A 57,671-nucleotide genomic window follows, 5' to 3' on the forward strand; every position below is an offset into this window, starting at 1 on the left:
TACCGACACGTCGATGTCATCATGAACTGACTTGATTGTAAAAGGTAATCAGGTTGCCGTTCCTTTGGAACGGCTATGGATGAGCATAGACAATGAGAACGAAGAAGTGAATTAAGGGCATTTGGTGGATGCCTTGGCATGCACAGGCGAAGAAGGACGTGATACGCTGCGAAAAGCCGTGGGGAGCTGCGAATAAGCTTTGATCCATGGATCTCCGAATGGGGCAACCCACCTTAAATGCTTGGAAAATCCAAACCGTCTTCGACGGCTTGGGTTTCCAAGCATTGTGATAAGGTATCTTACTTTCGAATACATAGGGGTAAGAAGCGAACGCAGGGAACTGAAACATCTAAGTACCTGCAGGAAAGGACATCAACCGAGACTCCGCAAGTAGTGGCGAGCGAACGCGGACCAGGCCAGTGGCAATGATGAATAAAGCGGAACGATTTGGAAAAGTCGGCCATAGAGGGTGATAGCCCCTTACGCGTAGAACAGTCATTGTCCTTGAGTAGGGCGGGACACGTGAAATCCTGTCTGAACATGGGGAGACCACTCTCCAAGCCTAAGTACTCGTGCATGACCGATAGCGAACAAGTACCGTGAGGGAAAGGTGAAAAGCACCCCGACGAGGGGAGTGAAATAGAACCTGAAACCGGATGCCTACAAACAGTCGGAGCCCGCAAGGGTGACGGCGTACCTTTTGTATAATGGGTCAACGACTTAGTGTAACTAGCAAGCTTAAGCCGGTAGGTGTAGGCGCAGCGAAAGCGAGTCTGAATAGGGCGATTGAGTTAGTTGCATTAGACCCGAAACCGAGTGATCTAGCCATGAGCAGGCTGAAGGTTGGGTAACACCAACTGGAGGGCCGAACCCATAACTGTTGCAATAGTTCGGGATGACTTGTGGCTAGGGGTGAAAGGCCAATCAAACTCGGAAATAGCTGGTTCTCCGCGAAATCTATTTAGGTAGAGCGTCGACCGAATACCCTCGGGGGTAGAGCACTGGATGGGCTATGGGGACTCACCGTCTTACTGATCCTAACCAAACTCCGAATACCGAGGAGTACTAGTCGGCAGACACACGGCGGGTGCTAACGTCCGTCGTGAAAAGGGCAACAACCCTGACCTCCAGCTAAGGTCCCCAAGTCATGGCTAAGTGGGAAAGGATGTGAGGATCCCAAAACAACCAGGATGTTGGCTTAGAAGCAGCCATCATTTAAAGAAAGCGTAACAGCTCACTGGTCTAAATAAGGGTCTTTGCGCCGAAAATGTAACGGGGCTAAAGCCATGCACCGAAGCTGAGGATTTGCACTTTGTGCAAGTGGTAGCGGAGCGTTCCGTAAGTCTGTGAAGGCGGACCCGTGAGGGCTGCTGGAGATATCGGAAGTGCGAATGTTGACATGAGTAACGATAAAGGGAGTGAGAGACTCCCTCGCCGAAAGACCAAGGGTTCCTGCTTAAAGTTAATCTGAGCAGGGTTAGCCGGCCCCTAAGACGAGGCGGACACGCGTAGTCGATGGGAACCACGTTAATATTCGTGGGCCTGGTGGTAGTGACGGATCTCGTGTGTTGTTCAACCTTATTGGATTGGTTGGGCGGCGAAGAGGTTCCAGGAAATAGCTCCACCGTATAGACCGTACCCGAAACCGACACAGGTGGTCAGGTAGAGTATACCAAGGCGCTTGAGAGAACTATGTTGAAGGAACTCGGCAAATTGCACGCGTAACTTCGGAAGAAGCGTGACCCTTTTGTACGCAAGTATGATGGGGTGGCACAGACCAGGGGGTAGCGACTGTTTATCAAAAACACAGGGCTCTGCGAAGTAGCAATACGACGTATAGGGTCTGACGCCTGCCCGGTGCTGGAAGGTTAAAGGGAGGGGTGCAAGCTCTGAACTGAAGCCCCAGTAAACGGCGGCCGTAACTATAACGGTCCTAAGGTAGCGAAATTCCTTGTCGGGTAAGTTCCGACCTGCACGAATGGCGTAACGACTTCCCCGCTGTCTCCAACATAGACTCAGTGAAATTGAATTCCCCGTGAAGATGCGGGGTTCCTGCGGTCAGACGGAAAGACCCCGTGCACCTTTACTATAGCTTTACACTGGCATTCGCCAAGGCATGTGTAGGATAGGTGGTAGGCTTTGAAGCAGGGACGCCAGTTTCTGTGGAGCCATCCTTGAAATACCACCCTTATCTTCGTGGATGTCTAACCGCGGTCCGTTATCCGGATCCGGGACAGTGTATGGTGGGTAGTTTGACTGGGGCGGTCGCCTCCGAAAGAGTAACGGAGGCGCGCGATGGTTAGCTCAGACCGGTCGGAAATCGGTCGTCGAGTGCAATGGCATAAGCTAGCCTGACTGCGAGACTGACAAGTCGAGCAGAGACGAAAGTCGGTCATAGTGATCCGGTGGTCCCGTGTGGAAGGGCCATCGCTCAACGGATAAAAGGTACGCCGGGGATAACAGGCTGATGACCCCCAAGAGTCCATATCGACGGGGTTGTTTGGCACCTCGATGTCGACTCATCGCATCCTGGGGCTGGAGCAGGTCCCAAGGGTATGGCTGTTCGCCATTTAAAGCGGTACGTGAGTTGGGTTCAGAACGTCGTGAGACAGTTCGGTCCCTATCTGCCGTGGGTGTAGGAATATTGACAGGATCTGTCCCTAGTACGAGAGGACCGGGATGGACGTATCTCTGGTGGATCTGTTGTCCTGCCAAGGGCATAGCAGAGTAGCTATATACGGAATGGATAACCGCTGAAGGCATCTAAGCGGGAAACCAACCTGAAAACGAGTGTTCCCTATCAGAGCCGTGGAAGACGACCACGTTGATAGGACGGGTGTGGAAGCACAGCAATGTGTGAAGCTTACCGTTACTAATAGCTCGATCGACTTCTTCGTTCCCATTGAATATGTTCATCAAGCCAAGCTTGATGATCTGTTCTGTCCTGACGCCCGAAGGGCTCCGGACGGGCCGCGCCACAGGGCGCGACGACCTCTGGTCTGTATGGCTGCCATGCTCATTGTTGAGCAAAGGTGGAATACCGACAGGTCACAGAAAGACGTGTAAATTAAATAGAGCGTTCAGCTCTCCAGCTTCTCGAAACAACAGTTTCCATGTGAAAACATGGTCTGTGATCGCTTGGATCAGACGTTGCCTCATATGCGAGGTGACCGTATGGCCAATTGGTGTCCCCTGTGAGCGTCAAGCGAACAGGATAAGGTACACCAATAAACAAGCAATCATATGATCCATGCGAAACGCATGGATCATATGTTGCGTTTTGCCGACCTGGTGGTTATCGCGGGGCGGCTGCACCCGTTCCCATTCCGAACACGGCCGTGAAACGCCCCAGCGCCAATGGTACTTCGTCTCAAGACGCGGGAGAGTAGGTCGCTGCCAGGTCTGCAAAACGCAACACAAAATCTTCTCAATCACAAAAGGGGCACAAAGCCCAAATCAAAAGGCCGCAACAGCGGCCTTTATGCTATAATAAAACCATCAACGCGGGGTGGAGCAGCCCGGTAGCTCGTCAGGCTCATAACCTGAAGGCCGCAGGTTCAAATCCTGCCCCCGCAACCACTGAAACTTGAATATTTTGCCATTCAAGTCGCTTAACAGAAAGCTCCTCCGCGTAAGCGTCGAGGAGCTTTTTGCGTTTCTGCTCTGTGTCGAGTTCACCGGCGCGAAGCTTCTCCAGATAGTCGTGCTGCTTCAGTGCCTCGAACTGCTTCTCGAGAATCGTTGCTGCCTCCATCGCCGCGAGGATGCTGGCAATCCGGCCATGGACTTCGAGGGATGCCGGCTGGTGGCCAGGGGTCTTGCCGATCACCACCTTCTGAATGAACTGGCGCACGAGGTTGATGAAGGGCTGCTTCGTCTCGGTATCGGCGTGCTCGCGCAGGTAATAGAAGGCCGAATTGATGACCAGCTCGACAGCTTCAGGACTGACCTCCGCCTTCAGCTTCCTGAGCTTCTCCCCGAAATCTTCCTTCGCCGGCGTTTGCTTCAGGCGCGCTTCAAGGCCGGCCCGACGCTCCTCGAGTGTGTCGAGCATGTCATCAAGGGTGGCAAGACGCGGGCGGCCCTCGGCGGCACGATCGCTGATCTGCTGAATGATCTGGCGCTGTTCCTGTTCGGCAGCCTTCAATTCCCCGGAAATGCGCTGGCGCTCGTCGGGTTCATTCTTGACGGACGCTGTGATGTTGCGGCGAGCCTGTCCGGCGACATCGTCGAATACGCCCATGCCGAAGAAGGCGGCGGGGAGGCAGGACAGAACCCGATCCTCGAGGTTCTTGCGGAGAATGGTCTTCTGGTTGGAGCAGCAGGCACCATCGAGTGCTTCGATTGGCAGCTTGTTCTTGTGGTTGGAGCAGCCGTAGCGTTCCTTGGCCATGATGGCGTAGGAACCACCGCATTCGGCGCACTCCAGCATTCCGCTCAGCAGGTAGCTCGGCCGGTGTGTCCTGTTCAGCGGATTGGTGGTCGTCCGGGAAAAGTTCTCGAGTGTCGTCAGTTGCCTTTCTTTTACACGCGCCCAGAGTTCGTCGCTGATAATGCGCATGGACGGCACTTCCGTCACGACCCATTCGCTTTTGTCGTTGAGGCGGGCGGTGCGCCGTTCGGTCTCGGGGTTCTTGCGGTAATTCTGCTTGTTCCAGACGATGCGGCCGACATAGAGTTCGTTGTGGAGGATGCCGGCCTGCCGCTTGCCGTCACCACGGATCGTGTCGTCGCGCCAGTACTTGTGCTGCGGTGCAGGGATATGGCGCGCATTGAGGCTCGCGGCGATCGCCGCGGGACTGACGCCATTTGCATATTGCTCGAAGATCCAGCGCACGATCTCTGCCTGGGCAGGGTCGATCTCTCGCAGGCCCCTGATACGGTCGCCGTTGGCGTCGCGCTGCTGGCCGAGGCGGTAGCCGTAGGAGAGGCGGGTCGTTGCAGTGCCCTTGCGCGCCGCTGTCTTCATGCCTTCTCGTGTGCGGAAGCGACCTTGCTCGACCAGTTCGTGACTGAGCGTGGAGCGCATATGCAGTTCGATATGACTGATCTCCTGCCCGGCCTGGACGGTCCAGATCGCCGTGTCGTGGTAGCTGAGTTCCTTGAGGATTTTTGAGCTATGCTCGACATCGCGGGAGAGGCGATCGACGGTGACACAGAGCACGACATCGATCCGCTCGCGCTTTACATGCGCCAGTAGTTGCTGGATGCCGGGACGCGATGTGAAGGAGGTTCCGCTGATTGCGGAGTCGGCATAGGTCTCGACCAGCTTCCAGCCCCTGTCGGCGACAAACGTCTTGCCGAGTTCGATCTGCGTTTCGATCGACACTTCGTTCTGGCGGTCGGTGGAGTAGCGGGCATAAAACAGGACAGTCTTGGTCATCGTGGTCTCTTATATCGAGATGAAATTAGGGACATGGTAACCGGCGGCGGGGGACTTGAGAGCCCCGTCGCGATGCCGGGTCATCATGGCCCGGCAGGCGTGGGGGTGCCGGCGGCAATAATTGCCGCCGATGAAGTGCTGCTCCTGAGCGCTGGTCAGTAACCCATCGTGGCGCGGTAGGCCGCGGCCGCATCGGTGTTGCCGCCAATCCAGCCATGCTCCTGAAGCTTGAGAAGGCTGTCCACGACGCCATCGCGCGCGCCGCACCAGGTCCAGCCGGTGTCGGCGGGGCGAATGATGAAGACTTCGGTGGAGGTCACCTTGATCCGCGTCGCGCCCGTCTCCGCCTTGACGGCTTCGCGAAACAGTCGATCCAGTTCCTTGATCCGGCGTTTATGTTCGGCCGTCAGGTGCGCCGGCTGGACGCGGGACGGGGTCTTCGACGGGATGGGCGTCGCGGGGATACGGTGGGTGAGGACGAACACACGATGCACCTGCTTGCGACGCCAGGGTGCCCGGTCGATATCGACCATAAGGCCGTTATTGGTCACATCGCAAAAAAGCTCGCCACTGATCGCGACGCGGTGGTTGTTCATAAACACGACGCAAGGGTGGCTTTGCTGGATGCCCGTGCGGGCTTTGAGGTATGCCGCAAGGGTCGGACGACCTTTGATGTCGTGCCATTCGCCTGCATAGCCCAGCAATCGCAGGGTGCTCTCGATCTCGTCGTCGTGCGTCTTCGTGATCGCGGGAGCGCGACGACGGTCTACCCAGCCAGCGCCATGACGGTTGAGGCGCACGGCATCCCGGACGCGGGACATCGGCTCACCCGTGATGGAGGCCATAGCTACTGTGCCGGAATGCAGCCGGCATTTGGTGTCGTTATCGACGTCGTGGAGGTGGTGGGTCTTGGTCGCACCGAGTGCGGACGGGAGGTCGATGATGTTGGGCACGTTCGGATCCTTCGTATCCAGGGTGGAGTTGAAGGAATGCGCTCACCACTCTGGATCCTTCAGGCGTCCGTTCGCCCTCGATCCCATCTCTTTGTGCCTGAAAGCCACCACACGGATAAGGTGACCCAGGCTGGGCAATGCTCTGCAGGACGGTCCGCACCGGCCAGAGCCTCTGTAAAAATCGGTACGTCACTCGATCATCGGTGTCACGAGCGCGCCAGGAGTCCTCCCTTGCAAGATTGTCCCGGTTAGCAAAAAGCCAATCAGAAAACCAGTTTCCGCCATGCAAGGGCTTCCGCTGGTGCGCATTCCGGCCGAGGCGTTTACCTCAGCCGTCGGCGACATTATCCATACCCCTTGTGAAATCAATGCAGTGACCTTGCAGGCTTCAGGAATATTTGAAAACCTGGCTGACCAGGGCTTAATCAAATCGATAGCATTTTAGCGAATTGGATGGATGCTGATGAGTCGATCTTGGATGATCGGCCCCCCAGCACTCTGGAAATCCGATTCAGGATAAACGGCGTTTAACCGAGTAATGGGGGGAGGTGTCGTAGAGATTGCAAACGCCGTTAGGTGTTCCAGTGGCAGCGCAAGGTGAGCAGGACGGGGATCGTAGGCAGGTGGACGAAACCGCTCAGGCGCCCTCGTCGGCACCGTCAGGATAAAGCAGATGGGGCTTGCGGCGGAAGGGCCAGTCGCCATCCCGGTACTTCTCAACAAGCCCATCGAAGACGGTGAGGGATTCATGCTCGTCGAAGCCCTGCTTGACCAGCATCCTGACCACCCGTTTTTTAAACTTTCCCAGCGTTTCCGTTGCTCCCTCGGCAGCCATGGCGGAGATCGCCATGAACAGCGCCGTTCGGGCCACATCGTCGCGTCCGGGGCGCTTGGCCTTTTTGTCGGCATCACGCAGCTTCTGCTGTCGCTCGCGCTGTTTACTGTTGCGGATCTCCTCGGACTTCGCTGGCATGCACTCTTCCCCGTCAGGTCTCTGGCTACCGATGCCAGACCGTTGTCACTACTGCAACGCCGTTTGCATGGAATCGGAAATCCCGGTTTATGAATCGTTTTTTTTGGGTTCTGAATCAAATGAGCGCAATTTGAGATCAATTGCGGGCACGTTGAGACAGGTCGAGATAAGCTGGCGAGGGACAAACGGCGGACGTGAATCAAATGACCAGCGTTTGGAATCAAAAATATCGGACCTTGAATCAAATGATCGCAATTTGTCTCGACGTGCGGACACTTTGAAATGACCTGTGGGCAAGCTGAGGGAAGTCACAAGCGGCTTCCTGTCGCGCTTGCGCCTGCAGGACCATCTCCACTCCGGAATATGAGGCGGCGAACCGAAACCTTCCCGGTCGGTTCATCCGCGAGGCCGCATGTCATATGTCCCAGCCGTTCGCGCGGAATGTGCCATCTTCGGATGGAAATCGAGCGTCGCTCTTAGACGGCGAGACGCTGGCTTCGTGTTTACTTCGTCGCGTGTTTCCGTGACGGCCAAACTACTTCGTGAAGGCCTTAAATGTGCGAGGTCGCCTATCCGGCTTGGGTTTTGGATTTTGCCGTGAAATAATACCAATCGATCATGAAGTGAAAAAATTTTATAATTATCATATATCTCGATGTTTATTGATTAATATGTCGTATATCGTTGAATATGTCTGCTAAAAACCGCGGATAAATAAAGATTATAATCAACTATATACTTTAAATATGTTTTACTTGAATTTGCATTACGTCCGTATTGGCGCAATCATATAGTCATCCGATGCGTTGTTCGTCGGATACATTGTTAACGCGTCACACGGAGACTTCCATGCGCACCAGAAATACCAAGACCACTGCGACCGCCGCCTTCTCCTATAACTATGAAGAAGAGGGGATCGGGCACACGACGCGCGATCTGCTCGAAAGCAGCGCGGCTCATATCTTCGACCTCGGGCGCCGCACCACCGAGCAGACTTTCGAACTCGGCGATCATCTGGCGAAAGCCGCGGACCTGCTGGCTGATGGCCGATTCGACAAATGGGTAAAGATGCGCTGCGGCCTCTCCGCGCGCAGCGGTCGCAATTATATGGCGGTGTTCCGCAACCTCGGCCATGTTCGCGACGAACTGGTCGATCTCTCGGTCGGGGCAACAGCGCTGTTCCATCTGAGTTCGGCAACGACCGACCAGATCACGGCGGCCATTGCCTTTGCCGAGGAGAACGGGCGCCTTCAGGTTGCCGACGTGAAGGCCATTCTTGCCGGTGGCGAGGAGAGTGGCGACAAGGCCGAGAAGGACGATCAGTTCTCGACCGGCGGTGTTGGCGGACTGAAAGTATTGATTGCGGCCAAGATCCGCGATGGATTGAAGGCGTTCATTGAGCACGTTGTCACGATCTGCAAGGCGGTCGAGGCCGCGCTCAGCAGAAGCCGCGTGATCAAGGAGGCGCTGGCGAAGGAAATCCAGGACATCGCCCGCGTCGCGCGTCAGGAACTCGAAAGCCTGGCGCTGTTCATCGAGCCGGAGCTCGATTATGGCCGCAACACTCGGCCGACCAAGTTCCCGAAGAAGACCGGCTGGGCCGAGGTCAACGATACGCTCTATACATTGGATGGTGTTGATGGCTGGCCGAAGTCGAAAGACATGCGTGACTGGCTTGCGCTGCATGTCCTTCCGGTGCTCGGTTGGGCGGTGTCAAAGGAGCGGAAGCCGGAATGGCCGCTTGCGGCGCCAACTGCTCCGGCTTCCGAACCGGCGGTTCCGGCAGAAGCGGACAGCGTCGGCGATCATCACGATGCCGAGCCGGTAATGTCGGACGAGGTCTCTGATGATGCCGATGTCCCGGATGAGGTGATCGATCGGTTCGGCGCGGCGCTGGAGGAGGCGACCGGCGGCTTCATGACGGTCAGCCGTGAGGCGCCGCGAAACCGCAAGCAGTTTGCCAAGGTGCCGGCGCTTGCCGATGACAGCGTTGTCGAGGCTGAACTCGCGCCAGCCGTCACGCCTTAAGATGCAAGTTGCACGAGGGCCGGGCGACCGGCCTTCCCGCCAAACTCGGAAGGGCCGCATGTCGGCCCTTTTCCTTTTGCCTGATGATGGCGAGTGAAACGCTGAGGCCGACCGTTGCGATCACCGGAAGCGTTGATCGGCCTGGACGTTGTGAGCCCGGCGTTAACTATGTACCGGCTTTGTTCCTTTTTGCTCTCCCGGGTCCTTGAGCCCGGCTCCCGGTCCTGCCAGGTTGGGGGCGTTCGGAAGACCGGACACAAAACGGCCCAAGCCGATGCTACCAACATCGACAAGGGCCTGACCCTCAGCCTTCGCGAAAAGGAATCGGGCTATGACCACGTTTACCTCTATGACCCCCACAGGGGAAGTTCTCCGTTCGTCCGCCGCAATGGCATCGATGTTCTCCCACCGCTCATTCGGTGCTGGTGCCCGGACCGGCCTTGGCGAGCCGCCCGCGTTGCGCCGCCATCCGCATATCGTTCGCTTCGCCGAAGTGGAAGCTGATCTCGATCTGCTGATCGATCGCGCCATTGCCGCCATCGCCGACGGCGAACCCGTCGAGGACGAAATCCTCGGCCACTACGTTCACATCGCCTCGCTCGTGCGCGCCGTCTCGTTCCGTGAAGGCAAGCTGCTTGAGCAGGCGGTCGAGCGACTGGCGAAGGCCAATCCCAACATTGTTGTCTTGACGCAGTCGCTCAAGCTTCCGCTGGTCAAGGCGGCGCTCGAAGCCGTCTCCGGCAACGACTGGTCGAGCCTCGATGGGATCAAGCTTGACTGCGAGGCGCCGGCCAAAGGCAGCTATACGCCCGACCTGATCGTGGTGAACCGGACAAAGCACCTGGCCTACATTCTCGACGTCAAGCGTTCGCTCGCCTCTTACGGCGACACCAGCCGTCTCGAAGAGCTGAAGATGAAGATGATGGCCTCGGCAATGGTGTTGCCGGACTGGCTCTACAAGAACCACAAGCGGCTCATGATCGACACGGTCGAGGTTGCCATCGTCGATGGCGCCAGCCGCCCGAGCGATCATGCCACCGGCATCTGGGCTCTGTCGGAGATCGACGACCTGCTCGAGATCGACGGAGTTGCGGCCTGCATGGCAGAACTGCGTCTGCGCTTCGGCCGCCGCGTGCAGCAGCTTCTTGAGGCGGAAGCCCGTAAGGCACTGGGTGTGGTGGCAATGGCCAAACCGGATACGGCGCCCGCCGCTGCCATTATCGCAAACCGGCTGATCGCTCTGAACGGTCCGGCCCGCACTTTCGAGGAAGAGCAGGCGATGGGCGCGCCGGACGAGGATGATGGCCATTACGATCTCGGCTGCTTCGACGACGAACCGGAGCCCGCCCGCATCCGGGTCGGCTTCGCCCGCCGTCCGCGTCGGCACTGACGAGCCGCTAGCCCAACGGCTCAGCCGCGGCCGCGCCTGAAGCGCGTGGCCGGCTTCCCTCATCCTCCATTCCACGAACGCCGGATGCGATGCGCTCCGGCGAGGAGACAGTCATGTCCATCGATACCCATAGCCCGACTGTGACCGGCTTCCTCTGCGAAGCGGTCACGACCGATACCATCGCGTCGCCCTGCCTTCGCAGCAAGTCTGCGAATCTCCCTCATATTCAATCCGCCGACCTTAGCCACGGTTCGACCAACCGCGACGATCCCGCCGTTCTGATCGGGTTAGCGCTTGCCTGCGTCCGGCAAGGTCCTTTGCTGGATGGCCTTGTTCCTGAGCCTCTGATGCAGCGGTTGCGCGCTACTGCCGACAGCGGCAATGCCGCATGCCGCCTGATGCTCGACTGGCTGCGAAGCCGCAACCGGGATCTCGATCGGTCCCGGAGCGAACACCTGAGCCTGTCTGGCTCGACCGGTTCGTCGGCTGACGCGCATCCGCCACGTCGTTCGCCGCGCGACCGTGTGTTGGCGCGGATCCCGAATCCCGGTGGCATTGACGGGCGGCGGCGTGGTCGGCCGCGTCGGCGCGATCCGGTGCAGAACGCCCAAACGGCAATTATTGCCGCGGAGACGGGAGGCCGGACTGATGGATAAGCTCGCCCGACTGCTTGTTCGCCGCCTTCGTCATCTTGCCCGCCGCGAGGCGCGCCGGATCGCTCTGCGCAACGGCCTGCTGGAAAGCAAGATCGTCGATGTCGATGGTCATCTCACCTGCCGCTACAGTCCAGCCTTTGACACGACACGACTGACCGGCGATCCGATCCGTGACGATACTTGGTTCCGGCGGAATTTTGGTGATTGGCTTATCCCATCGAAAGAGACCGGCAATCCGGGGCCGGGTTCCGGTGGCGATGGTGTCGTGACCGCCGGGACCGTTCATCCGCCGTTCGCCTCGCAACTCGTGAACATCCCTCGGGTGCGTCATGGCGCAAACGGAGAGGACGCGTTGCTGAGCAACGGTATCGATCGGCGGGCCTATGCTGTCGGCCTGGTGGATCGGGCAGCCGCTCAGCCACTGGTCAGTCACATCGTGTCCGCCCTGGTTCTGGCGCGAGCGGTGCAAAGGAGCGGACGATCGCTTCGGGAGATCGTCTATACGCTGACCCGTGTGACACCGGTCGTCACCCTCCATGCGCCACTTGCAGGCTTCGAGGGGCAAGTGCTGCGGCTCCTTGAAAAATCCCGGCTGGTGCCCGGCGGCCCGTTCGCAGTCATCGAGTCGGATCACATGTTCAATGACGATCACTTCGATGTCCTCGAAGCTGAGACACGCAGGCGCCTGATGACCTTCTCGGGCGCGGGCGTGCATCGTGTCACGGGCAATGCCCTGCGCCGGCGGATGCTCAGCGCGCTGTCCCGCGACCTGTCCGTCCTCGCCATCGCGGAAAAACGGTCGGACATTCCCTCGTTGCTGCAGATCGCCGCCGACCTGTCACTGGAAACGGGAAAGCTCGACCGCAGGTTTGTTGCCGATCTGGTCGAGGTGCTTTATCCGGACACGGCAATCGAGACGCTCGGTCTGCCGTCGGATTCCGATGCGCGCTGGCTGTCGCTCGAGGATCTGGTTCTTGCCTTCCGTCCAGGGCGGCATGTTCACGACGTGCTGCATGTCCTTGCAGTGCTCATTGAGCGCAATCGCAGTGACTTTGAGGAAGAGGAGGGCGGTGGTGGCGACAAGACATCCGCATCGGCATCGTCCAGCACATCCACCGAGAAACCCCAAGGCTCGCACGAAAAGCCGAAATCGTCCGACACCGAAAACAACGGTCGCTGGAAGAAGGACAAGCCGTCGGGCTCCGAAGTGATCCAGCCGGAGGCTTTGCCGACAGCAGGTGAGATCGGCCACAAGCCGCCAATGACCGTCGAAACGCTATCCGGATATGGCAAGGCGAAGGACTGGGCGCTCGATCTCAAGGCAGACCTTGACGATTATCGGGCGAGCATCCTCTCCTGGTCGGAGATGAGCACCAAGCTTTTGCTGTCCGGTCCGCCCGGGACCGGCAAGACGACCTTTGCCCGTGCGCTCTGCAACAGCCTGCAAATCCCGTTGATCGTCACATCCGTCTCGACCTGGCTGCAGGGCGGACATCTGAACGACGTGATCGACAGGATGAGCAAGACCTTTGTCGAGGCGCGGGCCATGGCGCCGGCGATCCTGTTCATCGACGAGATCGACGGTATCGGCAAAAGGCAGCCGGCCGAGTGGGAATATGCCGACTATTGGAATACCATCGTCAACAAGGCGCTGGAACTGCTCGATGGCGCGATCAAAAACGAAGGGCTGATCATCGTCGGCGCCACCAACCGCCCTGACCATATCGACGAGGCCATCAAACGATCAGGACGATTGGAAACCCATATCGAAATCCTCAAGCCCGATGTGCCGACGCTGGCGGAAATCCTTGCCCATCATCTCGGTGACGATGTGACGTCGCTGATCCGGGAGCCAGTACAGGAAACTCGCTTGGAAGCCGATGATGGATTCTCGCTGAAGAGGATCGTTGCCGATCATCTGAAGGAAGAAGAAGACCAATGGAAAGGAGCCAGCCGATGACCGAGCAGCAGAACACCAACGCGTCGGAATTGTCGGCAGCCGCCCAACACGGTAATTCCGCCGATGCGATCCTCAGGCGTCTCGCCACGCGGGCGATGGGGCTGACAGGTGCGGATATCGAGCGCATCGTCCGGGAAGCGCGGCTAAAAGCCCGCCGCGGCAAGCGAGCGATGCGCTATGAGGATATCGAAGACGGCATCCGCGGTCATCGCCCGCCCGTGCCGCACAATCTGCGCTGGCGCTACGCCTTCCACGAGGCCGGGCATGCCGTCGTGCATCATGCGCTTGATCTCGGACCCGTTCGCGGCCTCAATATCGATACCGGCGAGGGCGGCTACAATCTCGTCGGCTTCCACGTCTGGGCCACCGACACTCTTGGTTGGTACGAAAACATGCTGACCATGCTGATGGCCGGAAGGGCTGCCGAGCAACTGGTGCTAAAACGCGTCTCCAGCGGGTCCGGTGGTACCGACGACAGCGATCTGGCGCGCGCCACCCGGCTGGCCTTCGACATGGAGCGCACCCTTGGATTCGGAACCGAACATCCGCTGCTCTATCGGCCCCATCGCGATCCGGGCGCCGTACTCGACCGTGATACCGAGTTGGCGGCTCGTGTCCATGCCAGGCTGGAAGCGGCGCTCGATCGTGCCGCGGCGATCCTCAGGAGGCGCAGGCCGACCTTCCATGCCCTCGCCAAGGCGTTGTTCGAGGCCCAGGCGATGGATGAAGAGGCGGTGCTGCAAATCCTGACAGACGGTGATCTGATGTGCTGACCTTTCCATGGCTTTAAGGATGACCTGGGGCGTTGAGTGAACCCCTCGGGCTGGACCACGGACACGGAAAAACTGATACACTCTATGGGCCTCAATTGGAGACGGCTCATGAAGCCCCGAGGTCCATATCGACGGCAATCGACGCAGTTCAGGTTGCAGCTTTACCATTATATCCGAAACGGCGTCATTGGACGACGCGACGCAGAGCGCACATAAGGCGTTTCGGCCAAGCTCATCCGGTTATGACTGACGCAGTTCGACCGTGGCGAGCTGAACGATGAGGCCATTGTTAATCTTTGGCTTAGAAGGCGGGCACTCACGTTCTAAGCGTCTCGCGTGCTCAACATTAGTTTACAAGCATTTTCATAGTTGAAACCAGCTTAGGTCAGATTCTTGAGCTGCGGCAGCGCCTCGAAGAGGTCTGCGACGAGACCGTAATCCGCCACCTGGAAGATCGGCGCTTCTTCATCCTTGTTGATGGCGACGATGACCTTCGAGTCCTTCATGCCGGCCAGATGCTGGATGGCGCCCGAGATGCCCGCCGCGATGTAAAGCTGCGGCGCCACCACCTTGCCGGTCTGGCCCACCTGCCAGTCGTTCGGCGCATAACCGGCATCGACGGCGGCGCGGCTTGCACCGACGGCTGCACCCAGCTTGTCGGCGACGGGAAGGATGACTTGCCTGAATTTCTCCGACGAACCGAGCGCACGGCCACCCGAGATGATGATCTTGGCCGATGTCAGTTCCGGACGGTCGGACGACGCCAGCGCATCGGAAACGAAGCTGGAAAGGCTTGGATCGGCCGCCACTGAGACGCTGATAACAGTGGCGACCGATCCCGCTTCGCCTGCTGCGGCAAAGGCGGTCGGACGCACGGTGATGACCTTCTTCGCATCGCTCGCCTGCACCGTCTGGATGGCGTTGCCGGCATAGATCGGCCGCTTGAAGGTGTCAGGGCTGACGACCTCGATGATTTCCGAGACCTGCGCCACATCGAGAAGGGCCGCAACGCGCGGCGTCACGTTCTTGGCCGATGCCGTCGCCGGCGCAATGATGACATCATAGGAGGGGCTAAGCGAAACGATCAGCGCCGCCAGCGGTTCTGCCAGCGCATTGGCATAGGAGGCGTCGTCGGCAAGCAGCACCTTGGAGACGCCGGAGAGTTTCGCGGCTGCGTCAGCAGCGCCCTTTGCGCCGGAGCCGGCGACCAGCACGTGCACGTCGCTTCCCGTCCCCTTGGCAATCTGGGTTGCCGCCGTCAGCGTCTTTGCCGTCAGGTCGGAAAGGGTTGCGTTGTCGTGTTCTGCCAGAAGAAGAATGGTCATGAGAATATCTCCCTTTTCCGAAACTCGGAGCATTTCCAGTAAAACTGCGCAGCGGTTTTACGTCCGGAAAATGCGTAAAAACAAAGATGCAGAGTGCGTCCGGGCGGACGCGCTCTAAAGGACGCCGTCGGCCTTGAGCTTTTCGACCAGTTCGGCCACCGAGCCGACCTTGATGCCGGCCTTGCGGCCTGCCGGCTCCTCGGTCTTCAGCACCTTCAGGCGCGGCGACACGTCGACGCCGAAATCGGCCGGCGACTTCTTGTCGAGCGGCTTCTTCTTGGCCTTCATGATGTTCGGCAGCGAGGCATAACGCGGCTCATTGAGACGAAGATCGGTGGTGACGACGGCGGGAAGCTTCAGCTCCACCGTCTGCAGGCCGCCATCGACCTCGCGCGTCACTGCGACCTTGCCGTCGGAAGGCTCGACCTTGGAGGCAAAGGTGCCCTGGCCCCAGCCGAGCAAGGCGGCCAGCATCTGGCCGGTCTGGTTCGAATCGTCATCGATCGCCTGTTTGCCGACGATGACGAGGCCGGGCTGTTCGGCTTCCGCTACACCCTTCAAGAGCTTGGCGACGGCGAGAGGCTCGACCGTCTCGTCGGTCTCGATCAGGATGGCGCGGTCCGCACCCATGGCAAGCGCCGTGCGCAGCGTTTCTTCCGCCTTGGCCGGGCCGATCGACACGACCACCACCTCGTCGGCCTTGCCCGCTTCCTTCAGGCGCAGCGCCTCTTCCACCGAGATTTCGTCAAACGGGTTCATCGACATCTTCACATTCGCAAGCTCGACACCCGAACCATCCGATTTTACGCGGATCTTCACATTGTAATCGACAACGCGCTTGACGGGGACAAGGATCTTCATGACTTTGTTCTCTCTATCTGACCCGGCCTGCGATCGGAGATCGAGATGGGTGTCGACTGAAATAGCGTCGCAATACGCCAGCGCTCGCAATTTCTTTTATGGAATTACAGGCAGCGCAAGATATGCGGGCCATTGCCCTCCCGAATGCAATGTCACCTTGCCTCTAAAGGTTGAGGGCGGACGATCATTCGGGTCGTCATGAACCATGCGAACCGTCGCGGCCTGTTTTCCGGTTTGCGGCGGCCAGACAAAGTCAGCGCCACCGATGACGAGAGCGATGCGATAACCTGCGGGAATCTGTAAGCTCGTTGGCCAGATCGAAACCTCAACCTCATAAATCTCACCCGGCACGAGTGGTCGGCGTTCATCATGTGAATGGAGGGGCTGGCACTCGGATGATCTTTGCCAGTCGAGCTTTCGTTGCGACGCGCGCAGCCATCCCTGTGTCGGGGCTGCGCAGGGATCGGTCGCTGCGAAAAAGCTGACATCCTGGCCATCCGGCGCGATAACACGGAAAGTTATGAATAGATCGGTATCTTCGGTCTCGCATGAAAGCCAGAGCTTCGCCGAGAGGGGGCCTGCCAAGATCATGTCTTCAGCAAATGTTTCCGTAGCGAGGACAATCTCAGCTTCGCCGGGAACGTACTCCGCAGTCGTTACGGCGTCGCGTGTGTGAGCAACTAAAGTTCGCGCGCCGAGGTCAAAGTAACGACGTTCCCAGCGGATATGAGGCAGCGGCCAGTCCGTGCCCTTTATTACCTCGGAAACTTTGTCGTCGACGGAACGAATTGCGACTTCAACCCTCGGTTCATCGGACCAATCGTTCTCGATGTCCTTCAGGTGAAAATCGAAGAACTTCGCCAGATAAGCGACGCGTTCAGGCGTGAAGAAGGTGAAAAAATAGGACCCGCTCTCCACTTTGAGCCATTTCTGCTCCGAAGCCAGCCCGGTCCACCCGGTGATCGTTCCGCGCAACTGCAGTCCCAGGCCACCCCAGTTGGCAATGACAAGGGATGGGATTTCAATCTGGGAAAGGTCTGCTATCCGCTCTCTGAACCAGTCGTCGAGGAGTGGATGGGCAAGCAGATCCTGCAAATAATCAACACGATTTGCCTTCAGTTCTTCAGGGGAAAGGGCTATCGCACCGTTGGCCACCGTGCCGGTATACATGTCGGTGAACGGCGTGCCGTGATTTCCGTTCTGATTGGGAAGTCCATGGCGATCCCACCAAAGCGTATTGAAGCCGTTTGAGTAGACACCGTCGTTACGGACACGATCCCGGTAAAAATCGTGAGTGCCCTGGCAGAATACAGCCGCCTTCAATCCTTTGGGTCTTTTCGCAGCGATACGCCAGTTGGTGCAGGTAATATAACCCAGCCCGAGCACACCTGCCGATCCGTTACACCAGTCCTGTGCTACGGCCCACTCAATCGCGTCGAAACCGTCTTCGGCCTCTTGCGGAGAGTTCGGCTGCATATAGCCCGCCGATTTTCCGTATCCCCGTGCGTCTATCTGGAGCATCGCATAACCCCGGGCGACCCACGCTTCAGGATCCGGGCATTCCCAGATCATATGTGCTCCCGACGATGCTTCGAGGATTTCAGGATAGCGCTGTTCGACCGTTCCCCAAACTGCAGGAAACGCTTCGCGCACATGCACGTCCTTGCCGTAAGGCGTGCATGTTACGATTACCGGGTGCCGGCCATCGCTAGTCGGTCGGAAGAGGTTTGCAATCAGAACCGTCCCGTCCCGCATCGGCACGGCGATATCACGGTCAATCTCTATGGAGGGCTTTTTTTCAGAAGGCATCATCTGTGATCCTCATCAGAGTCGAGGCGCCTGCCCGAATCTTCGCTTCCAGCGAGAGCATTTCTGGCAATACGCGCGCGAAGTAGAATTCCGCGGTCGCAAGTTTGTTTTCGTAAAACTGCCGGCTCTTGCCAGAGCCCAATTCACGCTCCGCTGCGGCTGCTGCTTGAGCCCACATGAACGCCAATGAAAGATGGCCAAGCATATTCAGGTAGTCGAAGGAGGCTGCTCCCAGTGCCTCGCCGTCTGCCCGCAAAGCGTGTGAAAGCTCTCGCGTGAGATTCTCCAGGCGGGCAAGTTCGTGCATTAATGTTTGCGACAGCGCGTTAAGCCGATTTGTTTCAGACATCTGCGCTGCGAAGTCGCGGATCAGTGCAAAATAACGATCGAGCGTCTTCGAATCGTCGAGAAGTACCTTGCGGTGCAAAAGGTCCATCGCCTGGATTCCGGAAGTGCCTTCTCCCAGGCGCAACATGCGCTCATCGCGAAGATATTGCTCTATGCCGTTGTCCTGTATGTAGCCATGCCCGCCGTAGCATTGTAACGCCATGTCGATGCTTTCGAACGACTTATCCGAAAGAAAAGCTTTCACGACAGGCGTGAGCAGAGATACCAGTTCATCGCATTCCTGCCGCGTTTTCGGATCGTCGTGTAGGGCTGCCCGCTCCAGGGTAAGTCCGATCCACAGGCAGAACTGGCGTGCGCCTTCTGTGAAAGCGCGCATTGTCATCAGCATACGCCGCACATCAGGATGTACGATAATCGGATCGCCGGCGAGGTCTGGATATTTTGCACCTGAGGCGGCTCGGCCGGCTATACGTTCTTTCGTGTAGGAAAGAGCGTGACGATAGGCGGTGTCGGCGATACCGGTCGCCATCGCGCCCGTTGCTAATCGCATTGTGTTCATCAAGACGAACATGTTCGGCAAACCCTGATTGGGCTTGCCGACAAGATATCCCGTCGCGCCGTCGAAATTGGTCACACATGTGGCGCTGGCATGAATGCCCATTTTACGTTCCAACGACCCGCAGGAAAAGTTGTTGCGGGCGCCCGCCTCGCCGGAGCCGTCGGGAAGGAACTTGGGAACGAGAAAAAGACTGATCCCGCGTGTGCCCTCGGGTGCGCCTGGGAGCTTTGCCAGAACGAGATGGACGATATTCCCGGCCATGTCGTGATCGCCCCAGCTATTGAACATCTTGGTGCCTGTGATCTTGTATGTACCGTCTTCCTGGGGCTCCGCCCGAGACCGGATGAGTCCGAGAGCCGATCCGCATTGCGGTTCGGTGAGAGACATGGCGGTGGCCCATTCGCCCGAGACGATGCGGGGGACGTAAACATCCCGCATCTCGTCCGTGCCATGATGAAGCAATATCTGATAAACACCGGGGGAGGTGGCTGGGCACATGGCAAAGGCAAGGTTTGCCGCCCCCAGCATTTCATCCATTATGTTCTTGAAAATATGGGGTAAACCCTGCCCACCGTGTTCGGGTCTCGCAATGAGCGAAGCCCAACCGCCGTCGATGAATCGCCGATAAGCTTCGACAAACCCGCGCGGTGTAGTCACGCCCTGCTGTGTCAGTTGCGCTCCTTCACGGTCGCCGCTCTCGTTGAGCGGTGCCAGAACTTCGGATGTAAACTCTCCTGCCGCCTCGATGATGGCGTTGACGGTATCCTCGTCCAGCTCTTCGAAACTCTTCAGGTCAGTGATTTCGCCTATTCGCAGGACGTCGTGCAAAAGGAATTTGAAATCTTCAATCGGGGGCGTGTAGATCGGCATCGTGAGTTCCTGGAAATGAGGCGTCAGGAATGAACTGCGAGGGCACTCGGTATGCCGGCGTCGCGCAGTGCTTTCCGATTGATTTTGTTGCTGTTGGTGTATGGGAGTGAAGCAACGAAGTGGTAGGCGCGCGGTCTTTGATAGTCGGAAAGCGCCGATTTTCGGATGAACTCGTCCAGTGTTTTTTCATCGAGCGAAGAATCGGTGCTGACCACAAACGCGTGCGGTTGTTCGCCCCATTCGGGATGCTTGAAGCCAACGACTGCTGCTTCCCGAACCAGTGGGTGTTGAAGAAGAGCTTCCTCGACTGCCGCGGGCATGATGTTGATACCGCCAGAAATGATCATATCGTCATGACGGCCCTCGAGAAAAAGGAAACCTCGTTCATCGAAACGTCCCAGGTCGCCAGATCGCCACCAGCGTCTTTCGCCGTCAAAGTGAAACAGTTTGGCTTCCAGCTCCGGCTGCTGCCATACCCCGGCCGCGACAAGGGGAGAATTCACCCATATCTCGCCGACCTCACCTTGTGGCACCGGGTCTCCCTCGATTGCGCCTGGTGTCATCAACCTGATTTCCGTGCTCGGGAAGGGACGTCCGACGCTGAGAAGCCGATCGCCCACCATATCCTTTGCGGAGATCACCGTCGCCAGACCAAGCGTTTCCGTGGAGCCATAAGCCTGAACAACATTCGGAGTGACAATCTGACGGATTCGATCAAGCGTGGTGCTGTCCATCGGCTCGGCCGCGAAGACGGCGACCTCCATGGAAGCATAGGTCGTCGGATCGGGATTGAGCGCGAGAAGCTTTCGCCACATTGTCGGAGTGAGCGCCATATGCGTGATTTTCTCATGCATGACCGTGTCGACGCACTTCTCCAAATCGAACTTCTCGACGAAAACGCTGCAACCGCCGGAATGCAGCATTGGCAGCCAGGTAACGTAACAACCGGTAAAGGCTGTGCTCAACGGCAAGATGGCGCGCGCACCCGGTCCCGTATGTCCATACATGGCGACGGCCGAACGGGCTGCCTCAACGAGATTACGATGCGTGTGGACGATCCCCTTTGGAACCGACGTGGTGCCCGATGAAAGGATGATGACCGCAGGGTCGTCTTCGTGTGGAACAGGCAGATCGCCTGCGGGAGGAAAGGCATCTGGATTGGCGTCTGTCACGGCATCGAGACTGGAAGGCTCGACCGGTTCGGCCGCCGAGTGTATCCGCAATCTTGCGAGGCGCCGGCTCATTTGTCGGGCAATCGAGGCCCCTTTGAGTTCAAGGGAGGCATCGTGGATGAGTATATCGATATCAAACTTGCTGCACACGGCTGCAAGCCCCGCATCCGATTCTCGTGTATGAAGGGCAATAGGCAAGGCACCGATACGCACAAGAGCAAGCCACGTCACGACGTGAATTGCGGACGGGATCGTCAGCAGCGCCACCGGCGTACCCGGGCCGATGCCCTCAATGCGCAATTGCGTGACGAAACGGCGCACCGTCTCGTCCAACTCACGATAGGTAAGTCGAGTTGCACTATCAACGACAGCCTCGGCATCGGGATAGCATCGCACGACGCGATCCAAGGTCGCGGTTATGGTTAAAGGGCAGGCGCCACTAAATGGCGCCATCAAGCGCCGTCCCTCCGCCTCGATGTTGCGACTGAGCTTTTCCATGATCTCTGCACTCCTCAAATGCAATGGCTTGGCTACTCCCCCCCAGCCATTCAAGCTTCTCCCTGAAGCCGATTAATGTAATTATAAAATATCAGTAAGTTTGGCAAGCGAATTTCGCTGAACAAAAGGGAATTGAGATGTTTTCGTTCCTTCGTCAAAGGAGGCAGTGCAAGGCGTTCGGCGAGATTGTGCTGACTATTCAAAATGAATGACGCCAAAATTCCCGCGGTGAGGATGCATTTTGTCAGCGTCGCAGCGATTTTTCCTTCCCTGTCCACGCAGTGGAGACGTAGGGCGTGCAACATTTGAACGCAAGGCCAGAGTGATATAGCGCTTGACAATAAGCTTACTAAATATAAGGATTTATGTTCGGTATGCGTACCCGAAACACGCACTGTCCGTCAGGACTGGTTCAATTATACGACCTATGACAAAGAGGAGGGCCTGATGGCCGAGTCCATCGTACGTAAGGAAATCCGTGGCAAGATTGCCGTGGTCACCTTGAATAGACCGGAAAAGCGCAATGCATTTTCGGAGAAATTATTTATTGAGTTGAAGGATGCATTCAGTTCGTTCCCCGACGCGGTTCGGGCTGTGGTGCTCGCGGGGGAGGGAAAACATTTTTGTGCCGGGCTTGATCTAGCGGAGCATCGGCATTCCAAGCCTTTCGAGAGCTCGCTCTATTCCCGATGGAGCCATGAGATCGTCAATTCGATCCGATATTGCGGACGCCCCGTGATAAGCGCTCTGCACGGCGCGGTGCTGGGCGGCGGCTTTGAGATGATTTCGGCGACGCAGATTCGTGTGGCTGATACGACGACCTTCTATCAGTTGCCTGAGGGGCGCCGGGGGATATTCGTCGGCGGGGGCGGAACCGTATTCATCTCGCGGATAATCGGGCCGGATCGCATGACTGAAATGATGCTTACTGGACGCAAGCTCGATGCGGAGGAAGGGTACCGGCTTGGTCTCTCACATTATCTGGTGCCTGAGGGGCAGGTTATGGACAAAGCTCTGGAACTGGCCGAACATGTCAGCGGAAATGCCGTTATTTCGACGTATCTGATCATCAACGCCATACCCCACATCAGCCAGATGCCTCCCGAGGCCGGCCTGTTCACCGAAAGCATAGCGCAGGCGCTTTCGTTGACGAGCCCTGACGCAATCGCAGGAATGGAAGCTTTTCTAAAAAGGAAGCAGGATTTTGACTTCAACAAGGGTGTTGGAGAGGGAGAAAAGACGTCGGCCAAATCAACTGTCGCGCTCTGATCTCTGGATCGGATTTGTCCGGCGGCTTCCGTCTGTTCGCAAGCCAGGTATTATATAATTTGGCTTGCGTTCCCGCTTGTTGAACGTAGTCTGCCGATCAAAATCAGAGGTTCAGTTTGACACAGCAGTTTGAAATTGGCTCGACGCAACCGCAGCAGAATGAGCAAAGTCTTGATCTCTCGAAGATCGAAAACACGTTGGGTTTTTTGATCCGCACCCTCCAGCAGAGAAGCTTCAAGGCATTTCACGCCGAATTTGGAGGAATTGGTCTTACCCCGGCGCGGCATGCTATCCTGACGATGATTGGCAGCAATCCCGGCGTCAAACAGGTGCAACTCGCCAGCGTTCTCGGCTTGCACGAGCCAAATATGGCTTTGCTTGTAAAGGAATGTGAGAAGGGCGCGCTTGTCCATAGAAGCCGAAGCAAAAAAGACGGTCGAGCCATCAGCCTGACCTTGACGGACAAAGGCAAAGCGTTCCTAGCCGAAATCGAAAAAAGATCGGCGGTGGTTGATAGGCAAACTGTCCAGTTGCTTACGGATATAGAGACGACACTGTTGACGCAATTGCTGATCAAGGCTGTCGGGCCATTCTCGAGAAATGATGAAGCGGTGGAGCAGGGCGATCTGTAAGGATTTGTGGGACAAGGTTCCTCTGAGGAGAGAGCTGAAAAGCTTCCGAAACCCATACGGTCGCCCCTTCGATACGCTTGCTGAATGCCTGATCGGTTCCTGTCCGCTGTTTGCCGGGGGAGGAAGGCAATTAAGGGTTGTATCTCCATTTTTGCCGGCCCTATACGGCCTTGGTAGCCCTTCAAGATTCCCCGGCGCTCTCGCCTCTCTGTGCGACCTCACTTGCTATAAGTGAGGTTGTACGTTTTGCCGAACCCGGCTAGGTGGTCCGACGAATATTACGAGACGAGCCTCAGTGATCCGCGGCTCGGGAACTCCAACGTGAATTGCGCGGTCGTCTCGTTTATCTGCTGGATTTGGGTGTCTATTGCGCTCATCGCCGCAGCTGTCTCTTCGACCATTGCTGCGTTTTGTTGCGTACCCCTGTCTATGCTCGCGATTGATTCTTTTATCTGATGGATCGCGATCGCCTGTTCTCGCGCAGAAATGACCATGGCGTCGACGGTTTGACGGACGTCACGCACAGCATCCATTATGCTCTGAAGTTCGGAGCCAGTTTGCTCAACCAGGCTAACACCGGTTTTGACTTCGCTGCCCGAAGTCTGAATGAGCAACCTTATCTCCTTAGCGGCCGCTGCCGATCGTTGGGCAAGCTCGCGAACTTCCTGGGCAACAACGGCAAATCCTTTACCAGCATCGCCAGCGCGAGCCGCCTCGACGCCGGCGTTCAGTGCAAGCAAGTTAGTCTGGAACGCGATCTCGTCAATTACCGACGTTATCGAGTTGATCTCGCTGGAGGATTTCTCAATTTTCCTAATAGCGTCGATCGCCTGGTTCACGATCCTACCGGATTCTGCGGAATTTCTGTGTGCCACCGCGACCAATTCGCCGGCGTGTTCAGCACGGGTCGTCGCCCCTTCCACAGCTGCCGCTATCTCCTCAACGGCTGCTGCCGTCTCCTCGACCGAAGCCGCTTGGCGCTCCGTTCTCCGGGCGAGGTCTTCTGTCGCAGCACTGATTTCGCCGCTGGCGAGAAGGAGGTGCTGGACGTTGCCCTGGAGCTGAACAATCACCGCGGAAAGTTGATCGACGGCTGCATTAAAATCGGTCCGAAGCCCGTTGTACTCGGTGGGAAACTCCTCTTCTATCCGGTACTGAAGCTTGGCGTTCGCAAGATTTTTGAGTGCCGCAGCCATTTGTGACACAACAAATGCTTGCTCGCCTGCTCTTGCCGTATCTCGCGCTCTCGCGGCTGCCTCAGCATCTCTGGCCGAGACAAGGGCCTGAATATCTTGCCAAAACGCAACGGTGACGTTTCTCCCCTGGATGCACGTTGGCAGCACCGTGACGATCACGGGCAGCAACACATCATCGCTTCTGATAATGGACCACTCAAATCGAGCGTATCCTTGAGAAGCGATCATTGCGTTCAATTCCCCGACCGCGTGGTCCGATCGCCTTCCATCAGGCTGCACCTCTGGTGAAAATTGTTCCGGTTGCAGTCCCAGAAGCTGCTCTCGGCTCAATAGCAGCATCTTTTCCATGGCTCTATTGCAGTCGATAATCTTGCTGTTCTCCAATACAAAATATGCATCAGGAGAGTTCAGGAAAATAAAATGACTGACGGCATCACGAAAAGTAGTCTTTTCCTTCGAGTGAAAGAACATTCCGGCTCTCCAGTTAGGGAAGTATCGATCCGATCGTTCTCGGCAGAGGACTTCCAGTTTGCTCGGGGAGATCAACCCCATCATGGCAGCAACACGAACAGTGAAACAAAGAAGTGATCCGACCCGGACAATGCCGGGAAGCAGATGGCGTTACTCATCCACGAGCGCGGTCCTGAACTGCACAGCCGGATCAGCCTCTGCATTTCATTGTTGGCCAGTCGCAGCAGGCCCCACCTGGAGATTGACAGGTGCGGATGTTCGGGCAACCCACAGCAAACCCAAAGCCAGGATCGACAATGCGGGATAAATAGTCAGCCCAAGAGCATAGGATCCGGTGCGGTCGAAAATAGTCGCAAGAATCATCGGGCTGAGGATCGTGCCGATCTGCAGCACGCCGTACAGGGTGCCATAGATCTGCGAATAGGCGATCTTTCCAAATCGGCGCGCGACGACAAAAGGCATCATATCGAGTTCTGCGCCCTGGGCTGCGCCTAACAAAATGGCAGCAGCAATGATGAGCGATGGATCACCTTGCAAGAGCAGCAGGCAGCCGATTGCCTGACCAATAAAAAACACAAGCCCGACGATCCTGACAGGAAAACGGTCGAGCAGAGGACCGGTTATGAGGCGCGCCGCCAAGGAAGCCATTCCTGCCGCTGCAAGTGCAGATGCAGCCTGCGTCGAAGAGCCGCCGCGGTCGGTCACGAGTGCTGCGAGATGGAAATTGATCCCGATTGCTACCAGGAAGATGAGGCTGAAGCTGATCGCGAGCATCCAGAAATCCGGTGTGCTCAGCGCCTGCTTGAACGGCACATCCGGGGAAGCTGTATCCGGTCCCGCGATGCGTTCTTCCTGTGTGGGCAAAGGCCCCTTATTTTGACGAATGAAGAGGAGGAAATTGATCAATGCTGCGGCAAACGCGATCGCTCCCACCAGAACAAAGGTGTTTCTCCAGCCGCCAGACTGCAGACTCGCATTGATGATGTATGGAAACAGCGCTGTACCTACGCCGATCCCCGACGATGCTATCGCAAGAGATAGACCCAGATTTTTGTCGAACCAGCGAGGCAGAAGCCCCTGGTATGAAGGGTATGTTGCGAAGCTTCCCGTGATCGCCACGACACAGGCAAGCGCCACGAAAACCGAATAAGAATTCACCAGCGAAAACAAGGCATACGAGGCGCAAAGCAATGTGAATCCGATAAGGATGATCCGCGGCGGCCCAAATCGATCGACAAGATATCCGGCAATCGACAGGCCGAATATACTGGCAAAACCCGCAATGGAAAAAACGGCAGCAAATTCGGTTCGAGACCAGCCGAATTCCTCGGTCATGGGTCTAAGGTAAAGCCCCAATGACTGAAAAAAAATGGGACCTAGTGAGACTGCCATTCCGATAAAGCAGCCGAGCAGTACGCTCCAACGTTGCATGGTTTCCTCCCCTGCATGAAACAAAGTGCCGCCTTGGTCTGAAAGCCGATCGCGTGCACCCCATCTATATACAGATCGATAATATTTGTTGCAATATAAAATGATCGATCATATTGTGATGAATGTCATAGTCATCGATCATAGTGAGAACATGGATTTAGGGATTAAAAACAAATTTGCGATTGTGACGGGTTCGACCTCGGGTCTCGGTCTAGCGTGCGCTCAAATGCTTGCTGCGGAGGGAGCCGACGTTCTCATCTGCGGTCGTGACGATACGCGACTCCGGGCGGCCCTGCAGACATTTGGCGACGCTTCAGTGCGAGGCGCTGTCGCCGACGTCACGACAGAAGAAGGGCGCCGATCCTTGATCGAGCTATGTCCTCGGCCGGACATTCTGGTGAACAATCTCTCCGGTCCGCCACCGCGTCGATTCTTCGAGACAACCGGCGATGATTGGAGCAGGGTTCTGGCTTCCAGTATGATGGCGCCGTTGGAGATGGTGAGAGCCGTCGTTCCCGGCATGCGCCAGCGCAAATTTGGAAGGGTGGTAAACATCACATCGGCAATGGTGGCTGCGCCGCGCCCTCACCATGTCTTGTCGACCAGCGCGCGAACAGCCTTGACCGCAGCGCTCAAGGCGCTCTCTTTCGAGGTCGCGCCCGATAATGTGACCATCAATAATCTGTTGCCCGAGCGTATCGATACCCCTCGTCAGCACGAAATGGCTTGTGCCGCTATGCAGCGCGATGGACTGACCTATGAGCAGGCACGCGCCGCCCAGGTGGAAAGCATTGCAGTGAAACGACTCGGTCGTCCGGAAGAATTTGCTGCCGCATGTGCTTTCCTGTGTAGCGAATATGCCGGTTACATCTCGGGTCAGAATCTCAAGCTCGATGGAGGGTCGTCCCCAAGCTTGTTTTAGGTGTTTCCGTGCCCCGGCTTTTCGGGCCGTATAGCCAGAACTACTCGACGTGACCGTGGGAGCGGTGCGCCGAGCGATTTGATGAAGCTCTGAGGAGGAGAGTATAGTGACGAAAATCAATGTTGCGCGATTGGTAAAGCCCGGTCAACCGCTGGAATGCGGAACTGCGGATATGCCAGCGCCTGGTCCGAAGGACGTAAGAGTACGCGTGGCCGCCTGCGGACTGGTCCCCAACACCTATAATATAGTGAATGGCCGGACCCCGTTCATATTGCAGGATTTGCCCGCTGTATTCGGACTCGACGTCTCTGGTACAATCGATGCCGTGGGCGAGAACGTTTTGCATCTGAAAGTCGGAGACCGGGTTTATGTCGATCCCTTTCTGACATGCGAGACATGCCATCACTGCCGCCGCGGCAGACGAGATCTTTGTGCCTACCATTGCCTGCGCGGCTATTGTGCATGGTCACCTGAAGCGGTGCCGCTGCTTAACAGCTATCCGCTCGGGGGCATGTCGGAATACATCTTGTCACCGCATAACAAAGTGGCCCTTTTGCCGGATTCGATCGATTTTCTAACCGCCGCGCGGTTCGGTTACATCGGTACTACTTTTGGTGCCCTCGCCAAGGGTGGGTTCGGGCCGGGACAAACCTTGCTGATCAACGGCATTACGGGAACGCTCGGCGTCGCGGCTGTGGCGATTGCCTTGGGGATGGGGGCTTCCAGGATTCTGGGAACCGGCCGGAACAGGGAGCTTTTGGCGAAAGTTCGCCAAATGGCGCCGGAGCGTGTGGATGTGAAGTCCGCTGAGGATGGCGATGTCGTCTCCTGGGTACAATCTCAGACCGCCGGATATGGCGTGGACGTTCTTTATGACTGCCTGGGCGTGGGCGGAGACACGGAAAGCACCAATAAACTCATCACTGCCGTGAAGGATGGGGGCAAAGCTGTTCTTGTTGCCGGTGGCGCGGTGGGGGATGTGGGACGTCCCTATTTTGAGCATCTGATGCACGATGTTCAGATCATGGGATCGCAATGGTTCACCGATATCGATCTGGAGCGGATGATTGCCATGATAGCAAGTGGGGCCATCGACATGTCCTATCTCAATCATCGCCAGTTTTCGCTCTCAGAAGTGAACGATGCGATTAATTTCATCGGCAACCGCCCCGGGGGGTTCACCAACGTTGTGGTCATCCCTGGACAATTCGGCCAGCTGGCGTCGCTCTGACGAAATTGTGAGGTAGTCATGTCAATCAGAAGAGTTGTAACCGGACACGAAAACGGTCGATCGGTTATCGTCAGCGACGGTTCAGCGCCCACGGAACATCGATACAGCCACATTCCGGGAATGACGACGTCCATTCTCTGGGCTCACGACCTGAACGGTTCGGCAGAGCGAATTGAAGGGGCGCCGCTTGGTACAACCGCGATCCCTTATCCAGGGCAGGCCCGTTTTCTGGTCGTCGAGTTTCCACCTGATCCCGGCGTTTCGGACACCGGAATCACCGAGCCCCATTTTGATCCGGCATTGGCAGCGCAGGAACTCGCGACACATTCTCCAAGGTTTATCGAATTCTTCGAGGCCGACAGCCCTGGCATGCATAAAACACCTACGGTCGATTTCGGTGTCGTGCTGGAAGGGGAAATATGGCTGGAACTCGATGATGGGCAGCAAACTCTTTTTAGAGCGGGAGATGTCGTCGTCCAGCAGCGAACGCGCCACGCGTGGCGCAACAGGAGTTCGTCAGGGGCAAGGATGGCTTTTGCCATGCTTGGCGTTGGCGAGAACGCATAGTTCATAACGTCCGGGTTCGGCGCCGTTCGTCTGTCTTGTTCGTCAGGCATTCGGAGCCGGCCCGGTTTGGGGAAGTGGAATGTCTCTGATGATTATCATGGAACTGGCGTTTGTTGTTGTCTCGGCCAATGTTCCATCGCAAACCGGGGAGCGGAGCCGATGACAATTTCACCGTGCTCGCGACCTAAGGCCCAACTCCACACGTTCGACCGTTCTAAGGTAATGCGCGATCAGCAGTCGAACAGCAAGATCGGCATCGCGGTTGACGGTGGCCTCCATGATTGCTCTGTGCTCCTCCGTGACGTCAGGGCGGGGTGCAGAGACATGGCGCCCCACATGACGGTAGCGTTCCAGCTCATCAAACAATTGATCGCAATACTGAAGCAGGCGGGCCGAACTGCATGCGGACAAAAGCTCGTGGTGGAAGGCCTTGTGAAAACCCGTCCATTCGTCCGCGCCGGGTGCGAAGAGATCATCATCCGGCCGCTTTGTCTTCAGCAAGCGATGGCCGGCAACAACGATACGCTCCTCCCACGTCGCGTCTCCGTTCTCGATGGACTGTCGGAGAGCGATTTCATTCAGTTGCGCGCGCGCCTTGTGAAGATCCCAAAGCTCTTCGATGCTGATCGGGATGACTGCAAAGCCTCGATGGTCGCTCTGGGTGACAAGGCCCTCCGTAGAGAGGCGACTCAGCGCTTCACGAATCGGCGCCATTCCGACATCGAATCGGGCCGCCAATTGACGGATGTTAAGCTTGGAGTCCGCAGGTATTTCTCCGGCAATAATCTCCTTTCGAAGGGTGTCGTGAATACTGCTGGCCAAAGTTCGTTTGGTTACGGACACGGCTCGGTCATCCATGGCAAATTTCTCCAAATGATTGCAGCAGATCGATCATACATCGCATTTGATCGATCATTCAACAAGGGAATCCACGTTTGATCAGATTTGAGCGTTCTGCGAAAAATTATCGAACATCATGCGATGGGAGGAAAAGACCATGAGACTGCCGGATCCGGTTTTTTATCCGCCCTTTCTCATCACCCGCGCAAGTCATGTTCGTCTGACTGTAGGGGACATAGCGCGGTCCCGCGATTTTTACTGTGGTGTTCTGGGACTGATTGTATCCGATGAGACGCCGGAGGCCTGTTATCTCCGCGCCGCGGAGGAGGCGTGCCACCATTCGCTCGTTCTTGAAAAATGCCAGGAGGGCCGCGTACCCGAATGCACTGCAATCGGCATGCGGGTTTTGACTGAACAGGAACTCGACAAATCCCACGAATGGCTGCTTGCAAGGAAGTTGTCCGTGGAATGGGTCGAATTGCCGTTCCAGGGCCGAACTCTTCGCACGCGTGATATTGTCGGTGTCCCTGTCGAATTCTGTGCGACCATGGATGTGGTCGAACGTCGTTTCGGTGATCGACGCGCGCCGGCAACCTATGCGAAGCGGCTGGACCACTATCAACTGTTTTCTCCCGACAATGTCGCCCAGACGGAATTCTACACGGAACTCGGCTTCCGGATTTCCGATGCGATGGTGGCCGGAACGGACCTCGAGGGCACGTTCCTCTGGCGCAAGGGCAACACCCACGATTTGGTATTGTTTACCGGAACGGGGCCGCGCTTGCATCATTTCGCGTATGTGGTGTCGGAGCCCGCTCAGGTCCTTCGTGCCTGCGACATGGCCGGAGAGCTCGGTTACGGCCGTACAACGGAACGGGGGCCGGGCCGGCATCCGCTTGATGGGGCCTTGTATATCTATTTTCGTGACCCGGATGGGCATCGCGTCGAACTTTTCGACGGGCATTATCAGACGATCGATGCCGAGCTTGAGCCGAATGTGGTCCAGGTCAAGGACGGCGCTCAACCTTGGGGCCTGCCGGGGCAAGCGAGCTGGTTTCATGAGGCGACACCTTTTGCGGGCGCCCGGCAAACCGAACCCAAGATCAAGCGAACCGCCCCGACACTTGAAGCCTATCTGGAGCGCCAAGCGGCCGAAAAGGGAAAAGCATGAGCCTGCCGATACCACTCGATAAATGCAGCAAGATTTTCATGTTGCACATGAATTTCAAAAGCCGTGCTCGGGAGCATGGTGATTGGCCAGCCCATCCGATTTATTATCTCAAGCCACCGTCAACGCTGACATCAGGCGGTGTGCCGATTGTCATGCCTCCCGGTGTAACCACGATGCTCGGCGAAGCGGAGATCGCCGTCGTCATTGGCCGCGAAGCGCGGAACGTTTCGGAGGCCGAGGCCCTGAAATACGTGTCGCATTTCGCCGCTTCCAACGATGTCACGGTATTCGACTATGGTTGGTCAGATGCGCCGTCCCTGACGCGCTCCAAGGGGTTCGACAGCTTCACGCCGATGGGTGAGCTATTGCCGGCCGAGTCAGTTGATCCTGAAGATCTGCTGTTGCGCCTCTGGGTAAATGGCGAGCTGCGGCAGGAAGCCCACAGCTCCGATATGATTTTTCCGTTCGCACGCCTCGTCGCCGAACTCAGTGCCATCATGACCCTCAATCCGGGCGACGTGATCCTTACGGGTACACCAGCGGGAGCGCCGCTCCTGGCGGTGGGCGACGATGTCGTGGTGGAGCTCGCCGGTACTTCGCGAACGACGAATACAGTCGTTGCAGATCGGCGCAGCCAATCGGCTCTCCTTCCATCGCCGCGGGTTACGCCGCGGGGCCGGGCAGTCTCGATCGGTGCTGCGTGTCACCGTCTCAGCAAAGCGACAGCCGGCCAGCTTGCCCGGTTCGTTGCAGCGGGTATCGAAACCGTGCGTCAGAAAGCTGCGTCGATGGATGTCGCCGTTTGCCCGATTGAACTGACAGCCAGCAACCAAACCTTCGTTGGCCACGCTTTCACCTTGCGCCAGGTTCCTGCTCGGAACGCGGATAGCGCGACCTGGCCGCATGCAGCAAAAGCAGCGTTTGAAACACTGCGAGCCGTGGGGAATGGGGAAGTTATTGTCGTGGAAGGGCAGTTTTCGGAACAGCATCAAGCCGTGTTGATCGAACGTCTCACTGAAAAATCGGCAGCGGCAGTCGTTTCCGAAGCCGCGCCTTCCTCTCACTCCCGCTTTCTTCCCGTCGCAATCAACACGCCGGTGGTTATCAACGGTGTCACGGTCATGCCCGGTGACATCTTGATGTCCGTGAACGGCCGGTCGCTGCTTATTCCAGGCGAAGCCGTCGATCGTCTTCTTGAGGTGATCCCATGAACGAAACGAACTTCGATGTCATTATCATCGGCTACGGTCCGGTAGGTGCAACGCTTGCCAATCTTCTGGGGCAGGCAGGCCATAAGGTTGCGATTGCAGACCTGTTTTCGGATGTCTTCGAGTTGCCGCGCGCGGTCAATATCGACCAGGAGGTCCTGCGGTGCTGGCAGCGGATCGGACTGGCCTCGGATGTCGCGGAAGGGTGCGAACCCCATCCGGGAACCGATTTCCTTGGAATGGACGGCAACCTGATCAAGTATCTCTATTCCGCTCCTCCGCCCTATCCTCTCGGATGGCCAGCAAATCTCATGTTCGTTCAGCCGGAGGCGGAGCGTGTGCTGCGGCGTGGCGTTCGCCGGTTCCCTAACGTCACCGAGTATTTTTCGCATGAAGCGACATCCGTTTTCCAGGACGCCGAAGGAGTCACAGTGACGCTGAACTCTTCCGGTGCCAACAAAACGATTCGCGGGCGTTGGCTGGTCGCATGTGATGGCGCGAACAGTCCCGTACGTAATTGGCTGGGAATTGGTCAGGAAGATCTCGGCTTTTCCGAATGGTGGATGGTTGTGGATGCCTGGATCAAGGGAGAGACGCCGCTACCTGCGCGTACGACCCAATATTGCAGGCCGGATGCGCCGGGGGCCTATGTGATCTGCTCAGGCAAGCTGCGCCGCTGGGAGATGAAGATTCCACCTGGCGAAAACCCCGAAATCTATCGGGATTCCAATAAAATCAAGCAGCACATGACATCCTTTGTCGATCCGGAAGCACTTGAGTTCTGGCGAACTGCAATTTACCACTTTCACGCGCGGGTCACCGACCGGTGGCGGGACGGTCGGATATTCCTGGCAGGTGATGCAGCCCATCAGATGCCACCGTTTCTCGGGCAGGGATTGTGCTCTGGTGTCCGCGACGTTGCCAACCTCTGGTGGAAGCTCGACCGTGTCATCCGTGGACATTCGGCTCCTACACTGCTGGATACCTATGAGCCAGAGCGAAAGCCGCATATCCGTATTCTGACCGAAATCACCAAATCACTCGGCGAAATCGTCGGTGAGACAGATGTCGAAAAGGCGAAAATTCGAGACCGGAAACTGCGTGAGGAAATGGAAAGCGGCCGTATGGAGACAGTCCGGCAGAACCTCATCCCACCGCTGAAGGCCGGTTTTCTGGATCAGCAGGACCAGTCCGGTCTGGCCGGTTCGCTGGCTGTCCAACCGCTTCTGGATAATGGCGTGCAGGCTGTTCTCGCCGATGATCTAGGAGGGAATGGCATCGTCGTTCTGACCACGGCAGGTGTGCAGCCGGATATCGATGATCTTCTGGACAGAATAGGGGGGAAGGTTCTGCGGATCGGCCCCGGCCTGCTGGAGGATGTCGAGGACACTTTTACGAAATTTGCCGAACGTTACGGCATCCAGACCCTTATTGTCAGGCCGGATGGCTACATTTGGGGTGCGCAACGCGACGCAGCGGAGTTGAGGATGGCCGTCGGAAGGCTCTTTGAATCGCTACAAGTCAAGGAGATGACATCGTGAGTTTCATTTTCACTCCCCCCGCGACACCTTCTGTCGCTATTGAGGGCAACGGCGTACGTTTTCCGGTTCGTCGCATTTTCTGCGTTGGGCGGAATTATGCCGATCATGCGAGGGAGATGGGCAAAGACCCGGACCGGGAACCCCCATTTTTCTTTACCAAACCAGCCGATGCCGTGTGCGACAGTGGATCGCGCATACCCTATCCGCCGCTCACATCAAACCTTCATCATGAGGTTGAATTGGTCGTCGCGATCGGAAGCGAGGCGCGCAACATTCCCGTCGAAGAGGCGCTGTCGTGCATCTGGGGATATGGCGTCGGTATAGATCTTACCAGGCGCGATCTTCAGTTGCAGGCACGTGATTTAGGGCGCCCCTGGGACTGGGGCAAGGCTTTCGACATGTCCGCTCCCTGTGGACCGCTGCGAAAAGCGGATTTCGGGTATCTGCAAAGCGCGCAGATACGTCTGGAGGTCAACGGATCGACACGTCAGGAAGCGAGCTTGAACGAACTGATCTGGTCGGTGCCGGAAATCGTTTCGTTGTGCAGCGCGTCAGTCGTTCTGCAACCTGGAGACCTGATTTTCACCGGGACGCCTGCAGGCGTCTCGGCCATAACAAAAGGAGACCGACTTGTGGGTTCAATTGACGGCCTGCCAGACGTGACCATTGACATAGCGTGATATCGAAAGCGGTCTTGAGCTCTACTGAAAGGCAACCATAAGCCGGAGCGTAAGCACCCAATTCGGGATGATCTTGTCCAGCGGCTGTTGGACACATTCAGCAATCGAAGAGCAACAGAGCGGCAGTGCCATCATTGCCGTTCGTGGGGAACTATTGCCTAAAAAAGTGTGTGGAGGACACAATGCATCGCTTCAAAAAAGTCGCCTTGATAGCAACCGGGCTGATCCTGCAATACCCGTTGATAGCACAGGCAACCGAAAACGGATTTTTAGCCTACCCGCTGGGTGTCGACACGATCGTCAACGGTATTGTTCCGGCGCCAGGTCAAACCTGGATACAGAGCTACAGTACATTTTATTCAGCAAACAGCTTCAAGGACAGCAACGGGAATGACCTCATCCCCGGCTTCGATGCCAATGTTGGGGTCAATACGACCCGCCTGTTCCATACATGGGATTTGCAACTCGATCAGTTCACGGTCAGTTCGGCTCTTGTTCTTCCGGTTATCGGCACGGACATCGATACTGCGTTCAGCGACGGCGACAATTTCGCGCTCGGTGACGTGACGATCACTCCGATCTTCCTCGGATGGTCCAATAGCCAGAAAAATTTCTTTGCCAACGCCGCAATCGATTTTTTCGTGCCAACCAAAAGCGAAGTGTCGAACGATGTATTCAGTATCGCTCCCCACGTCAGCATGACATTTTTCCCGACCTCTAAACTCGAGTTCTCGACAACCATTGGAACTGAGTTTCATTTCCGAAATCAGGACACGGACTACAAATCAGGCTCGGTGTTTTTTGCAGATTGGGCCGTTAATTACCGCGCCTTCGAGGCGCTGCCCCAACTCGCTATAGGCCTCCAGGGCTATGTTGCAAAGCAATTCACCGACGACAGGATTGGTGGCGCGACGGTCGGTGACGGTTTCCATCAACAGGTTGCCGCGATCGGCCCGCAGATCGTGTATTCTGTCGGGAATAAAGGTGGCGGGTTCGCTCTCAAGTGGCAGCATGAATTCGCCGCAGAGAACAGGCCCGAGGGCAACAAGTTCTGGTTTCAGTTTCAGATACCGATCGGCAATTGACAACCTCAACCTGATGCATAGTCGTTTTGCATAAGACAGTTTTCCCTTTGGACGGAAGCGCCGGCACGACATGGTGCCGGCCCGAGGGCACTCGATGTGTTTCCCAGTGTGCGTCCATTTTCGTGACCATGAGGCGCTGAATCCATAGGTCGCGGTTAGGCTCCTTCACCTGGAGTATCATTACAAACCGTCAGTAAAATTAGCTTTGATATCACTCCCACTGTTTGAGCCGCAGGATGCCTTTTCCTTTAAATTTTTTGTGCTTCGCCAAAATCATAGGTCGATCAAAAAAACTTCTTCCATTAATGATCGATCATAAGTATACTAATAATCAGATGCCGATAAAAAATTCCTCAGTTACACAGGGGAATTGCCAGAAATAGCCCTGCCGGAAGGGAAATCGGGCTGTCGGCAGCCATGCGAGGCTGTTTTGGTAGAAACGAAAGATTGAATTTAGCATCAAAATATGCTGATGTTTTGTAAGTAATGTAGGAGGAGTGAAATGAACACAAACTTTATCGATAGCAGCGGCGACCAGGCGGCGCTTCGAACCGAGCTCGTCGCAAGGGCGGCAAAGATTGTGCCGCTTTTACGGTCTAACGGACCGAAGGCCGACGCAGATCGCAGGCTTCCGGAGGAAAGTGTATCCGCGCTGGAGGGTGCGGGGCTATTCCGTATTTGCTCGCCGCAGCGGTTTGGTGGTTATGAAGGTGATATCCGAACCTATATGGATGCGATTGCCGAAGTCGGCCGCGGCTGCGGTTCTGCTGCCTGGGTGGCATTCATCTCAAATACCGGGGCGTGGATCGCGGGATACTTTCCCGAGGACGCTCAGAAGGAAATTTTCGACGGCAACCCGGATACCCGCTTTATCGGCGTCCTTGCTCCGACAGCCACGACGAAGAAAGTCGAAGGTGGCTATGCCGTGACGGGGCGGTGGGGTTACGCTTCGGGAAGTTTGCACGCGCATTGGGCGCTCCTTACGGCGCCGATCGAACAGGATGACGGATCAAAGGGGCTGGGTCTTATCCTCGTGCCGATGAAAGAACTGTCGATTGAAGATACCTGGTTCTCCGTCGGCGTTCGCGGATCGGGCAGCAATACCGTCATTGCCGATGATGTTTTCGTTCCTGACCGCCGCGTCATTCCGCTTTCCGCTGTGATGGCCCACAACGGACTCGGAAATCCGGCTCGTACCATAGCCTACCGTCAGGCTTTTGCCGCGACAGCCGTGATCGCCGTGGCGGCGCCGGTGCTGGGTATGGCGAATGCCGCGCTGGAATTGACCCGCGAAAGGATGTCAACCGGTGGAAAGCGGATCGCCTACAGCGTTTACGACGATGTCCGCCGCTCACCCGCCATGCAGTTGCAACTGGCTGAGGCGGCCAGTCTCATCGAAGTCGGCAACACAATCGTCAAGAGCTGGTGCGATCGGATTGTTGGTTCTGCCGCCACGCTGCAGGAATTGTCGTTTAGCGAACGGGCGCAAATGCGCGCAGAACTTGGTTTGGCGATGCAGCATTGCCGCGATGGTGTCGATCTGCTTCTGTCGGTTCAAGGTGCGAGCGCATTTGCCGAGTCAAATCCGGTCCAGAGAGTATGGCGTGACATCGAGACGGCGACGCGACACGGACTCCTTTCACCAGAAGTTCCTCTCGAAATTTATGGCCGCGCCTTGTTCGAAGATTATCCCGCTTTGTCTGCATTCGTTTGAGGGTTGTTATGAGCACGTCATCTAAACTTCAGCTCAAGACCGGATCATCCATGCCGCGTGACAACTCTTCTTCCGAGGAAACTCTCGGCCTTAACCGGGAGTCTTTTCGCAACGCCATGGCGCGATTGGGTGGAGCGGTCAATGTCGTCACCACTGATGGCCCTGCAGGGCGTGGCGGGTTCACCGCAACGGCCGTGTGCAGCGTCAGCGATACCCCGCCGACGCTTCTTGTTTGCCTGAACAGAAGCGCCTCGGTCTATGATCTCGTCAAGGCCAACGGAAAAATATGCGTGAATACGCTTTCACCGGGACAGGAAGATATCGCTGCCATATTTGGCGGCAAGACGCCGATGACGGAGCGCTTTGCCGTCGGCACCTGGTCTGAAAGTCGGACAGGAGTTCCTGTCCTGACGAATGCGGTCATCAATTTCGAATGCAGCATCGTTCATTCGGTCGAGATGGGCACGCATGATGTTCTATTCTGCCGCGTACTTGCAGCAGATGTCGACATGACAGCCGGTGGTCTCGTTTATTTCGACAGACGCTTCCACGGTTTGGCGGCCTCATCGCCGGCATGACGGTTTTGTCGCCAGCGAAGAGATGGCCGAAAAAAAAGATTTGGAGGAGGCTAAACGTGATCGAATTTGAACAATACGGCAACGGTTCTCACAAGCTGATCGGTCTGCATGGCTGGTTTGGCGATGAGAACACATTCAAGGCCCTTGAAAATTCCCTGAATCCCGAGCATTTCCAGTGCGTGTGGTTAGCGCACCGTGGTTATGGAAAGTCCAGGGAAATCCAGGGCAGCTATACCATGGAAGAAATGGCAGACGACGCGCTGGATGTCGCCCGCAGCCTCGGTTGGGAAAAATTCAGCGTAATTGGCCATTCCATGGGGGGAAAGGCGGCTCAGCTCCTTTCGGCGAAAGCGGGCGGTGCTGTCGACAAATTGGTCACCGTCACACCTGCCCCAGCGATTGCCATTCCTTTCGATGAACAGACGCTCCGACTGTTCAACGCCGCGACCCATGATCCTTGCAGCCGCGCGATGGTGATCAATTTTTCGACTGGCGGGAAACTGAGCCCAGTCTGGGTGGACAGGTTTGTTAAGGATTCTATTGGGAGATCCACAACGGAAGTTTCGGCCGGATACCTTCGCTCGTGGGCGGGGCAGGACCTGTCGGGTATGGTCCGGTCATTCGATGCGCCTACTCTGGTGCTCGTGGGCGCCAATGATCCGAGCATTACGACAGAAAGCTGCAGTCTGGACTACGGCAGCAAATATTCGAACCTGAAAATCGTTGTTCTGGAAAACAGCGGTCACTATCCAATGGAAGAGATTCCGCTGACTTTCGGTGCCACCGTCGAAGCCTTTCTTAGCGTTTAGCGGGTTTTGACGATCCCGTTAGGCCATTTTCAGTAGCTCCGCCGGGTGCAGCCCAACTACAAATGCGGCTTACGGCAGTACAACGCCTGCCGTGGGCCGGGATATCAGTGACGCTGATTAACGCCCGATCCTACCTGACAGCAGCAGAAGCGAAGGGCTTCTCTGTGAAGCGTCAACAGACCTTGCGGCATCGGGCATAAAAACGAAGAGACTGGTGATTGATGAAACTGCCCGAACGCGCCGTCCCTCCGAGAGAAGCGATGGAATTCGACGTTGTGATCGTTGGCGCGGGTCCTGCGGGCCTTGCCGCCGCGATCCGGCTGAAGCAGGTGGAGCCGGAGCTTTCGGTCGTCGTTCTCGAAAAGGGCGCCGAAGTCGGCGCGCATATTCTCTCCGGCGCGGTGGTCGATCCGATCGGCATCGACCGGCTGCTGCCGGGCTGGCGCGAAGAGGAGGGGCATCCCTTCAAGACCGAGGTCAAGGACGACCAGTTCATGTTCTTGGGCCCGGCCGGCTCCATCCGCCTGCCGAACTTCATGATGCCGCCGCTCATGAACAATCACGGCAATTACATCGTCTCGCTCGGGCTGGTCTGTCGCTGGCTGGCGGAAAAGGCGGAGGCTCTCGGTGTCGAGATCTATCCGGGCTTTGCCGCAACGGAAGTGCTTTATAATGACGAAGGCGCCGTCATCGGTGTCGCCACCGGCGACATGGGCATCGAGAAGAATGGCGAGCCGGGTCCGAACTTCACCCGCGGCATGGAACTGCACGGCAAATATGTGCTTGTTGGAGAGGGCGTGCGTGGCTCGCTCGCCAAGCAGCTGATTTCCAGATTCGACCTCTCGAAAGAGCGCGAGCCGCAGAAATTCGGCATCGGCATCAAGGAGCTCTGGCAGGTCAAGCCGGAGAAGCACAAACAGGGTCTCGTGCAGCATTCCTTCGGTTGGCCGCTCGGCTTCAAGACCGGCGGCGGCTCGTTCCTTTATCATCTGGAAGATAATCTCGTCGCCGTCGGCTTCGTGGTCCATCTCAATTACAAGAACCCCTATCTCTATCCCTTCGAGGAATTCCAGCGCTTCAAGACGCATCCGGCCATCCGCGATACTTTCGAGGGCGGCAAGCGCATTTCCTATGGCGCGCGCGCCATCACCGAAGGCGGTTATCAGTCGGTGCCGAAGCTCACCTTCCCGGGCGGCGCGCTGATCGGCTGTTCGGCCGGTTTCGTCAACGTGCCGCGCATCAAGGGCAGCCACAATGCGGTGCTGTCGGGCATGCTGGCGGCGGAAAAGATCGCCGTGGCGATTGCCGCCGGCCGCGCCCATGACGAGGTGGCCGAGATCGAGGCTGAGTGGCGCGACGGCGATATCGGCAAGGACCTGAAGCGGGTTCGCAACGTCAAGCCGCTCTGGTCGAAATTCGGCACGCTCATCGGTGTCGGCCTCGGCGGCCTCGACATGTGGACCAACCAGCTGTTCGGTTTCTCCTTCTTCGGCACGCTGAAGCACGGCAAGACGGATGCGCAGAGCCTGGAACCGGCCTCAAAGCACAAGCCGATCGCCTATCCCAAGCCGGATGGCGTTTTGACCTTCGACCGGCTGTCTTCGGTGTTCCTCTCCTCCACCAACCATGAAGAGGACCAGCCGGTGCATCTTCAGGTGAAGGACATGGTGCTGCAAAAACTGTCCGAGCACGACGTCTTTGCCGGCCCTTCGACGCGTTATTGTCCGGCCGGCGTTTACGAATGGGTGGAGAAGGACGGCGAGGAAGTCTACGTCATCAACGCCCAGAACTGCGTGCACTGCAAGACCTGCGACATCAAGGACCCCAACCAGAACATCAACTGGGTGCCGCCGCAGGGCGGCGAGGGGCCGGTTTACGCCAATATGTAAGTAGGCGTTGGAGAAAGGTGAGCGTCCGGGCAGCGCATTTTCAGTTCAGACCGATACACCCACTACGCGTGCTTAGATCACGGGGGAATTCGTTATGCGGCCATCATTCAATGCAGGACAGAGTGGATGAAGGACGTTATGATGCGTCGGAACACAAGCGCGGTACGCCGTGCGGGTGAAGGTAGGGGTTAGTTAACCTTATGAGTTGACAATGGTTTCTGCAGCCGCCTGAATCGGCGGTTGACGTCTTCGTCCTTCGCTTCGGCGCGCCGGTTTGCTCGGACGAGGATGAAATGGACAATAAAACCGTACAACAGGCTAAAACGCTCGCGAATTTCGTCTGGCAAATCGCGGAAACGTTGCGCGGTGATTTCAAGCAATCTGAATATGGTAAGGTAATCCTGCCATTCGTGGTGTTACGTCGTCTCGACTGCATTCTGGGTCCCAGTAAGGAAGCGGTCTTAAAATCTTACGCCACTTTGCCGCCGGGCATTGACGAGCAAACCCGCGACATGATGCTGTATAGCGCCATCGGCGGTGGCATCCGTGTTTACAACACGAGCCCGCTGACATTCGCCAAAATCAGGGCGCAGAATCCGACCGATATTCACAAGAACCTCGTCGCCTACATCACGGCCTTCTCGGACTCGGTTCGGGATGTCTTTCTCGACAAGTTCCTTTTCACGGACCAACTGAAGCGCCTCGCCGACGCCACCATCCTATGGAAGGTGTTCGAGCAGTTCGCCGCGCTCGACCTTCGGCCAGAAGCCGTCTCGACGCTGGCGATGGGCTATCTTTTTGAAGATCTGATCCGCCGCTTCTCGGAAATTTCCAACGAAACCGCCGGCGAGCATTTCACACCGCGCGAGGTGATCCGGCTGATCGTGGACCTCATCATCGTCAACGACGACGAGAAGCTTCGGGGTCAGGGGATCATCCGGCAGATTTACGACCCGGCGTGCGGCACGGGTGGGATGCTCGCGCTGGCCGAGGAAGCGCTGAAAGAGTTCAACCCCGATATCCGCGTCGAGCTTTTCGGCCAGGAACTGAACGGCGAGTCCTTCGGCATCTGTAAGTCCGACATGCTGGTGACGGGCCACGACCCGGAAAACATCGCCTTCGGCAATACCCTCACGCAGGACGCCCACAAGGACCGGCGTTTCCACTACATGCTTTCCAATCCGCCCTATGGCGTGGATTGGAAAAAGTATCAGGAGCCGATCCGCGAGGAAGCGGCGACCCTGGGCAAGGACGGCCGCTTCGGGGCGGGCCTGCCACGCATCTCGGACGGCCAGCTTCTCTTTCTCCAGCACATGATTTCCAAGATGCGGACCGACGAAATCGGTTCGCGCATCGGCATCGTGATGAACGGCTCGCCGCTCTTCACCGGCGGAGCCGGATCGGGCGAGAGTGAAATCCGTCGCTGGATGCTGGAAAACGACTGGATCGAGGCCATCGTAGCGCTGCCCACCGACCTTTTCTACAATACCGGTATCCAAACCTACGTCTGGCTGCTGACCAATCGCAAGGAGCGGAAGCGGCATAGCAAGGTCCAGCTCATCGACGCCTCGGGCGAACGGTTCTGGGCGCCCATGCGCAAAAACCTCGGTTCCAAGCGCCGGGAAATCCGCGATGATGGGCGCGAGATCATCGCACAGATTTTCCACGAAATGGCGAACGGCGGCGGGCCGTGGAGCGAAGTGTCGAAGATTTTCGACGCCAGCGATTTCGGTTATCGCGAGATCAGGGTGGAGCGCCCGCTTCGGCTGAATTTCCAATCCAGCCCCGAACGCATCGAGCGGCTGAAGCTTGCTAAGGCTTTCCTGAAACTGGACCCCACTGACCAGGATGACGTGTTGAACGTCATCGCCAATCGTCTGCCGACAACCCTGTTCAAGGAACGCCCCGCCTTCGAGGCCGCATTGACCAAGGCGCTCAAGGGCGCGGGTGTGAAGATCGGCGCGCCGGTCAGGAAAGCCATCCTTTCCGCGCTGTCGGAACGGGACGAAACTGCCGCCATCTGCCTCGATGGCGACGGCAGACCGGAGCCGGACCCCGAACTGCGCGACCATGAACTCGTGCCACTCAAGGAGGATTGGAAGGATTATGTCGCCCGCGAGGTGACGCCCTTCGTGCCGGACGCATGGGTGGATGAGACCTATAAGGATGACGCCGACAAGGGCGTGGGCCGCGTCGGCTATGAGGTCAATTTCAACCGCTACTTCTACCGCTATGTCGCGCCGCGCCCGTTGGCCGAGATAGACGCCGAGTTGAAGACGCTCGAGACGGATATCGCCAAACTCCTGAAAGAGGTGGCAAGATGACGCGCCTTCGCTTTGTTGCGCGCCTCAACCCGTCGAAAACAGAAGCAGGTGACCTGGCCGGATATGGGAATGTAACCTTCGCTCCCATGGATGCGCTCGCCGATGGCCTTGGCGGTCTCGATACAAGCTTAGAGCGGCCTGCCGATGCACTCGCGGACGGTAGCTACAGCTATTTTGCCGAAGGAGATCTGCTGCTCGCCAAGGTCACGCCGTGTTTCGAGAACGGCAAGAAAGCTCTGGTGACGAACCTCCCCAACCGGATCGGGTTCGCGACATCCGAAGTCCATGTGATCAGACCCAATAGTCGGAAGGTCGATCCGAACTATCTCAGATACCTACTCTCATCCGAGGCATTTCGGGCCGCTGGTAGCGCCAGCATGACCGGGGCCGGTGGGCTTCGACGCATCTCGGACGATGCGATCAAGGACTTCCAGCTTCCCGTTACAGATCTCGCCACCCAAAAGGCCATCGCCGCATTCCTCGATCGCGAAACGACCCGAATCGACAAGCTGATCGCGAAGAAGGAGCGGCAGGTCGAATTGTTGCATATGCGGGCCAAGCAGGCGGTCGCAGAACTTATGGCGAGCGCAACCGTGGAGGGCGTGGCCATTGTGGAGACGGGGCTTGACCATATTCCACGTATCCCCGCCCATTGGTCACTCCTGCGAGCGGGGCATCTTTTCCACGAGGTAGCGGAGCCCAATACCGATGATCTTCCAGTGCTCTCGGTCTCAATCCATACGGGGATATCGAACAGGCAGCTCGACGATGAGGAACGCGACCGCAAGGTAAACCTCATCGAGGACCGTTCGAGCTACAAGTGCGTTAGGCCCGGATATCTGGCCTACAATATGATGAGGGCATGGCAGGGAGCAGTCGGTGTCTCGACTGTCGATGGCGCAGTAAGCCCCGCATACGTGGTCGCGAAGCCGACACGCGACCTCCATAGCCTATATTATCAGTTTCTTCTTCGCACCGCACCCTTCATCGAGCAGATGCGGCAGGGGTCGAAAGGGATCACCGATTTCCGCTTGAGGCTTTATTGGGAGCAGTTCCGCCTCATTATCTTACCTGTGCCTCCGCTGGAGGAACAGCGTCGCATTGCGGCTGAGGCAGAGTGGGAGCTTGCCCATGCCGACGACGTAGCGGCCAGGATCGTTCGCTCCGTTACGCTCCTACGGGAACACCGCGCCACCCTCATCACCGCCGCCGTCGCGGGCCAGATCGACATCCCAGAATATCTGCCGGCAGCCATATCCACGTTAGACCGGGACAGATTCCGCCTCGTCGTCGGAGCGGAGATCATCCACCAGCATCGGCGCAATCCGAAGTTCGGGCGGGTGAAGCTGCAAAAGGAACTCTATCTCGCCGAAGCCTATCTCGGCATCAGCGAACTCCAGGGAAACTACTTCCGCGAGGCGGCGGGGCCGCTCGATCGCGCCTTGATCGAGGAGACAGAGCGCGCGGTGGAGGCTGCAGGCTTCTACAGGGCGAGCCAAGCGAATGGGGCGGGAACGACCGTCACCTATACGCCGCTGTCAAACGCCGGGCGGCACAGCGCGGAACTCAAAAGCCTGCTGGGTCCGCGCGCCGACACTCTGGGTGGCCTCATCGCCCTCCTAAGCGATTTCGGCACTGAGGCGGTCGAGGCTATCACCACCCTCTATGCCGTGTGGAACGACGCGCTGATCGACGGGCGGCAGCCCGCCGACTCCATGATCGTCAACGGTGTTCTGACCGAATGGCACGAGGAGAAGGGCAAGAAATTCAAGGACAGCGACCTTCGCCATTGGCTGGACTGGATGAAGCGCAACGGCCTCACGCCGCGCGGGGAAGGCCCCCGCACAGCCCACACCATGATGCGGGATATGTTCGCATGACGGCCGCTGATGTTTTCACCGAAGAGACGATGACCCGGCCCCTTTTCGAGGAACTTACCGGCAAACATGCCCGCGAGGATGAATGGTCCGGGCCTTACGGCTTCGCCATTGGCGGGATGATGCAGGCCAATGCCGCATCCCTTGCGGAGGAATATTTCGCCGCGGCCAACGAGCTGGTGGACGCGATCAAGGATAAGCGCATCGCCGACTATCGGATCGGCAACGCGGCGCTGTTTCTCTATCGTCATTCCTGCGAACTCATTCTGAAGGCCGCGATGCCCGACGCGAAGCGGATTCACGACCTGATCGCCCTCACCGACAGATTCGTGGTGGTGGTGAAGGAACGATACGGGCAGGACGTTCCCGCCTGGATCGTGCGGCGTATGAAGGAACTGGCCGCGATCGATCCAGGCTCGACCGCGTTCCGGTACGGCGCTTATGGGACGCCGGTCGACGCGGTCGACCAACCAATCGAGTTCGAAGCCTATGTCAGCCTATCGCACCTGCAAGCGGCGATGCTGGCGCTCAACACGGCGCTGGTTTCGGCGGTCGATGAAATCAGGGTGGCGCGGGGGGATCTGCCATGAACTATGAACAGCCATCGACCTCACACCCCTACGCCAAGGGCTTTTCCGAAGATACCGTTCACCGGGAGGAGGTGCTGGAGGTCCATCTGTGCAAGGCGCTAGTGGAACGCCAAGGTTATCGTCCCCGTCGACCCGAGGACTATGACCGCGCCTCCGCGCTCGACAAGACTCTGGTGATCGAGTTCGTCAAGGCGACGCAACCCGACGAATGGGCGAAGCTGGAAGGTCATTATGGTCCTTCCGCCGAAGCTGAGTTCTTCAAGCAGCTTGAGCAGGGATTGAAGCAGCGTGGCACGCTGGATGTGCTGCGCAACGGGCTGAAGCTGGTTCCCAACCTGAAGCTTTTCCTTGCCGCCTTCAAGCCGGCGTCCACTGTCAACCCGGCTTTGGTGACGCTGTTCGAGAGTAATATCCTCAGCGTCATCAATCAGCTTCGCTACAGTGCGAAGAACGAGAACGCCATCGACGTGGGGCTGTTCGTCAACGGCTTGCCAGTAGCAACATTGGAACTGAAGAACACCCTGACCGGCCAGAATTTCCGTCATGCCGAGCGCCAGTATCGCTATGATCGGGCTCCCGCCAATGAACCTCTGTTAACGTTCAAGCGAGGGGCCTTGGTCCATTTCGCGGTGGATCAGGACAATGTATCCATGACCACCCGTCTCCAGAACGGCAAGACCCGGTTCCTTCCCTTTAATCGTGGGCATAACGGCGGCGCGGGCAACCCGGACATCGGCGGGGAGTTTCGTGTCGCATATCTCTGGGCCGATCAGCCCGAAGGGCCGGCGATTTTCTCTCGCGACATTCTTCTCGACATTATCGGGCGGTTTCTTCATCTCGACGGCACGAACGGCAAGGAAGCGCTGATCTTTCCGCGTTTCCATCAGATCGACGCGGTTCTGAAGATGCTGGCCTATGCCCGCGTCAACGGCAGTGGCAACAATTATCTGATCCAGCATTCGGCGGGGTCGGGAAAGTCCAACACGATCGCTTGGACGGCGCATCGGCTGGTGACGTTGCACGATCCGTCTGACCAGCCGATTTTCGACACCGCGATCGTGGTGACAGATCGCGTCGTTCTCGACCGCCAGCTTCAGAACACCATTGCCCAATTCGAGCAGACGCCCGGCGTCGTCCGCAAGATTGACGGAACTTCACGGCAGTTGAAGGCAGCGATCGAGGGTCAGGCGAAGATCGTCATCACCACCATCCAGAAATTTTCGACCGAGCATCTTCGCGTCATCAGCGGACAAGGAGCGCGACGGTTCGCCGTGCTAATCGACGAGGCGCACGGCTCTCAGTCCGGCAAGAGCGCCCAAGCGTTGAGCGACGCCCTCAGCCGCGACAAAGAGGCCGGGACACCCGATGAGATCGAAGACCTGATCGCGGAATACCAGCGCCAGCGTGGTCCGCAGGTGAACATCAGCTACTTCGCCTTCACGGCCACGCCGCGCAATGTTACGCTTGAGCGTTTTGGCTCGACCGGCACGGACGGCCTCCCGCATCCGTTTCACCTTTACTCCATGCGCCAAGCAATCGAGGAGGGTTTCATCCTCGACGTGCTTCAGAACTATATGACTTACAAGGCGTATTACGCCCTGGAAAAAACGATCGACAACGACCCGGAACTGGATACGCGGCGCGCGCAACGGAAAGTCGCGCGGTTTGCGGCCCTGCACCCAACCGCCCTGAGCCAGAAGGTCGAGGTGATGGTCGAGCATTTCCAGCGCCATGTCAGGCCGGAACTGGATGGCCGGGCGAAGGCTATGATTGTGACCTCAAGCCGGGAAAGCGCCCTTCGTTATTATTTCGCGCTCAAGGGCTACATCGAGGACAAGGGATATCGCGACCTCAAGGCGCTCGTCGCCTTCTCCGGCGAGTTGCACGTCGATGGCAATACCTACACCGAAGCAGAGTTGAACGGCTTCGGCGAAAGCGAGTTGCCCAAGCGCTTCGATACTCCGGAATACCAAATCCTCATCGTCGCGGAGAAATATCAGACCGGCTTTGACCAGCCGAAATTGTCAGGGATGTATATCGACAAGAAGCTGGCGGGGTTGCAAGCTGTCCAGACCCTGTCACGGCTGAATAGGATTTACGAGGGCAAGGAACGAACCTTCATCCTCGACTTCCAGAATACGACGGATGATATCAAGGAAGCGTTCCGCCCCTTCTACGAGGTGTCCAGCCTCGAAGCCGTCTCTGACAAGAACCAAATCTATCAGTTGGAAACGCGTATCCGCACATTCGGCTATCTCGACGTCAGCGAGATCGAACGATTTGCCACGACCTTCTTCAAGGGAGCGCTGTCCACTCAGGACCGCGTGACGCTGGAATCTCTGGTCCGCAACGCCGTGGCGCGGTTTGAAGCGGAGGATGACGAAGGCCGGCAGGAAGAGTTCAGGCAGCTTTTGAGAAGCTACAAGCGGTTCTACAGCTTCGTTGCACAGATTGTTCGGCTGGGGGATACCAGTTTAGAAAAGCTCTATGCCTACACTGATTGGCTGGCCCGGATGTTACCCAATCGGGAACAGCCGCCGGAAGTCGAGATCACAGATGAAATGCTGCGCCTGCGGGCCTTCCGCGTTCAACAGAAAGAAGCTGGCTCCGCGTCGCTTGCGGCGGGCGATACCGTGCCGCTCACCGCGATCAGTGAATTTGGGGCCAAGCCCTATACCGAAGACGAGGCAAAGGCACTTTCAGAGATTGTCCGCTCCTTCAATGAACGGCACGGGACACAATTCACGGAAGAGGATTTCATCCGCCTCGAACAAGTGAAGCGCAAGGCCCTCGATCAGGAAATGGCGGCGGTATTGCGGAACAATCCGCCGGACGTTTCCCGCCCGACTTTCGTGCGCCGCCTCCTCGAAGAGACTATTAAGCAATATCAGCGCGACAGTAGCCTACAAAGCATCATTATGACCGACGCCGAAGACCGCGACCGGATATTCAATCATTTATTCAGCCGCGCGCTGCGTGAGGTTCGAGAAGATGTTGTATATTGAACGGCTCTCCGCCTTTGTTCCATTGTCCTCATGCCGGCCGATAACTGCTTTCAAAGCTAGCTGGAATAACGACAGCAATTTTATTCTTTGACCCGTGAAGCGGATGGTCCGCTTCCGGCCCCACATCGGACTTCCACGCGCGACCAACGCTGATGCTAGCTACTGATTTTATCAGACGGAGAGGCGTTGTTATAGTTCTCTAATATTTTGAGGTGTAGACGATCGATGACCACTCCCCGCCCTCAGCCGAAGCCCGACAGCCGGAAATATCAGGACCTCATTTCAGATATTGAAAAGGGCGTCATAAAGATTCCAAAATTCCAACGCGAATTCGTGTGGCCGATCGAGAAGACTGCAGCGCTGCTTGATAGTATCGTAAAGGGTTATCCGATCGGCACCTTCATCCTTTGGAAAACTAACCAGCGTATGGCGGACGTTAAGGAAGTGGGCAGCATTTCCCTTCCGCCAACGCCGGACGACCGACAGGTTGAATACGTTCTCGACGGACAGCAGCGCATGACGTCGCTGTTCGCGGCCTATCGGGGAGCAAGAATACCTCGTAGCGGCTCGAAGAAGATCACCGATTTCGCCGAGATTTACGTCAATCTCGACCCAACGCTGCCAGATGACGCGCAGATCGTCGTTCATGAATTACCCGAAAAAGCGGGCAGATGTGTTTCGCTAAAGGACGTTCTCGCGCTGAACCGCAACGTGGAAAAGCGTCTCGTTGCGGAACTCGGTCTCGGCGATGACGATCTTGACGTCGCTGACAAGTTCAAACAGGCTTTTGCGACATACGACTTCAGCCTCGTAACGCTGACGCGCGAGGACATCGACAGTGCTATCGAAGTTTTCACACGCATCAACACCGGCGGCTCGGTGCTTACTTTATTCGAGATTATGGTCGCCAAGACGTATGACGAAGAGAGAAAATTCGACATGCAGGTTGAGTGGAACAAGGTTCAGACCGACCTTGAGGAAGTAGGGTATGACGGTGTTTCGCCCTCCACCGTGATGCAGTTGCTTGCCCTCGTGCTGGCTGGCGAAGCTAAGCGTTCGACAATCCTAGGCCTAGATAAGATTAAGGTGATCGAGACCTGGCCGAAGGCAGTCGGTGCGATCAAGAGTGCGATTGACCATTTCCGCACCGCGTACCGCATTCCGGTTTCGGCGCTTCTACCTTATGACTCGCTCATTGTTCCCTTCGCGTATTGGTTCTTTGTAAAGCGCTACGAGCCGGCGGGTAGAGATCATCTGCTGATGAGGAAGTTCTTCTGGCGTTCGTCGCTAGGCTACCGATACTCTTCAGCCGTAGAATCTAAGCTAGCCGCTGACAAGCGGGCTATTGACGACATCATCTCCGGCGGGGAGGGTACCTGGGATATCCCCGTCCACATTACCGGCGCTGAAGGCCTGATCGGGATCAACTTCGCGACGGGAAACTCACTCTGCAAGGCTATCCTATGCTTGCTCGCCTTCGAGCAGCCGCGAAACTTCCACAACGACGGAACCGTTCTGCTGGACAACAGTTATCTCAAAATCGCCTCGTCCAAGAACTTCCACCATTTCTTTCCAAAGGATCATTTGCGTACAAATGGGGTAGGCAACGAAAATTCCGTTGTCAACATTACGCTGATCGGCGCCGATCTCAACAAGCGCCAGATCAACGCCAAACCACCAAAGGTCTACATCCCGAAGTTCGAGGCATCGAACCGCACGATAAGTGGCAGCCTTGCAACCCACCTAATTGACAGGCACGGCATGGGCATCGACGAGGACGACTACGGAGCCTTCCTATCAGCCCGTGCGGCGAAGCTTTGGACAAAGATTGACGAGCTGGTCCATCCGGTTTTCCAAAGTGAGGAGTGACGTAGATCGATAAGTCGTCACTGTTTTTTGTGTTCTCTCTGGCCTTGCCGAAGTAGTGACAGTTCGATCCCCCGGCTCGCTTGGAGTAGCCGTTAGGGAACGCCCTCGTGAATGCGACTATGCAATTGTCGGTCCTTTGTAGAATAAAGGGAGGGTTCGAGCATTGAATGGAGACGGCCCAATACTAGCAGCCGCTTTTCGCTGTCTGGTGTCAAAAGCTGTCAGTCTGCCGTCGGCTCCAAAGGGGAGTCATCTCCCCTGAGCTGGCTTGAGGCGGAGAATTGACAAGTCTCCGTGCAGTCAGGCCCCCGCAACCAAACATCCAAAACTCCCGCAGCAAACGCGCCGGGAGTTTTTTTGTTTCTTGCGATCCTACAGAGGCGCAAAAACTACGATCACCGGAAAATCAAGCTTCTGTCTACCCTGCGATGCAAAAGCACAACAAAGACCAAATCACGTGTTGCCAAACATTGCGACTATGAGGCTGGCAAGCCAGTACTGGATCGGTGAGGTGGACAGGTTCTCGACCAGAACATCGAAGTTGCGATTGTTCGCGTGCTTTCAGGAACTGGCGCGAGCGACACTTGGACAGCCCGAAGCTCAACTGACTGACATCAGCGCCGTGATGGCAAGAATAGAAGAGATAGTGCCGAGCTTGACCAAGCTTGAAGATAGGCTTCCCATGACCGTCCTCTATTTCTCTTGCAAGTTCATTGCGCCCGAAGCCGACTGCTCTGTGAAGTAATAGATACTTGAACCCGAGTTGCAGGAGCCGAACCCGGCCACCATTAGTTCGTCATATCAAGCAGCTGAAGAACGCGCTGCGCCATATCTGTGCCTCTGTCATCGGCGCGCCAGGCCAATAGCAATGGAACGGAAAATGTCATCGGTAGTGGGATTTTCGTCACTTTGGGGGAGGTTATTCCCACGCCGGACGGCAATATGGAACAATATCCGTGGCCGACAATCAGTTGCACTGCCACCGGTATGCTGTCGATCTCAATCAACTGCACCTTCGATAACCAGGTTGGTCCAAGCAGGTGCTCGAGAAAGCTCTCGGCCGTTTGGCGCAGTCCGGAGGCGCGGGAAGGCAGTACCAGAGGGTGCTTGAGGATCGCCTCGCGCATCTGTGACGGCGAATCTGCATCCGTCAGTTCAGGTGCTTCATGCTGCAGGAAACATGAAAGGTGGCTGCGCAGAACCTCACGGCTGCGCAGGCGGGAATTGTTGACTGGCATGTCGACAAGGACTGCATCGTACCGCTGCTGTTCAAGTCCTTCCAACAGACTGTCTGCGAGTCCGGGCTGCATCAGCAGCGGTGTGTCGAAACGTCGTGCCCAGTTGGCGGCAATGCGCGCCAGAATAATTGCCGACGGGCTGTCCGTTGTTGCGGGAGGAATGCCGCCGAATGACCAATGCCGCAGATGCCGCTTGAAACGCAGGGCGGATGTGGAGTCCAGCGCAGCCCAGATATCGCGTAATTTGTGGACGTGGGGCGATATGCGAAGCCCCTCGGGCGATGCGCGCGAGCCGCTGCGTGTCCGTTCAAAAAGCTGGACGCCCAGATTGTCTTCCAGCATCGCCATCATCCGCGTCAGCTGTGGTTGCCCGATTTGAAGCCTCAATGCGGATTTACGGATCGAGCCAGATTCGAGAATGTCCACGAAGCGGAAGAGTGCAATCAGCGACACGCTTCTCTGATAAATATCTTTCGTATGGTCATCGCCGCACGCGCCATGGATCGCGAAGATTTCATGGGCGGCCTGCGCGAAATAAGGGCCAAGTCTCCCGCCTTCCGCCGTCAGGATCAGGCCTTTTGCGCCCTGCACGAAAAGCTTGACGGAGAGGGCGGTTTCCAGGCGGTTGACGGCGTCCGATACGGTTGAAACCGGAATTCCCGTTGTGTTGGAAGCAAGGTGGATGCCGCCGAGCCGAACCACCTGGTCACATAAAAGAATCGTCGAAACCTTCACCGCCCACGCCTCGTCTTGGCCTTCCCATTTCGGCATCGTCTGTCCGGATTTTGGGATATACCACTAATTTAATTGTGCCTCATAGTCGAAATATGACAGGAGGACGACATGGCGGATTTCGATACGGTTTTGGCGGGGCGAGTCATTCTGACCGACCGCGAGATTTCTCGAGGTTTCGTGGCCATTCGCGATGGGAAAACGGCACTCATCGGAGAAGGCCCCGCGCCGGCTGGACGAGAAAATCATGATTTCGGCACCGGTCTTATATTGCCTGGCGCCATAGACGCACAGGTGCACTCGCTGTCGCAGAAGGGGGCCGAAGGTTTTGCGGCCTCGACCCGTGCGGCGGCGGCGGGCGGTGTCACGACAATCGTGGACATGCCCTATGATGAGGGCAATCTCGTGTGTTCCGCCGAGGCCGTCAGGCGCAAGGTCGCGATGATCGACGCGGAGGCGCGCATCGACGTCGCGCTTTATGGCACCGTCGATCCGCAAGAGGGGTCCGCCCGCATTGCCGAACAGGCGGCGGCGGGAGTTTGCGCCTACAAGTTCTCGACCTTCGGCACGGATCCCCAGCGCTTTCCGCGTATCCCACCTGCGCTGCTTCGCGCCTGTTTCGCCGAGATTGCAAAGACCGGGCTTGCCGCAGGCGTGCACAATGAGGATGACGCCTATGTCCGCGCCGCGATTTCCGAGGTGGAGGCATCCGGTATAACCGACTGGCGCGCGCATGGCCTGTCGCGTCCAGAACTGGCCGAGACGCTGGCGATGCTGCAGATTTATGAAACCGGCGCCGAGACAGATTGTCCGGCGCATGTCGTCCATTGCTCCGTCAGCCGCGGCTACGAGATCGCCGAGATGTATCGCAGGAATGGCCGGTATTCTTCCGTCGAATGCTGCATTCACTACCTTGTTCTGGATGAGGAGAACGATGTCGCGCGGCTTGGCGGCAAGGCCAAGATCAACCCGCCCATACGCGCCCGCAAAGAAGTGGAGGGGATCTGGCGTCATCTGGCGGAAGGGCGGGTGTCGATGGTGTCCACCGATCACGTGAGCTGGAGCGAGGACCGCAAGACCAATCCCGATATGCTGAAAAATGCCTCCGGCGTCCCGGGGCTGGAGGTGATGGTGCCGCTTTTCGTCAAGGGCGCGATCGCGCGCGGCGTGCCGCTGGTGTGGGCGGCCCGGCTTATGGCCGAAAATCCGGCCCGGCATTTTCGTCTGGATCACCAGAAAGGCGGGTTGCAGGTCGGGCGCGACGCTGACGTCATGGTGCTTGTCGATCGGCCCGTGGTGTACGACGCAGCCACCAGTCCTCACTCCATTGCGGGGTGGTCGCCTTATCACGGCATGGAACTGCCCTGGACGGTCGCAGCCACCTGGCGGCGGGGCGAGATGGTCTTCGACGGTGAAAACGTGCTGGCTGCGCCGGGGACTGGCATTTTTGTGCGGCCGCCCGAAACACTTGGTCTGCGCGAGGTGCTGTTGTGATGCGCCGCAATCTCGACGCGTCAATAAAGGACATAGAAACGGATCTCGACGCACTGGCGCAGATTACCGATCCGGAGCGCCCCTGGACCCGCCGCGCCTTCTCGCTTCGTTTCGATGAAGGGCGCGACTATCTTCGGCGACGTTTCCTGGATGCTGGACTGAATGTCGCGACCGATGCGGGCGGGAACCTGATCGGCCGACGCGAAGGTACCGAGCCGCAGGCCGGAACGATCATGCTGGGTTCGCATTCCGACACCGTGCCGGATGGCGGACGTTTTGACGGTGTTGCCGGTGTCGTCGTTGCATTGGAGGTCGCACGCATTCTCTCACGGCGCGGTGTCGCTTTGCGGCACAATCTGGCCGTTGTCGATTTTCTTGCTGAAGAGGTATCCATTTTCGGGGTTTCCTGCATCGGTTCGCGAGCGATGGCGGGCGTTCTGCCGCAGGACTGGCTGAGGCGTATAAGCGACGGGCGCGATCTGGCGACGGCCATACGTGATGTGGGCGGCAAGCCGGAAAGTCTTGAAGCTCCCTTGGCTGATGACCTGAAGGCCTTTCTGGAACTGCACATCGAGCAGGGGCCGGTTCTCGAACGGGAAAAGATTGCGCTTGGGGTGGTGACAACCATTGTCGGCATCAATCGCGTCGAGATCGAGGTTAAGGGTCGTCCCGATCATGCCGGTACGACTCCGATGGGGTTGCGCGCGGATGCCCTCGTTGCTGCGGCGCGGATCGTGAGTGAGATCGAGCGGTACGCGACGGAGCTTTCCGGTGGTCCCGGACATTTCACCGCAACTGTTGGCGAGTTCGAAATCTCCCCCAACGCCGCCAATGTGGTGCCGGGCCGGGTCCGCATGCTGGTCGATATCCGCGCCGAGCGGGCCGAGGACAAGGAAGCATTCGTATCCTGGCTGACCGGACTTGACGCGGACGGTGAAAACACGATCGAGGCGCGGCTGATTTCCGCCAATCCCGGCGTGCAGATGGATGATGGATTGCAGGAGACGCTGGCAAAGGCCGCCGACGGGCTGGACACGCCCTATCGAAAGATGGTGTCGGGTGCAGGCCATGACGCGGCATTCATGACACGGCTGTGTCCTTCGGCGATGCTCTTCGTCCCTTGCCGCGACGGCCGTTCCCATTGCCCGGAAGAATGGGCCGATGCGGCCGATCTTGCTTTGGCGGCTGAAGTTCTGGCGAACACGATTATGGAATTGGACAGAAAAAGGGAGGGCTGAAAGTGGCCAGAATTCTGACGGAGAAGGATGTGGAACCCGCGGTGCGGGGAGGCGCGGTCTATGCGGCAGGGGGTGGCGGCTGGGTCCACCACGGACGGATGCTGGGCTATGCCGCGGTGAACGCCGGTGCGCCTGAACTCGTCTCCATCGACGAATTGAACGAAGATGACTGGGTGGCGACGGCTGCCGCCATCGGTGCGCCGGCCTCCACGACGCCCTGGGAAATGCGGGGCGTGGATTATGTCAAGGCCGTGCAGCTTTTGCAGGATGAGCTTGGTGCGAAGGTCGCTGCCCTGATGATCGGGCAGAACGGCAAGTCCTCGACCCTCAACGCATGGCTGCCTTCGGCTATCCTTGGCTGCAAGGTGCTGGACGCGGTGGGTGACATGCGCGCCCATCCCACCGGCGACATGGGGGCGATTGGCATGGCCGGCAAACCGGACCAGTCGATCCAGACGGCCGTTGGCGGAAATCGCGACCAGAATCGCTATATCGAACTCGTAACGCGTGGCGCAACCGGCCGCATCTCTCCCATCCTGCGCACGGCCTCCGACATGTCGGGCGGTTTCATCGCCTCGGCCCGCAATCCGGTTCGCGCCGGCTACGTCGCGAAAAATGCCGCGCTCGGCGGAATTTCCAAGGCGCTGGAGCTTGGTCACGCAATCCTCGCCGCCGAGCCTCGAGGGCATGCGGCAGTTCTCGATGCGATCCTCGTGACCACGGGCGGCAGGATCATGATTGAAGGAGAGATCACGGCGAAGGATGTCGTTTATACGAATGAGGCTTTCGACGTCGGTACGGTCACCATCGGCAGGGGCGATGCGGCGCTGACCCTGCATGTGATGAACGAATACATGGCGGTCGATGCGGTCGATGGCCGTCGCCTAGCGACCTTTCCGGACGTCATCACCACATTGTCGCAGGGGATCGAGCCGCTGTCTGTCGGCGAGCTGAAGGTCGGCATGAAGATCCACCTGCTGCATGTCCCGAAGACCCTCATTCCGATCGGCGCGGGCCTGATGGACCCGGCGATCTATGTCCACCCCGAAAAGGTCATGGGTATCAACCTGACCAACTACGCATTGGAGGCCTGAAGATGCCGAGAGAGAATCCCCGCAATCCCGGCTTCCCGATCCCTTCAGGCCCAGAGCTTCGAGCGAAGGGCTGGCGGCAGGAAGCCCTGCTGCGCCTTATGGAAAACGTGCTGGCTGTGGGTGAAGACCCCGAAAATCTCGTCGTCTACGCAGCACTCGGGAAGGCGGCGCGCAACAAGGCCGCATATGATGCCATCGTACGCGCATTGACGACCATGGACGAGGATCAGACGCTTGTCATCCAGTCGGGAAAGCCGGTCGGGTTGATGAAGACTTCGGCCGAGGCTCCGATGGTCATCATGGCCAATTGCAACATGGTTGGCCAATGGGCCAAGGCCGAGAATTTTTATGCTCTCGAACGCAAGGGCCTCATATGCTGGGGCGGCCTGACTGCGGGGGCATGGCAATATATCGGCTCGCAGGGCGTCATTCAGGGCACCTATGAAATCTTCATGCGTATTGCCGAACGCCGCTTCGGCGGCACGCTGAACGGGCGTTTCGTATTGACCGCGGGCCTTGGCGGTATGGGAGGCGCACAGCCGCTTGCCGGCCGCATGGCGGGCGCGGCCATCCTGTGCGTGGAGATCAATCCGGAACGGGCCCGCACCCGCAAGGATATCGGCTATCTGGACGAGATCGCCAATGATCTCGATAGCGCACTGGCACGGATTGAAGAGGCACGCGCCAAGGGTGAGGCGCTGTCCGTCGGCCTTGTCGGCAATGCAGCGGAAATCTATCCCGAAATAGCCGCGCGGGGGATCATTCCGGATATCGTGACGGACCAGACCTCCGCCCACGATCTCGTTTATGGCTATATTCCAATCGGCTATGACCTGGACCGGGTGCGCCGCCTGCGCAGCCAGAACCCGGATGAGCTGATCGAGGCCGGCAGGGCGTCGATTGCCAAACAGGTAACAGCCATGCTGGAATTCCAGCGGGCCGGCTCGGAGGTTTTCGACAATGGCAACCTGATCCGCACGCAGGCGCAGGCCGGTGGCGTTGCTGACGCCTTCGACATTCCGGTCTTCACCGAAGCCTATCTGCGCCCGCTGTTCTGCCGGGCGATTGGTCCCTTCCGCTGGATGGCCCTGTCGGGCGACGCTTCGGACATTGCGCGGATAGACGAGCTGGTGCTGGAGATGTTTCCGGACAACAAGATCGTCACCAACTGGATTTCGCTGGCGCGCAAGCACGTTCCGTTCGAGGGGCTGCCGGCGCGCATCGCCTGGCTCGGCCATGGCGAACGAAGCGCACTCGCACGGCGGGTCAACGCTCTGGTCGCTTCGGGCGAATTGAAGGGGCCGGTTGCCTTCTCTCGCGATCACCTCGATTCAGCGGGCATGGCGCATCCGAACATCATGACGGAGAACATGCTCGACGGTTCTGACGCCATCGCCGACTGGCCGCTTCTCGACGCG

General features: G+C 57.5%; 40 protein-coding genes, 1 tRNA gene and 2 rRNA genes (1 of these 43 cut by a window edge). 31 read left to right on the plus strand and 12 right to left on the minus strand.

Features of this window, described 5'->3' with window-relative positions; translation table 11 throughout:
* Positions 1-100: 100 nt before the first annotated feature.
* The 3 genes from CFBP4996_RS21985 to CFBP4996_RS21995 all read left to right on the plus strand — a co-directional run bounded on the left by CFBP4996_RS21985 (position 101) and on the right by CFBP4996_RS21995 (position 3,579).
* Positions 101-2,897, plus strand: a 23S ribosomal RNA gene (locus CFBP4996_RS21985).
* Positions 2,898-3,287: 390 nt separating this feature from the next.
* Positions 3,288-3,402, plus strand: a 5S ribosomal RNA gene (rrf, locus tag CFBP4996_RS21990).
* A gap of 100 nt (positions 3,403-3,502) precedes the next feature.
* Positions 3,503-3,579, plus strand: a tRNA-Met gene (locus CFBP4996_RS21995).
* Here the strand turns inward: CFBP4996_RS21995 and CFBP4996_RS22000 are convergent.
* The 3 genes from CFBP4996_RS22000 to CFBP4996_RS22010 all read right to left on the minus strand — a co-directional run bounded on the left by CFBP4996_RS22000 (position 3,536) and on the right by CFBP4996_RS22010 (position 7,309).
* Positions 3,536-5,383: a recombinase family protein gene (locus CFBP4996_RS22000; protein ID WP_137396217.1), complete on the minus strand. Its 1,848-nt coding sequence runs from the start codon at positions 5,381-5,383 to the stop codon at positions 3,536-3,538. The two genes, CFBP4996_RS21995 and CFBP4996_RS22000, sit on opposite strands and share 44 nt — an antisense overlap.
* Before the next feature lie 155 nt (positions 5,384-5,538).
* Complete coding sequence (locus CFBP4996_RS22005) at positions 5,539-6,336, minus strand: hypothetical protein (RefSeq protein ID WP_080853810.1); 798 nt, start codon at positions 6,334-6,336, stop codon at positions 5,539-5,541.
* Positions 6,337-6,973: 637 nt separating this feature from the next.
* Entirely contained in the window at positions 6,974-7,309 is a 336-nt protein-coding gene (locus CFBP4996_RS22010) for a hypothetical protein (RefSeq protein ID WP_080853813.1), read from the minus strand.
* An 849-nt stretch (positions 7,310-8,158) separates the two neighbouring features.
* Between CFBP4996_RS22010 and CFBP4996_RS22015 the strand changes: the two genes are divergently transcribed.
* The 5 genes from CFBP4996_RS22015 to CFBP4996_RS22035 all read left to right on the plus strand — a co-directional run bounded on the left by CFBP4996_RS22015 (position 8,159) and on the right by CFBP4996_RS22035 (position 14,116).
* On the plus strand, positions 8,159-9,337 hold the full coding sequence (locus tag CFBP4996_RS22015) for a hypothetical protein (RefSeq protein ID WP_080853814.1): 1,179 nt from the start codon (positions 8,159-8,161) through the stop codon (positions 9,335-9,337).
* Between the two features lie 331 nt (positions 9,338-9,668).
* Complete coding sequence (locus CFBP4996_RS22020) at positions 9,669-10,727, plus strand: hypothetical protein (RefSeq protein WP_080853815.1); 1,059 nt, start codon at positions 9,669-9,671, stop codon at positions 10,725-10,727.
* 113 nt (positions 10,728-10,840) lie between these two features.
* On the plus strand, positions 10,841-11,383 hold the full coding sequence (locus tag CFBP4996_RS22025; protein ID WP_080853816.1) for a hypothetical protein: 543 nt from the start codon (positions 10,841-10,843) through the stop codon (positions 11,381-11,383).
* Complete coding sequence (locus tag CFBP4996_RS22030) at positions 11,376-13,343, plus strand: AAA family ATPase (RefSeq protein WP_080853817.1); 1,968 nt, start codon at positions 11,376-11,378, stop codon at positions 13,341-13,343. Before CFBP4996_RS22025 ends, CFBP4996_RS22030 begins: the two co-directional genes overlap by 8 nt.
* Positions 13,322-14,116, plus strand: coding sequence for an ATP-dependent metallopeptidase FtsH/Yme1/Tma family protein (locus CFBP4996_RS22035; RefSeq protein ID WP_233283510.1), 795 nt, complete (start codon positions 13,322-13,324; stop codon positions 14,114-14,116). The genes CFBP4996_RS22030 and CFBP4996_RS22035 overlap by 22 nt, the downstream gene beginning before the upstream one ends.
* A gap of 380 nt (positions 14,117-14,496) precedes the next feature.
* On the opposite strand, the gene CFBP4996_RS22040 is transcribed toward CFBP4996_RS22035, so the two are convergent.
* The 5 genes from CFBP4996_RS22040 to CFBP4996_RS22060 form a co-directional block, all read right to left on the minus strand.
* Positions 14,497-15,441 carry an electron transfer flavoprotein subunit alpha/FixB family protein gene (locus tag CFBP4996_RS22040; RefSeq protein WP_080853807.1) on the minus strand — a complete coding sequence of 315 codons (945 nt, stop codon included), beginning with the start codon at positions 15,439-15,441 and terminating at the stop codon, positions 14,497-14,499.
* Positions 15,442-15,555: 114 nt separating this feature from the next.
* Positions 15,556-16,302: an electron transfer flavoprotein subunit beta/FixA family protein gene (locus tag CFBP4996_RS22045; RefSeq protein WP_080853806.1), complete on the minus strand. Its 747-nt coding sequence runs from the start codon at positions 16,300-16,302 to the stop codon at positions 15,556-15,558.
* A gap of 96 nt (positions 16,303-16,398) precedes the next feature.
* Positions 16,399-18,114, minus strand: coding sequence for a CocE/NonD family hydrolase (locus CFBP4996_RS22050; RefSeq protein WP_080853805.1), 1,716 nt, complete (start codon positions 18,112-18,114; stop codon positions 16,399-16,401).
* Positions 18,101-19,888 carry an acyl-CoA dehydrogenase C-terminal domain-containing protein gene (locus CFBP4996_RS22055; RefSeq protein ID WP_080853804.1) on the minus strand — a complete coding sequence of 596 codons (1,788 nt, stop codon included), beginning with the start codon at positions 19,886-19,888 and terminating at the stop codon, positions 18,101-18,103. The genes CFBP4996_RS22050 and CFBP4996_RS22055 overlap by 14 nt, the downstream gene beginning before the upstream one ends.
* A gap of 23 nt (positions 19,889-19,911) precedes the next feature.
* Positions 19,912-21,558, minus strand: a complete 1,647-nt coding sequence (locus CFBP4996_RS22060) for a class I adenylate-forming enzyme family protein (protein WP_080853803.1) — start codon at positions 21,556-21,558, stop codon at positions 19,912-19,914.
* Positions 21,559-22,005: 447 nt separating this feature from the next.
* Here CFBP4996_RS22060 and CFBP4996_RS22065 point away from each other — a divergent pair, with 447 nt between their 5' ends.
* On the plus strand, positions 22,006-22,827 hold the full coding sequence (locus tag CFBP4996_RS22065; protein ID WP_080853802.1) for a crotonase/enoyl-CoA hydratase family protein: 822 nt from the start codon (positions 22,006-22,008) through the stop codon (positions 22,825-22,827).
* A gap of 116 nt (positions 22,828-22,943) precedes the next feature.
* A complete protein-coding gene (locus CFBP4996_RS22070) occupies positions 22,944-23,459 on the plus strand; it encodes a MarR family winged helix-turn-helix transcriptional regulator (protein WP_080853801.1) in 516 nt (171 codons plus the stop codon).
* A 278-nt stretch (positions 23,460-23,737) separates the two neighbouring features.
* Here CFBP4996_RS22070 and CFBP4996_RS22075 read toward each other — a convergent pair whose 3' ends face one another.
* Together CFBP4996_RS22075 and CFBP4996_RS22080 are read right to left on the minus strand one after the other, a co-directional pair.
* Positions 23,738-25,126: a methyl-accepting chemotaxis protein gene (locus CFBP4996_RS22075; protein ID WP_162936041.1), complete on the minus strand. Its 1,389-nt coding sequence runs from the start codon at positions 25,124-25,126 to the stop codon at positions 23,738-23,740.
* Between the two features lie 204 nt (positions 25,127-25,330).
* Positions 25,331-26,557, minus strand: coding sequence for an MFS transporter (locus CFBP4996_RS22080; RefSeq protein ID WP_137396301.1), 1,227 nt, complete (start codon positions 26,555-26,557; stop codon positions 25,331-25,333).
* A gap of 100 nt (positions 26,558-26,657) precedes the next feature.
* On the opposite strand from CFBP4996_RS22080, the gene CFBP4996_RS22085 reads away from it, so the two are divergent.
* The 3 genes from CFBP4996_RS22085 to CFBP4996_RS22095 all read left to right on the plus strand — a co-directional run bounded on the left by CFBP4996_RS22085 (position 26,658) and on the right by CFBP4996_RS22095 (position 29,277).
* Positions 26,658-27,479: an SDR family oxidoreductase gene (locus CFBP4996_RS22085; protein ID WP_233283617.1), complete on the plus strand. Its 822-nt coding sequence runs from the start codon at positions 26,658-26,660 to the stop codon at positions 27,477-27,479.
* A gap of 106 nt (positions 27,480-27,585) precedes the next feature.
* Entirely contained in the window at positions 27,586-28,710 is a 1,125-nt protein-coding gene (locus CFBP4996_RS22090; RefSeq protein WP_137396300.1) for an alcohol dehydrogenase catalytic domain-containing protein, read from the plus strand.
* An 18-nt stretch (positions 28,711-28,728) separates the two neighbouring features.
* Positions 28,729-29,277: a cupin domain-containing protein gene (locus CFBP4996_RS22095; protein ID WP_121490314.1), complete on the plus strand. Its 549-nt coding sequence runs from the start codon at positions 28,729-28,731 to the stop codon at positions 29,275-29,277.
* Between the two features lie 168 nt (positions 29,278-29,445).
* On the opposite strand, the gene CFBP4996_RS22100 is transcribed toward CFBP4996_RS22095, so the two are convergent.
* Positions 29,446-30,135: a GntR family transcriptional regulator gene (locus CFBP4996_RS22100; RefSeq protein ID WP_080853797.1), complete on the minus strand. Its 690-nt coding sequence runs from the start codon at positions 30,133-30,135 to the stop codon at positions 29,446-29,448.
* Between the two features lie 139 nt (positions 30,136-30,274).
* On the opposite strand from CFBP4996_RS22100, the gene CFBP4996_RS22105 reads away from it, so the two are divergent.
* The 14 genes from CFBP4996_RS22105 (at position 30,275) to CFBP4996_RS22170 (ending at position 50,457) form a co-directional block, all read left to right on the plus strand.
* Positions 30,275-31,288: a VOC family protein gene (locus tag CFBP4996_RS22105; RefSeq protein ID WP_080853796.1), complete on the plus strand. Its 1,014-nt coding sequence runs from the start codon at positions 30,275-30,277 to the stop codon at positions 31,286-31,288.
* The gene (locus CFBP4996_RS22110; protein ID WP_080853795.1) at positions 31,285-32,499 is read left to right on the plus strand and encodes a fumarylacetoacetate hydrolase family protein; all 1,215 of its coding nucleotides are present in this window, start codon (positions 31,285-31,287) and stop codon (positions 32,497-32,499) included. Before CFBP4996_RS22105 ends, CFBP4996_RS22110 begins: the two co-directional genes overlap by 4 nt.
* Entirely contained in the window at positions 32,496-34,037 is a 1,542-nt protein-coding gene (locus tag CFBP4996_RS22115; protein WP_080853794.1) for a bifunctional 3-(3-hydroxy-phenyl)propionate/3-hydroxycinnamic acid hydroxylase, read from the plus strand. The genes CFBP4996_RS22110 and CFBP4996_RS22115 overlap by 4 nt, the downstream gene beginning before the upstream one ends.
* The gene (locus tag CFBP4996_RS22120) at positions 34,031-34,717 is read left to right on the plus strand and encodes a fumarylacetoacetate hydrolase family protein (RefSeq protein ID WP_424243867.1); all 687 of its coding nucleotides are present in this window, start codon (positions 34,031-34,033) and stop codon (positions 34,715-34,717) included. Before CFBP4996_RS22115 ends, CFBP4996_RS22120 begins: the two co-directional genes overlap by 7 nt.
* Positions 34,718-34,899: 182 nt before the next feature.
* The gene (locus CFBP4996_RS22125; RefSeq protein WP_080853792.1) at positions 34,900-35,802 is read left to right on the plus strand and encodes a SphA family protein; all 903 of its coding nucleotides are present in this window, start codon (positions 34,900-34,902) and stop codon (positions 35,800-35,802) included.
* Between the two features lie 502 nt (positions 35,803-36,304).
* Positions 36,305-37,516 (plus strand): acyl-CoA dehydrogenase family protein, encoded by a 1,212-nt coding sequence (locus CFBP4996_RS22130; RefSeq protein ID WP_080853791.1) that lies wholly within the window; start codon positions 36,305-36,307, stop codon positions 37,514-37,516.
* Between the two features lie 8 nt (positions 37,517-37,524).
* Entirely contained in the window at positions 37,525-38,094 is a 570-nt protein-coding gene (locus tag CFBP4996_RS22135) for a flavin reductase (protein ID WP_080853790.1), read from the plus strand.
* A 56-nt stretch (positions 38,095-38,150) separates the two neighbouring features.
* Positions 38,151-38,903 carry an alpha/beta fold hydrolase gene (locus CFBP4996_RS22140; RefSeq protein ID WP_162936039.1) on the plus strand — a complete coding sequence of 251 codons (753 nt, stop codon included), beginning with the start codon at positions 38,151-38,153 and terminating at the stop codon, positions 38,901-38,903.
* A 221-nt stretch (positions 38,904-39,124) separates the two neighbouring features.
* Positions 39,125-40,792 (plus strand): electron transfer flavoprotein-ubiquinone oxidoreductase, encoded by a 1,668-nt coding sequence (locus CFBP4996_RS22145; protein WP_137396298.1) that lies wholly within the window; start codon positions 39,125-39,127, stop codon positions 40,790-40,792.
* Positions 40,793-41,085: 293 nt separating this feature from the next.
* Positions 41,086-43,116 carry a type I restriction-modification system subunit M gene (locus CFBP4996_RS22150; RefSeq protein WP_080853788.1) on the plus strand — a complete coding sequence of 677 codons (2,031 nt, stop codon included), beginning with the start codon at positions 41,086-41,088 and terminating at the stop codon, positions 43,114-43,116.
* A complete protein-coding gene (locus tag CFBP4996_RS22155; protein WP_121490312.1) occupies positions 43,113-44,996 on the plus strand; it encodes a restriction endonuclease subunit S in 1,884 nt (627 codons plus the stop codon). Before CFBP4996_RS22150 ends, CFBP4996_RS22155 begins: the two co-directional genes overlap by 4 nt.
* On the plus strand, positions 44,993-45,583 hold the full coding sequence (locus CFBP4996_RS22160) for a hypothetical protein (protein ID WP_080853787.1): 591 nt from the start codon (positions 44,993-44,995) through the stop codon (positions 45,581-45,583). Before CFBP4996_RS22155 ends, CFBP4996_RS22160 begins: the two co-directional genes overlap by 4 nt.
* Complete coding sequence (locus tag CFBP4996_RS22165) at positions 45,580-48,588, plus strand: type I restriction endonuclease subunit R (RefSeq protein ID WP_080853786.1); 3,009 nt, start codon at positions 45,580-45,582, stop codon at positions 48,586-48,588. Before CFBP4996_RS22160 ends, CFBP4996_RS22165 begins: the two co-directional genes overlap by 4 nt.
* Positions 48,589-48,813: 225 nt before the next feature.
* A complete protein-coding gene (locus CFBP4996_RS22170; RefSeq protein ID WP_080853785.1) occupies positions 48,814-50,457 on the plus strand; it encodes a DUF262 domain-containing protein in 1,644 nt (547 codons plus the stop codon).
* Between the two features lie 788 nt (positions 50,458-51,245).
* On the opposite strand, the gene CFBP4996_RS22175 is transcribed toward CFBP4996_RS22170, so the two are convergent.
* Entirely contained in the window at positions 51,246-52,466 is a 1,221-nt protein-coding gene (locus CFBP4996_RS22175; protein ID WP_080853783.1) for a LysR family transcriptional regulator, read from the minus strand.
* Positions 52,467-52,538: 72 nt separating this feature from the next.
* Here CFBP4996_RS22175 and CFBP4996_RS22180 point away from each other — a divergent pair, with 72 nt between their 5' ends.
* The 4 genes in view from CFBP4996_RS22180 to CFBP4996_RS22195 are tightly spaced (at most 2 nt apart) and all read left to right on the plus strand, a layout consistent with a single transcriptional unit that may run on beyond the window.
* The gene (locus tag CFBP4996_RS22180; RefSeq protein WP_080853782.1) at positions 52,539-53,921 is read left to right on the plus strand and encodes a hydantoin-5-propionate amidohydrolase; all 1,383 of its coding nucleotides are present in this window, start codon (positions 52,539-52,541) and stop codon (positions 53,919-53,921) included.
* Positions 53,921-55,159, plus strand: coding sequence for a Zn-dependent hydrolase (locus CFBP4996_RS22185; protein WP_080853781.1), 1,239 nt, complete (start codon positions 53,921-53,923; stop codon positions 55,157-55,159). The genes CFBP4996_RS22180 and CFBP4996_RS22185 overlap by 1 nt, the downstream gene beginning before the upstream one ends.
* A gap of 2 nt (positions 55,160-55,161) precedes the next feature.
* Entirely contained in the window at positions 55,162-56,253 is a 1,092-nt protein-coding gene (locus tag CFBP4996_RS22190; protein ID WP_080853780.1) for a thiohydantoin desulfurase, read from the plus strand.
* A gap of 2 nt (positions 56,254-56,255) precedes the next feature.
* Positions 56,256-57,671: the 5' portion of a thiourocanate hydratase gene (locus CFBP4996_RS22195; RefSeq protein WP_080853779.1), read on the plus strand. 243 nt of this gene lie beyond the right edge of the window; only the first 1,416 of its 1,659 coding nucleotides appear in the window; it begins with the start codon at positions 56,256-56,258; its stop codon lies off the right edge, out of view.

Origin of the sequence: Agrobacterium leguminum (assembly GCF_005144435.2) — a bacterium.
Classification (GTDB): domain Bacteria; phylum Pseudomonadota; class Alphaproteobacteria; order Rhizobiales; family Rhizobiaceae; genus Agrobacterium; species Agrobacterium leguminum.

Excerpts from the sequence above, each read along its gene's own strand:
- CFBP4996_RS22000 (WP_137396217.1), bottom strand. The coding sequence starts at position 5,383 with ATGACCAAGACTGTCCTGTTTTATGCCCGCTACTCCACCGACCGCCAG.
- CFBP4996_RS22010 (WP_080853813.1), bottom strand. The coding sequence starts at position 7,309 with ATGCCAGCGAAGTCCGAGGAGATCCGCAACAGTAAACAGCGCGAGCGA.
- CFBP4996_RS22015 (WP_080853814.1), top strand. The coding sequence starts at position 8,159 with ATGCGCACCAGAAATACCAAGACCACTGCGACCGCCGCCTTCTCCTAT.
- CFBP4996_RS22020 (WP_080853815.1), top strand. The coding sequence starts at position 9,669 with ATGACCACGTTTACCTCTATGACCCCCACAGGGGAAGTTCTCCGTTCG.
- CFBP4996_RS22025 (WP_080853816.1), top strand. The coding sequence starts at position 10,841 with ATGTCCATCGATACCCATAGCCCGACTGTGACCGGCTTCCTCTGCGAA.
- CFBP4996_RS22030 (WP_080853817.1), top strand. The coding sequence starts at position 11,376 with ATGGATAAGCTCGCCCGACTGCTTGTTCGCCGCCTTCGTCATCTTGCC.
- CFBP4996_RS22035 (WP_233283510.1), top strand. The coding sequence starts at position 13,322 with ATGGAAAGGAGCCAGCCGATGACCGAGCAGCAGAACACCAACGCGTCG.
- CFBP4996_RS22040 (WP_080853807.1), bottom strand. The coding sequence starts at position 15,441 with ATGACCATTCTTCTTCTGGCAGAACACGACAACGCAACCCTTTCCGAC.
- CFBP4996_RS22045 (WP_080853806.1), bottom strand. The coding sequence starts at position 16,302 with ATGAAGATCCTTGTCCCCGTCAAGCGCGTTGTCGATTACAATGTGAAG.
- CFBP4996_RS22050 (WP_080853805.1), bottom strand. The coding sequence starts at position 18,114 with ATGATGCCTTCTGAAAAAAAGCCCTCCATAGAGATTGACCGTGATATC.
- CFBP4996_RS22055 (WP_080853804.1), bottom strand. The coding sequence starts at position 19,888 with ATGCCGATCTACACGCCCCCGATTGAAGATTTCAAATTCCTTTTGCAC.
- CFBP4996_RS22060 (WP_080853803.1), bottom strand. The coding sequence starts at position 21,558 with ATGGAAAAGCTCAGTCGCAACATCGAGGCGGAGGGACGGCGCTTGATG.
- CFBP4996_RS22065 (WP_080853802.1), top strand. The coding sequence starts at position 22,006 with ATGGCCGAGTCCATCGTACGTAAGGAAATCCGTGGCAAGATTGCCGTG.
- CFBP4996_RS22075 (WP_162936041.1), bottom strand. The coding sequence starts at position 25,126 with ATGTTCTTTCACTCGAAGGAAAAGACTACTTTTCGTGATGCCGTCAGT.
- CFBP4996_RS22080 (WP_137396301.1), bottom strand. The coding sequence starts at position 26,557 with ATGCAACGTTGGAGCGTACTGCTCGGCTGCTTTATCGGAATGGCAGTC.
- CFBP4996_RS22085 (WP_233283617.1), top strand. The coding sequence starts at position 26,658 with ATGATCGATCATATTGTGATGAATGTCATAGTCATCGATCATAGTGAG.
- CFBP4996_RS22095 (WP_121490314.1), top strand. The coding sequence starts at position 28,729 with ATGTCAATCAGAAGAGTTGTAACCGGACACGAAAACGGTCGATCGGTT.
- CFBP4996_RS22100 (WP_080853797.1), bottom strand. The coding sequence starts at position 30,135 with ATGGATGACCGAGCCGTGTCCGTAACCAAACGAACTTTGGCCAGCAGT.
- CFBP4996_RS22105 (WP_080853796.1), top strand. The coding sequence starts at position 30,275 with ATGAGACTGCCGGATCCGGTTTTTTATCCGCCCTTTCTCATCACCCGC.
- CFBP4996_RS22110 (WP_080853795.1), top strand. The coding sequence starts at position 31,285 with ATGAGCCTGCCGATACCACTCGATAAATGCAGCAAGATTTTCATGTTG.
- CFBP4996_RS22115 (WP_080853794.1), top strand. The coding sequence starts at position 32,496 with ATGAACGAAACGAACTTCGATGTCATTATCATCGGCTACGGTCCGGTA.
- CFBP4996_RS22125 (WP_080853792.1), top strand. The coding sequence starts at position 34,900 with ATGCATCGCTTCAAAAAAGTCGCCTTGATAGCAACCGGGCTGATCCTG.
- CFBP4996_RS22130 (WP_080853791.1), top strand. The coding sequence starts at position 36,305 with ATGAACACAAACTTTATCGATAGCAGCGGCGACCAGGCGGCGCTTCGA.
- CFBP4996_RS22135 (WP_080853790.1), top strand. The coding sequence starts at position 37,525 with ATGAGCACGTCATCTAAACTTCAGCTCAAGACCGGATCATCCATGCCG.
- CFBP4996_RS22145 (WP_137396298.1), top strand. The coding sequence starts at position 39,125 with ATGAAACTGCCCGAACGCGCCGTCCCTCCGAGAGAAGCGATGGAATTC.
- CFBP4996_RS22150 (WP_080853788.1), top strand. The coding sequence starts at position 41,086 with ATGGACAATAAAACCGTACAACAGGCTAAAACGCTCGCGAATTTCGTC.
- CFBP4996_RS22155 (WP_121490312.1), top strand. The coding sequence starts at position 43,113 with ATGACGCGCCTTCGCTTTGTTGCGCGCCTCAACCCGTCGAAAACAGAA.
- CFBP4996_RS22160 (WP_080853787.1), top strand. The coding sequence starts at position 44,993 with ATGACGGCCGCTGATGTTTTCACCGAAGAGACGATGACCCGGCCCCTT.
- CFBP4996_RS22165 (WP_080853786.1), top strand. The coding sequence starts at position 45,580 with ATGAACTATGAACAGCCATCGACCTCACACCCCTACGCCAAGGGCTTT.
- CFBP4996_RS22170 (WP_080853785.1), top strand. The coding sequence starts at position 48,814 with ATGACCACTCCCCGCCCTCAGCCGAAGCCCGACAGCCGGAAATATCAG.
- CFBP4996_RS22175 (WP_080853783.1), bottom strand. The coding sequence starts at position 52,466 with ATGCCGAAATGGGAAGGCCAAGACGAGGCGTGGGCGGTGAAGGTTTCG.
- CFBP4996_RS22180 (WP_080853782.1), top strand. The coding sequence starts at position 52,539 with ATGGCGGATTTCGATACGGTTTTGGCGGGGCGAGTCATTCTGACCGAC.
- CFBP4996_RS22185 (WP_080853781.1), top strand. The coding sequence starts at position 53,921 with ATGCGCCGCAATCTCGACGCGTCAATAAAGGACATAGAAACGGATCTC.